This is a genomic window from Streptomyces sp. NPDC002144 (genome assembly GCF_053593695.1).
On record NZ_JBSFDB010000044.1, the window covers coordinates 1 to 56,924 of the forward strand.

General features: G+C 70.8%; 46 protein-coding genes and 1 riboswitch (1 of these 47 running past the window's edge). Of the genes, 13 read left to right on the forward strand and 33 right to left on the reverse strand.

Features of this window, described 5'->3' with window-relative positions; genetic code table 11:
* Window positions 1–99: 99 nt before the first annotated feature.
* Genes ACWCQ1_RS40875 through ACWCQ1_RS40885 form a run of 3 tightly spaced genes read right to left on the reverse strand, consistent with a single transcriptional unit; the run spans window position 100 to window position 4,760 of the window.
* Entirely contained in the window at window positions 100–1,290 is a 1,191-nt protein-coding gene (locus tag ACWCQ1_RS40875; RefSeq protein ID WP_358604806.1) for an alkaline phosphatase family protein, read from the reverse strand.
* A gap of 1 nt (window position 1,291) precedes the next feature.
* Window positions 1,292–1,888 (reverse strand): DUF5998 family protein, encoded by a 597-nt coding sequence (locus ACWCQ1_RS40880; RefSeq protein ID WP_133046220.1) that lies wholly within the window; start codon window positions 1,886–1,888, stop codon window positions 1,292–1,294.
* Between the two features lie 43 nt (window positions 1,889–1,931).
* Window positions 1,932–4,760: a bifunctional acetate--CoA ligase family protein/GNAT family N-acetyltransferase gene (locus ACWCQ1_RS40885; protein ID WP_358604809.1), complete on the reverse strand. Its 2,829-nt coding sequence runs from the start codon at window positions 4,758–4,760 to the stop codon at window positions 1,932–1,934.
* Between the two features lie 196 nt (window positions 4,761–4,956).
* Between ACWCQ1_RS40885 and ACWCQ1_RS40890 the strand changes: the two genes are divergently transcribed.
* Window positions 4,957–5,238, forward strand: a complete 282-nt coding sequence (locus tag ACWCQ1_RS40890; RefSeq protein ID WP_107907491.1) for an HPr family phosphocarrier protein — start codon at window positions 4,957–4,959, stop codon at window positions 5,236–5,238.
* A 139-nt stretch (window positions 5,239–5,377) separates the two neighbouring features.
* On the opposite strand, the gene ACWCQ1_RS40895 is transcribed toward ACWCQ1_RS40890, so the two are convergent.
* The 4 genes from ACWCQ1_RS40895 to ACWCQ1_RS40910 form a co-directional block, all read right to left on the reverse strand.
* Window positions 5,378–6,070, reverse strand: a complete 693-nt coding sequence (locus ACWCQ1_RS40895; protein WP_358604812.1) for a GntR family transcriptional regulator — start codon at window positions 6,068–6,070, stop codon at window positions 5,378–5,380.
* Window positions 6,071–6,258: 188 nt separating this feature from the next.
* Entirely contained in the window at window positions 6,259–7,032 is a 774-nt protein-coding gene (locus tag ACWCQ1_RS40900) for a M23 family metallopeptidase (RefSeq protein WP_451028729.1), read from the reverse strand.
* Window positions 7,033–7,044: 12 nt separating this feature from the next.
* Window positions 7,045–7,209: riboswitch (cyclic di-AMP (ydaO/yuaA leader) on the reverse strand.
* A 223-nt stretch (window positions 7,210–7,432) separates the two neighbouring features.
* Window positions 7,433–8,821, reverse strand: a complete 1,389-nt coding sequence (locus ACWCQ1_RS40905) for a M16 family metallopeptidase (protein WP_358604817.1) — start codon at window positions 8,819–8,821, stop codon at window positions 7,433–7,435.
* Window positions 8,818–10,212, reverse strand: a complete 1,395-nt coding sequence (locus tag ACWCQ1_RS40910) for a M16 family metallopeptidase (protein WP_133046131.1) — start codon at window positions 10,210–10,212, stop codon at window positions 8,818–8,820. The genes ACWCQ1_RS40905 and ACWCQ1_RS40910 overlap by 4 nt, the downstream gene beginning before the upstream one ends.
* A gap of 318 nt (window positions 10,213–10,530) precedes the next feature.
* Here ACWCQ1_RS40910 and ACWCQ1_RS40915 point away from each other — a divergent pair, with 318 nt between their 5' ends.
* Entirely contained in the window at window positions 10,531–12,987 is a 2,457-nt protein-coding gene (locus tag ACWCQ1_RS40915) for a DNA gyrase/topoisomerase IV subunit A (RefSeq protein ID WP_451028730.1), read from the forward strand.
* On the opposite strand, the gene ACWCQ1_RS40920 is transcribed toward ACWCQ1_RS40915, so the two are convergent.
* Window positions 12,984–14,105, reverse strand: a complete 1,122-nt coding sequence (locus tag ACWCQ1_RS40920) for a CobW family GTP-binding protein (RefSeq protein WP_451028731.1) — start codon at window positions 14,103–14,105, stop codon at window positions 12,984–12,986. The two genes, ACWCQ1_RS40915 and ACWCQ1_RS40920, sit on opposite strands and share 4 nt — an antisense overlap.
* 322 nt (window positions 14,106–14,427) lie before the next feature.
* Between ACWCQ1_RS40920 and ACWCQ1_RS40925 the strand changes: the two genes are divergently transcribed.
* Complete coding sequence (locus ACWCQ1_RS40925) at window positions 14,428–14,994, forward strand: DUF6082 family protein (RefSeq protein ID WP_358604826.1); 567 nt, start codon at window positions 14,428–14,430, stop codon at window positions 14,992–14,994.
* A 60-nt stretch (window positions 14,995–15,054) separates the two neighbouring features.
* On the opposite strand, the gene ACWCQ1_RS40930 is transcribed toward ACWCQ1_RS40925, so the two are convergent.
* Together ACWCQ1_RS40930 and ACWCQ1_RS40935 are read right to left on the reverse strand one after the other, a co-directional pair.
* On the reverse strand, window positions 15,055–15,294 hold the full coding sequence (locus ACWCQ1_RS40930; protein WP_356761790.1) for a hypothetical protein: 240 nt from the start codon (window positions 15,292–15,294) through the stop codon (window positions 15,055–15,057).
* A gap of 354 nt (window positions 15,295–15,648) precedes the next feature.
* A complete protein-coding gene (locus ACWCQ1_RS40935) occupies window positions 15,649–16,830 on the reverse strand; it encodes a citrate synthase/methylcitrate synthase (protein WP_358604829.1) in 1,182 nt (393 codons plus the stop codon).
* Window positions 16,831–16,972: 142 nt separating this feature from the next.
* Here ACWCQ1_RS40935 and ACWCQ1_RS40940 point away from each other — a divergent pair, with 142 nt between their 5' ends.
* From ACWCQ1_RS40940 to ACWCQ1_RS40955, 4 genes are all read left to right on the forward strand, one after another.
* The gene (locus tag ACWCQ1_RS40940; protein WP_451028732.1) at window positions 16,973–18,226 is read left to right on the forward strand and encodes a citrate synthase; all 1,254 of its coding nucleotides are present in this window, start codon (window positions 16,973–16,975) and stop codon (window positions 18,224–18,226) included.
* A 54-nt stretch (window positions 18,227–18,280) separates the two neighbouring features.
* Window positions 18,281–19,225, forward strand: a complete 945-nt coding sequence (locus ACWCQ1_RS40945; RefSeq protein ID WP_451028733.1) for a sucrase ferredoxin — start codon at window positions 18,281–18,283, stop codon at window positions 19,223–19,225.
* 101 nt (window positions 19,226–19,326) lie between these two features.
* The gene (locus tag ACWCQ1_RS40950) at window positions 19,327–20,997 is read left to right on the forward strand and encodes a sensor histidine kinase (protein ID WP_451028734.1); all 1,671 of its coding nucleotides are present in this window, start codon (window positions 19,327–19,329) and stop codon (window positions 20,995–20,997) included.
* Window positions 20,994–21,674 carry a response regulator gene (locus ACWCQ1_RS40955; RefSeq protein WP_358604841.1) on the forward strand — a complete coding sequence of 227 codons (681 nt, stop codon included), beginning with the start codon at window positions 20,994–20,996 and terminating at the stop codon, window positions 21,672–21,674. Before ACWCQ1_RS40950 ends, ACWCQ1_RS40955 begins: the two co-directional genes overlap by 4 nt.
* A 55-nt stretch (window positions 21,675–21,729) precedes the next feature.
* On the opposite strand, the gene ACWCQ1_RS40960 is transcribed toward ACWCQ1_RS40955, so the two are convergent.
* The 3 genes from ACWCQ1_RS40960 to ACWCQ1_RS40970 all read right to left on the reverse strand — a co-directional run bounded on the left by ACWCQ1_RS40960 (window position 21,730) and on the right by ACWCQ1_RS40970 (window position 24,525).
* Window positions 21,730–22,791, reverse strand: coding sequence for an ABC transporter substrate-binding protein (locus tag ACWCQ1_RS40960; RefSeq protein ID WP_358604843.1), 1,062 nt, complete (start codon window positions 22,789–22,791; stop codon window positions 21,730–21,732).
* Window positions 22,792–22,862: 71 nt separating this feature from the next.
* Entirely contained in the window at window positions 22,863–23,720 is an 858-nt protein-coding gene (locus tag ACWCQ1_RS40965) for an ABC transporter permease (protein ID WP_451028735.1), read from the reverse strand.
* On the reverse strand, window positions 23,710–24,525 hold the full coding sequence (locus tag ACWCQ1_RS40970; RefSeq protein WP_133046143.1) for an ABC transporter ATP-binding protein: 816 nt from the start codon (window positions 24,523–24,525) through the stop codon (window positions 23,710–23,712). The genes ACWCQ1_RS40965 and ACWCQ1_RS40970 overlap by 11 nt, the downstream gene beginning before the upstream one ends.
* Before the next feature lie 161 nt (window positions 24,526–24,686).
* On the opposite strand from ACWCQ1_RS40970, the gene ACWCQ1_RS40975 reads away from it, so the two are divergent.
* A complete protein-coding gene (locus ACWCQ1_RS40975) occupies window positions 24,687–25,379 on the forward strand; it encodes a response regulator (protein WP_133046144.1) in 693 nt (230 codons plus the stop codon).
* A gap of 45 nt (window positions 25,380–25,424) precedes the next feature.
* On the opposite strand, the gene ACWCQ1_RS40980 is transcribed toward ACWCQ1_RS40975, so the two are convergent.
* The 6 genes from ACWCQ1_RS40980 to ACWCQ1_RS41005 form a co-directional block, all read right to left on the reverse strand.
* Complete coding sequence (locus ACWCQ1_RS40980; RefSeq protein ID WP_358604847.1) at window positions 25,425–27,017, reverse strand: solute symporter family protein; 1,593 nt, start codon at window positions 27,015–27,017, stop codon at window positions 25,425–25,427.
* Window positions 27,014–27,577 carry a DUF485 domain-containing protein gene (locus ACWCQ1_RS40985; protein ID WP_358604850.1) on the reverse strand — a complete coding sequence of 188 codons (564 nt, stop codon included), beginning with the start codon at window positions 27,575–27,577 and terminating at the stop codon, window positions 27,014–27,016. Before ACWCQ1_RS40985 ends, ACWCQ1_RS40980 begins: the two co-directional genes overlap by 4 nt.
* Window positions 27,578–27,645: 68 nt before the next feature.
* The gene (locus ACWCQ1_RS40990; protein WP_358604853.1) at window positions 27,646–28,329 is read right to left on the reverse strand and encodes a response regulator transcription factor; all 684 of its coding nucleotides are present in this window, start codon (window positions 28,327–28,329) and stop codon (window positions 27,646–27,648) included.
* Window positions 28,326–29,477 carry a sensor histidine kinase gene (locus ACWCQ1_RS40995; protein ID WP_133046148.1) on the reverse strand — a complete coding sequence of 384 codons (1,152 nt, stop codon included), beginning with the start codon at window positions 29,475–29,477 and terminating at the stop codon, window positions 28,326–28,328. The genes ACWCQ1_RS40990 and ACWCQ1_RS40995 overlap by 4 nt, the downstream gene beginning before the upstream one ends.
* Complete coding sequence (locus tag ACWCQ1_RS41000) at window positions 29,474–29,998, reverse strand: DUF1453 domain-containing protein (protein WP_358604857.1); 525 nt, start codon at window positions 29,996–29,998, stop codon at window positions 29,474–29,476. Before ACWCQ1_RS41000 ends, ACWCQ1_RS40995 begins: the two co-directional genes overlap by 4 nt.
* A gap of 809 nt (window positions 29,999–30,807) precedes the next feature.
* Window positions 30,808–32,931, reverse strand: coding sequence for a DNA topoisomerase IV subunit B (locus tag ACWCQ1_RS41005; protein WP_133046150.1), 2,124 nt, complete (start codon window positions 32,929–32,931; stop codon window positions 30,808–30,810).
* A 442-nt stretch (window positions 32,932–33,373) separates the two neighbouring features.
* On the opposite strand from ACWCQ1_RS41005, the gene ACWCQ1_RS41010 reads away from it, so the two are divergent.
* On the forward strand, window positions 33,374–33,604 hold the full coding sequence (locus ACWCQ1_RS41010; protein ID WP_030945102.1) for a DUF7455 domain-containing protein: 231 nt from the start codon (window positions 33,374–33,376) through the stop codon (window positions 33,602–33,604).
* A gap of 106 nt (window positions 33,605–33,710) precedes the next feature.
* Here the strand turns inward: ACWCQ1_RS41010 and ACWCQ1_RS41015 are convergent, their stop codons facing one another.
* From ACWCQ1_RS41015 to ACWCQ1_RS41045, 7 genes are all read right to left on the reverse strand, one after another.
* A complete protein-coding gene (locus tag ACWCQ1_RS41015) occupies window positions 33,711–34,574 on the reverse strand; it encodes a S1 family peptidase (protein ID WP_133046151.1) in 864 nt (287 codons plus the stop codon).
* A 135-nt stretch (window positions 34,575–34,709) separates the two neighbouring features.
* Complete coding sequence (locus tag ACWCQ1_RS41020; RefSeq protein WP_133046152.1) at window positions 34,710–36,248, reverse strand: RNA polymerase sigma factor; 1,539 nt, start codon at window positions 36,246–36,248, stop codon at window positions 34,710–34,712.
* Window positions 36,249–36,668: 420 nt separating this feature from the next.
* The gene (locus ACWCQ1_RS41025; protein ID WP_133046153.1) at window positions 36,669–37,556 is read right to left on the reverse strand and encodes a FadR/GntR family transcriptional regulator; all 888 of its coding nucleotides are present in this window, start codon (window positions 37,554–37,556) and stop codon (window positions 36,669–36,671) included.
* Between the two features lie 161 nt (window positions 37,557–37,717).
* The gene (locus ACWCQ1_RS41030) at window positions 37,718–39,901 is read right to left on the reverse strand and encodes an ABC transporter ATP-binding protein (protein WP_451028736.1); all 2,184 of its coding nucleotides are present in this window, start codon (window positions 39,899–39,901) and stop codon (window positions 37,718–37,720) included.
* 136 nt (window positions 39,902–40,037) lie between these two features.
* Window positions 40,038–40,796: an NUDIX hydrolase gene (locus ACWCQ1_RS41035; RefSeq protein ID WP_451028737.1), complete on the reverse strand. Its 759-nt coding sequence runs from the start codon at window positions 40,794–40,796 to the stop codon at window positions 40,038–40,040.
* Between the two features lie 175 nt (window positions 40,797–40,971).
* Window positions 40,972–42,891 carry a glycogen debranching N-terminal domain-containing protein gene (locus tag ACWCQ1_RS41040; RefSeq protein WP_358604868.1) on the reverse strand — a complete coding sequence of 640 codons (1,920 nt, stop codon included), beginning with the start codon at window positions 42,889–42,891 and terminating at the stop codon, window positions 40,972–40,974.
* A 942-nt stretch (window positions 42,892–43,833) separates the two neighbouring features.
* Window positions 43,834–45,402 (reverse strand): DUF4192 domain-containing protein, encoded by a 1,569-nt coding sequence (locus tag ACWCQ1_RS41045; RefSeq protein WP_451028738.1) that lies wholly within the window; start codon window positions 45,400–45,402, stop codon window positions 43,834–43,836.
* Window positions 45,403–45,548: 146 nt separating this feature from the next.
* On the opposite strand from ACWCQ1_RS41045, the gene ACWCQ1_RS41050 reads away from it, so the two are divergent.
* Both ACWCQ1_RS41050 and ACWCQ1_RS41055 read left to right on the forward strand, forming a co-directional pair.
* Complete coding sequence (locus tag ACWCQ1_RS41050; protein ID WP_451028739.1) at window positions 45,549–47,714, forward strand: RecQ family ATP-dependent DNA helicase; 2,166 nt, start codon at window positions 45,549–45,551, stop codon at window positions 47,712–47,714.
* Window positions 47,715–48,046: 332 nt separating this feature from the next.
* Window positions 48,047–48,682 carry a hypothetical protein gene (locus ACWCQ1_RS41055; protein ID WP_358604877.1) on the forward strand — a complete coding sequence of 212 codons (636 nt, stop codon included), beginning with the start codon at window positions 48,047–48,049 and terminating at the stop codon, window positions 48,680–48,682.
* 429 nt (window positions 48,683–49,111) lie between these two features.
* Here ACWCQ1_RS41055 and ACWCQ1_RS41060 read toward each other — a convergent pair whose 3' ends face one another.
* The 3 genes from ACWCQ1_RS41060 to ACWCQ1_RS41070 all read right to left on the reverse strand — a co-directional run bounded on the left by ACWCQ1_RS41060 (window position 49,112) and on the right by ACWCQ1_RS41070 (window position 51,229).
* Complete coding sequence (locus tag ACWCQ1_RS41060; protein WP_133046159.1) at window positions 49,112–49,753, reverse strand: hypothetical protein; 642 nt, start codon at window positions 49,751–49,753, stop codon at window positions 49,112–49,114.
* Window positions 49,754–49,821: 68 nt separating this feature from the next.
* Entirely contained in the window at window positions 49,822–50,523 is a 702-nt protein-coding gene (locus tag ACWCQ1_RS41065) for a ribonuclease HII (protein ID WP_358604881.1), read from the reverse strand.
* A gap of 82 nt (window positions 50,524–50,605) precedes the next feature.
* Window positions 50,606–51,229, reverse strand: coding sequence for a TetR/AcrR family transcriptional regulator (locus tag ACWCQ1_RS41070; protein ID WP_133046161.1), 624 nt, complete (start codon window positions 51,227–51,229; stop codon window positions 50,606–50,608).
* A 186-nt stretch (window positions 51,230–51,415) separates the two neighbouring features.
* Here ACWCQ1_RS41070 and ACWCQ1_RS41075 point away from each other — a divergent pair, with 186 nt between their 5' ends.
* Window positions 51,416–52,963, forward strand: a complete 1,548-nt coding sequence (locus ACWCQ1_RS41075) for an MFS transporter (RefSeq protein ID WP_451028740.1) — start codon at window positions 51,416–51,418, stop codon at window positions 52,961–52,963.
* A 264-nt stretch (window positions 52,964–53,227) separates the two neighbouring features.
* Here ACWCQ1_RS41075 and ACWCQ1_RS41080 read toward each other — a convergent pair whose 3' ends face one another.
* The 3 genes from ACWCQ1_RS41080 to ACWCQ1_RS41090 form a co-directional block, all read right to left on the reverse strand.
* Window positions 53,228–54,130 carry an ADP-ribosylglycohydrolase family protein gene (locus tag ACWCQ1_RS41080; protein ID WP_358604887.1) on the reverse strand — a complete coding sequence of 301 codons (903 nt, stop codon included), beginning with the start codon at window positions 54,128–54,130 and terminating at the stop codon, window positions 53,228–53,230.
* 12 nt (window positions 54,131–54,142) lie between these two features.
* Window positions 54,143–54,802: a histidine phosphatase family protein gene (locus ACWCQ1_RS41085; protein WP_133046164.1), complete on the reverse strand. Its 660-nt coding sequence runs from the start codon at window positions 54,800–54,802 to the stop codon at window positions 54,143–54,145.
* A gap of 130 nt (window positions 54,803–54,932) precedes the next feature.
* A complete protein-coding gene (locus tag ACWCQ1_RS41090; RefSeq protein WP_133046165.1) occupies window positions 54,933–55,538 on the reverse strand; it encodes a YdbC family protein in 606 nt (201 codons plus the stop codon).
* Window positions 55,539–55,698: 160 nt separating this feature from the next.
* Between ACWCQ1_RS41090 and ACWCQ1_RS41095 the strand changes: the two genes are divergently transcribed.
* Window positions 55,699–56,232: a TerD family protein gene (locus ACWCQ1_RS41095; protein WP_451028741.1), complete on the forward strand. Its 534-nt coding sequence runs from the start codon at window positions 55,699–55,701 to the stop codon at window positions 56,230–56,232.
* 7 nt (window positions 56,233–56,239) lie between these two features.
* On the opposite strand, the gene ACWCQ1_RS41100 is transcribed toward ACWCQ1_RS41095, so the two are convergent.
* A protein-coding gene (locus tag ACWCQ1_RS41100) for a DUF6215 domain-containing protein (RefSeq protein ID WP_451028742.1) crosses the window boundary here: on the reverse strand, window positions 56,240–56,924 show its 3' portion. The gene runs 44 nt beyond the window's last position; the window shows 685 of its 729 coding nt (coding positions 45–729); its start codon lies beyond the right edge, outside the window; its stop codon occupies window positions 56,240–56,242.

A 56,924-nucleotide genomic window follows, 5' to 3' on the forward strand; every position in this document is an offset into this window, starting at 1 on the left:
GCCAGGGTCGACTTCCCGCAGTCCATCGTTCCGGAGAAGAACACCAGCTCGGGCATGGGTGGTTGAGCACCTTTCGGCGAACGGGACGGGGTACGGGCTTCAGGAGCGTACTTCGAGCAGGGGGACCAGCTGTTCGGCAGGGGTCATCGAACCGTGGTTGCCGACCATCGCCGACTCCTTCGGCTCCCGCTCGGACGCGATGATCAGGACGTCGTCCCGCGCGGCCGCGACGACGTCACCGAGGCGGGCGTACACCCGTTCGTCGATCCGCGGTCCGAACCAGCCCGCCGCGATGGCCTCGTCGCGCGAGGCCACCCAGAACTGCTCGCCGAGCACCTCGCGCCAGCAGGTCAGGACGTCGTTCTGGGCGCCTGGGACGGCGTAGACGTGCCGGGCGCGGCCCTCGCCGCCCAGCAGGGCCACTCCGGCACGCAGCTCCCAGTCCTCGTCGAAGTCGATGCGGTGCTGCTCGTCGAAGGGCACGTCGACCATGCCGTGGTCGGCGGTGACGTACAGCGCGCTGCGCGGCGGGAGTTGCTCGGCCAGGCGCTGGACGAGCCGGTCGACGTGCATGAGCTGGCCGCGCCAGGTGTCGGAGTCGACGCCGTAGCGGTGGCCCGCGCCGTCCAGTTCGGCGTAGTAGGTGTAGACCAAGGAGCGGTCGCCGGCGGCCAGTTGTTCGGCCGCGACGTCCATGCGGTCCTCTCCGGACAGCCTGCCGAGGAACGTTCCGCCGCTGAGCGCGACCTTGGTCAGCGGGGTGCTCTCGAAGGTCGGCGAGGACACCTGGGCCGCGTGCACGCCGGCCTGGTGGGCCAGCTGGAAGACGGTGGGGTAGGGCTGCCAGACCTGCGGTGCGGTCCAGGGCTGCCAGCGCAGCTGGTTCATCAGCTCGCCGGTGGCCGGATCGCGCACGGTGTAGCCGGGCAGGCCGTGCGCGCCGGGCGGCAGGCCGGTGCCGATGGAGGCGAGGGAGGTGGCGGTGGTCGCCGGGTAGCCGGTGGTCAGGGGGCGTCCGGTGCCGCCGCGCGAGCTGCCGAGCAGCGAGGTCAGGAAGGGCGCCTCGTCCGAGTGTGCCTTCAGCTGCTCCCAGCCGAGCCCGTCGATCAGGAACACGCAGTTCCGGTCGGCGGGCGTCAGCTCGGCGATCGCGGCCGTCGTGTCCGGTACGCCCATGCCGGCGGCCAGGGTCGGCAGGAGGTCGGCGAGGGAGCCGCTGCCGTACTCGGGCAGGGGCGCGGAGTCGACGGAGAGGGGCTCGGGGTGGGCGTCCCAGGGGGCGTGGACCATCTCAGCGGGTGATGTCCGCGGTCGCCTCGGAGAGGGACTGCGCGAAGGCGAGGGCCTGGCGCACGGTCTCCGGGCCGTCCCCCGCCTCGCTGACCCGCAGGCTGAGGTCGTCGGCGGTGGAGCTGCCGGTGTAGCCGTGGTCGGCCTCGCAGTTGGGGTCTCCGCAGGCGGCGGGCTCGAGGTCGATGCGGGAGACGGCGCCCCAGCCGATGGTCAGCACGACCTCGCGGGGCAGGGTGCCCGGCGCGTACTGCTCGGGGTTGGCGACCACCCGGCTGACCACGACCGACGAGATCCGGCCGAGCTTCACCGACTCCGTCGACGTCGTGGCGTACGGCGTCGGGGATGTGCTGTCGGCGGCCTGCTCGTCGGTGTGGCTGACGATGAAGCGGTTGCCGGTGAGGACGAGCACGGTCACGTGCCGCCGCACCTCGTTCTGGTCGAACGTCGTCTCCTGGTGGACCAGGTACGACCGGATGGGCTCGCCGCCCACGGCGGCCTCCACCGCCTCGGCCACGAGGGCCGGGTAGTAGCCGCTGCGCTCGATCGCCGCACGCAGCCCCTGGGTCGTCGTACTGGTCTTGGCCATGGCGTCCATCCTACGGGGGCGCACTGACTGCGAGGCACCGCTCAGGGGTGGTTCAGTACACCGGAAGCGTGCGCGGGCCGAGGTCGTCGCGGGCGGGCGGGGGCGCGAGGCGCACGGAGGCGCCGAGAACGCTCAGGCCACGCGGGGCGACGACGACCGGCTCCAGGGTGATCGCGACGACCTCGGGGTGGTCGTCGACGAGCCGGGACACGCGCAGCAGCAGTTCCTCCAGCGCAGGCGTGTCGACGGGGGTCGAGCCGCGCCAGCCGAACAGGAGCGGGGCCGTCCGGATCGACCGGATCAGGGAGGTCGCGTCGCGGTCGGTGACCGGGACCAGCCGGTGCGCCATGTCGTCGAGCAGCTGGGAGGCCGCCCCGGCCAGCCCGAAGGACAGCACGGCGCCGGCGGCCGGGTCGATGACGGCCCGTACGACCGTGTCGACGCCCCGGGGTGCCATCGACTGCACGACCGGCCGCAGCTCCTCCGGCTTGCCGAACAGGCCGGTCAACTCGGCGTAGGCCCGGCGCAGTTGCTCCTCGTCCGCCAGGTCCAGCCGGACGCCGCCCAGGTCGGCGCGGTGGCGCAGGTGCGGGGCGGTGGCCTTCAGGGCGACGGGGTAGCCGAGCTCGCCGGCGGCCCGCACGGCGTCGTCCGGGGTGAACGCGGGGGTCGCCCGGTGGACGGCGATTCCGTAGCGCCCGAGCAGCTCGCAGGTCTCCTCGGTGCCCAGGGTGAGGCCCTGCCCGCGCGCGAGCATGCCGTCGATGAGGCGGGCGGCACCCTTCTCGTCGATGTCGTCGTACTCGGGCACCCTGCCGGGCTCGGCGGCCTCGCGCCGCCACTGCGCGTACTTCACGGCCTCGGCGAGGGCCCGGACCGCGCGTTCGGCGGCGGGGTAGGCCGGGATGAGCCGGGGGGTGGTGTCGGGGGCGGCGGGCTGCCGGGCGGGGACCGGGGCGGGCAGTTGCTGCGAGGGGCGCAGCCTGCGGGTTCCGGTGGCCGCGGCATCCGGCTCGGGCGCGGTGCCGGCCGCCGCCGACAGCGCCTCCGCAAGCCCGCCGAGTTCCACGTGCACGACGAGGACCGGCTTGCCGGGGACCTGGTCGGCGGCCGACTGCAGCGCCCGGGCCAGTTCCGCGTCGGCCACGGAGGCCTCGCCGATGGCCGGGATGGCGGTCACGACCACCGCGTCGCAGGAGTCGTCCCCGAGGGCCCGCAGCAGAGCCGCGTGGAAGTCGCCGGCCGTGGCGCCGGTGGTCAGGTCGATCGGGCGGTGCGGCCGGAGCCCCTCGGAGAGACAGGCGTCGTACGTCAGCAGCCCCAGGGACTCGGAGTTGCCCAGGATCGCCACCCGGGGTCCGCTCGGCAGCGGCTGGCGGGCGAGCAGCAGACCCGCGTCGACCAGCTCCGTGATGGTGTCGACCCGGATCACCCCGGCCTGCCTGAGCAGCACGGACACCGTCGCGTGCGGCAGCCGCGTCGCCCGTACGGCGTGCCCCTGCGGTGCGGAACCGGCGCCCTGGACGACGACCAGCGGCTTGGCGGCGGCCGTGCGCCGGGCGAGGCGGGTGAACTTGCGGGGGTTGCCGATGGACTCCAGGTACATCAGGACGACGTCGGTGTCCGGGTCGTCGTACCAGTACTGGATGACGTCGTTGCCGGAGACGTCCGCGCGGTTGCCGGAGGAGACGAAGGTGGACACGCCGGTGACGCCCGTGACACCGCCGCCGCGCCGGTGCAGCCGGGACAGCAGGGCGATGCCGATGGCCCCGGACTGGGCGAACAGGCCGATCCGGCCGGCGCGGGGCATCTCGGGGGCGAGGGAGGCGTTGAGCCGTACCTGCGGGGAGGTGTTGATGACGCCGAAGGCGTTCGGGCCGATGATCCGCATGCCGTACGCGCGCGCGTGCCGGACGAGTTCGCGCTGCCGTTCGCGTCCGTCCGGCCCGCTCTCGGCGTAGCCGGCGGAGACGACGACCAGCCCCTGCACGCCGTGCTCGCCGCACTCGGTGACGACCTCGGGGACGTGCTCGGCCGGCACGGCGACGACCGCGAGGTCGACGGGCCCGTCGATGTCCCGCACCGAGCGGTGGGCGGGGACGCCGTCGAGTTCCTTCATGTCCTCGCCGAACGCCTTGTTCACGGCGTACAGCTGTCCGGCGTAGCCCGCGTCCCGGATGTTGTCGAGGATGCCGCGGCCCACGCCGCCGGGGGCACGGCCGGTGCCGACGACGGCGACCGAGCCGGGCGCGAGCAGCCGCCGTACGGACCGCGCCTCGGCGCGCTGCTCCCGCGCGCGTTGGACGGCCAGGGAGCGGTCGGTGGGTTCGAGGTCGAACTCGAGGCGGACGACGCCGTCCTCGAAGCTGCGCTTCTGGGTGTAGCCGGCGTCCGTGAACACCTTGATCATCTTGGTGTTGGCGGGCAGCACCTCGGCGGCGAAGCGGCGGATGCCGCGCTCGCGGGCGACGGCGGCGATGTGCTCCAGGAGGGCGGAGGCGACGCCGCGGCCCTGGTGGGCGTCCTGGACGAGGAAGGCGACCTCGGCCTCGTCGGCCGGCGCCGACGCGGGCGTTCCGTCGGCGCCGATGCGGTCGTAGCGTACGGTGGCGATGAACTCGCCGCCGACCGTGGCCGCGAGTCCCACCCGGTCCACAAAGTCGTGGTGCGTGAAGCGGTGGACGTCCTTCGCGGACAGTCGCGGGTAGGGCGCGAAGAAGCGATAGTACTTCGACTCGTCCGACACCTGCTCGTAGAAGCTGACCAGGCGCTCCGCGTCATCGACGGTGATGGGGCGGATGCGTGCGGTGCCGCCGTCGCGCAGCACCACGTCGGCTTCCCAGTGGGCGGGGTACTCGTGCCGGTCCGACGAGGTCTGCATGGGCCCCAGCGTACGGCTCGCGTCCGACAACGGCGCGAGGCAGTCTGTGGACGACAACCAAGCAGCGCGAGGGACGGACGACGGGCCGAGGCCGCGGCCCGACGACTCACCCCGGAGGGGCGCGAGCCTCTCCGGAGCAGCCTCACGTTGTGGGAAACTGGTCTAGACAACCCTGAACACCGAAGGGCAGCATCACATGGCTGAGCGCCGCGTCAACGTCGGCTGGGCCGAGGGCCTCCACGCCCGCCCCGCTTCCATCTTCGTCCGGGCCACCACGGCCGCAGGTATCCCGGTCACGATCGCCAAGGCCGACGGCAACCCCGTCAACGCGGCCTCCATGCTGGCGGTTCTGGGCCTGGGCGCCCAGGGCGGCGAGGAGATCGTCCTCGCCTCCGACGCCGAGGGCGCGGACGCGGCCCTCGACCGTCTGGCCAAGCTGGTCTCCGAGGGGCTCGAGGAGCTTCCCGAGACCGTCTGACCACGGCACCACGGAAGGGCTCGTCCGAATTTCCGGGCGAGCCCTTCGCATTTTCTGTGCCGGGGGTTCGGAATTCCCGGCGGCGGGCAGCGTGAAATAGCCCCCGCGAATTCTTTCCTCTTTGTATACGGCGTCCGTGTTAATGCCGCAGGCTCGGCATGTTTACGGCATGTTGCGAGTTCCTCACACCGTTCGCCCGCTCCTGGCTCCCGAATCGCAGCCGGTGCGCGGCGGTCGAGCGTTCGGTGTGCAGCGCCGTGACCGCCCGCGCGCGTTCGCCGTCGCCGCGCGCCACGGCGTCGACGATCGCCCCGTGCTCGGCCCAGGACTCCACCGGGTCGGCGGGCGCCTCCACGGCGTACATCCAGGCGATCTTGTGACGCAGCTGGGTCAGCGTCGAGGTCATGGCCTGGCTGCCGGAGGCCTGGGCGAGCGTCTCGTGGAACCAGCCGCCCAGGGAGCGCAGATCCTCGCTGTTGCCCCTCCTGGCCCGCTCCTGGCCCAGTCTGACCAGGCCGCGCAGCACCTTCAGATGGGCCTCGGTGCGGCGCTGGGCGGCCCGGGAGGCGCCGAGCGGCTCCAGCAGCAGGCGCATCTCCAGCAGGTCGGAGGCCTCCTGCTCGGTCGGTTCCGCGACGCACGCGCCCGCGTGCCGCCGGGTCACCACGAAGCCCTCGGCCTCCAGGGTGCGCAGGGCCTCGCGGACGGGGACGCGCGAGACGCCGTAGCGGCGGGCGAGGAGTTCCTCGGTGAGGCGGCTGCCGCGCTCGTAGACACCCGCGACGATGTCGTCCCGGATGGCCGTGCACACCGAGTGCGCCGGAATACGCATGTCCGACCTCCGCCTTAATCCCCGTGAAACGTCGACCATGGACGTGTGTCCAGTGACTCTATTGCAAAGGACGGGAATTTCCGACGGCGGGCCGGAATCCATGGATATTTTTTGGACAGCGGCACGACAGAAACGCGGAAAGCCCCGGCTCGGGGAGCCGGGGCTTCACGGGATCTCGCGATCCTCCGTCAGACGTTCACGCCGTGCGAGCGGAGGTAGGCGACGGGGTCGATGTCGGAGCCGTACTCCGGCGTCGTACGGGCCTCGAAGTGCAGGTGCGGCCCGGTGGTGTTGCCGGTCGAGCCGGACAGGCCGATCTGCTGGCCGGTGACGACCTTCTGGCCGACGGAGACGCCGATGGACGACAGGTGGCCGTACTGGGTGTACGTGCCGTCGTTCATCTTGATCACGATCTGGTTGCCGTACGCACCGCCCCAGCCGGTCTGCACGACGGTGCCGTAGCCGACGGCGTGCACGGCGGTGCCGGTCGCGGCGTGGAAGTCGATGCCGGTGTGGCTGCCCGAGGACCACAGGGAACTGCTGGCCTTGTAGCCCGTGGAGACGTACGAGTTGGAGATCGGGGCGACGAAGGTGTTGAGGCGCTTGCGCTCGGCCTCGCGGGCGGCGCGCTCCTTGGCCTCGCGGGCCTTCTTGGCCTCCGCCTCGGCCTTCTTGCGCGCGGCCTCCTCGGCCGCCTTCTTGCGGGCGGCCATCTCGGCGGCCTGCTTCTGCGCGTCGGCCTGCGCGTCGATCTTGGCGGCGATCGAGTCGCCGATGGTGATGACGGGGGTGAGACCGGTCTGCTCGACGGCGTCGGCCGCGTTGTCGGCGGCGAGCGCGGGGGCCGCGAGGGCGCCGATGACACCGGTGGTGGCGAGAGCCGCGACGCCGGCGGCCCGGGCGGTGGAGCGCTTGATCCGGCTGGGACGACGGTGCTTCCCGGCGGCGCACATGAACGCCATGTACAGGCTGTTCCTTTCCTTCCCTCTCGCCTACCGGGTTAGCTGACGGGTTCGGAGCAGGAAGGTCTCCTACGAGCACCCTCGCTGTGCGCGCGGGCGTCCGATTCACCCCAGGGACTGCGGTGGGTCCCCGGCTCCCCTGGCTCGCGCCGTACGGGGACTCGGCGATGACTGTCCGGTGCCGCGGGTGCGGCGCACTGCCTGACGGACAGCCCGGACGACGCTAAGCGGGGCCGCTTTCAATTCCCAAACGGATCAGGGTGTTTGTAGCGCATCCCACAGGGCAAACGGCCCACTCTCCTTCAAATTTCCTTCAATTGCCGTCAAGGTTCTTCAATTCGGACATAAGAGGGCCCTGGTGACGCTTCCGTCACCAGGGCCCCGCCACGCACGCGTGCCGCTACTCGGCGGACACCACGGTCACTTCACCGATGTTCAGGGCCTCCACGGGGCCCTTGATCTGCGCCGCGTCCCCGACCAGGACGGTCACCAACCGGTCGACGGGGAAGGCGTTCACGACCGCCGCGGTGGCCTCGACGGTGCCGGTCGCGGCGAGCTGCTGGTACAGCGTCGCCTGGTAGTCGTCCGGCAGATGCTGCTCGACCTGGTCGGCCAGCGTGCTCGCGACGGCCGCCGCCGTCTCGTACTTCAGCGGCGCCACCCCGACGAGGTTCTGTACGGCGACGTCCCGCTCGGCGTCCGTGAGGCCGCCCTCGGCGAGCGTGCGCAGCACCTTCCAGAGGTCGTCGAGCGCCGGTCCGGTGTTCGGGGTGTCGACGGAGCCGCTGATGGCGAGCATCGACGCGCCCGTGCCGTCCGGGGCGGAGCGCAGGACCTGGCCGAAGGCCCGTACGCCGTAGGTGTAGCCCTTCTCCTCGCGCAGGACGCGGTCCAGGCGGGAGGTGAGGGTGCCGCCCAGGCAGTACGTGCCGAGGACCTGCGCGGGCCACACGCGGTCGTGCCGGTCGGGCCCGACGCGGCCGATCAGCAGCTGCGTCTGGACGGCGCCGGGACGGTCGACGATGACCACGCGCCCGGTGTCGTCGGCGGTCACCGGAGGCACGGGGCGGGGCTCGGCCCGGGAGCCCGTCCACGCCCCGAGGGTCTCGCCGAGCAGGGCGTCGAGGTCGATCCCGGTGAGGTCGCCGACGACCACCGCGGTGGCCGTCGCGGGCCGGACGTGACGGTCGTAGAAGGCGCGCACGGCCGCCGCGTCGATCTTCTCGACGGTGTCCTCGGTGCCCTGGCGCGGGCGCGACATGCGCGAGGCGGCCGGGAACAGCTCCTTGGAGAGCTCCTTGGCGGCGCGCCGGGAGGGGTTGGCCAGCTCGTGCGGGATCTCGTCGAGGCGGTTGCGGACCAGCCGCTCGACCTCGCTGTCGGCGAACGCGGGCGCCCTGAGGGCATCGGCGAGCAGACCGAGTGCCTTGGCCAGTCGGGAGGCCGGGACCTCCAGGCTGAGCCGGACGCCGGGGTGGTCGGCGTGCGCGTCGAGGGTGGCGCCGCAGCGCTCCAGTTCGGCGGCGAACTCCTCGGCGGAGTGCTTGTCGGTGCCTTCGGAGAAGGCGCGCGCCATGATCGTGGCGACGCCGTCGAAGCCGGCCGGCTCGGCCTCCAGGGGCGCGTCCAGCAGGACCTCCACGGCGACGACCTGCTGGCCGGGGCGGTGGCAGCGCAGCACGGTCAGGCCGTTGTCGAGCGCCCCGCGCGTGGGCGCCGGGAACGCCCAGGGCCGGGCCTCGCCCGCCTGGGGCTGCGGGTGGAACTCCATCGCGGCGAGCTCGGTCACTTGGCCGCCTCCTCGTTCTTGTCGCCGGCTTCGACGGTGGCCTCGGCCTCGGGGTCTTCGGGCGGATCGGCGTCCTCGGCGGCCTCCCCGGAGACCGGCTCGTACACGAGCACCGCGCGGTTGTCGGGGCGCAGGCGGGCCGCGGCGACCTCACGGACCTCCTCCGGGGTCACCTCCAGGACGCGCTTTACGGCGGTCAGGGCGAGCTGCGGGTCGCCGAACAGGACGGCGTAACGGCACAGTTCGTCGGCGCGGCCCGCGACCGTGCCGAGCCGGTCCAGCCACTCGCGCTCCAACTGGGCCTGGGCGCGCTCCATTTCCTCGGCCGTCGGGCCCTCCTCGGCGAACCGGGCGAGCTCCTCGTCGATGGCGGTCTCGATGACCGGGACCTCGACGTCCCCGGAGGTCTTCACGTCCAGCCAGCCCAGGGAGGGCGCCCCGGCGAGCCGCAGCAGCCCGAAGCCGGCCGCGACGGCCGTACGGTCGCGCCGTACCAGCCGGTTGTAGAGGCGGGAGGACTCGCCGCTGCCGAGGACGGTCAGTGCCACGTCGGCCGCGTCGCACGCGCGCGTGCCGTCGTGCGGCAGCCGGTAGGCGGCCATCAACGCGCGCGCGGGCACCTCCTCCTCGACGACCTCGCGCAGCTGCTCGCCGATCACGTCGGGCAGGGTGCCGTCCCGGGGGGCGGGCTTGCCGTCGTGGGAGGGGATGGAGCCGAAGTACTTCTCGACCCAGGCGAGCGTCTGCTCGGGGTCGATGTCGCCGACGACCGACAGCACGGCGTTGTTGGGCGCGTAGTACGTGCGGAAGAACGCGCGCGCGTCCTCCAGCGTCGCCGCGTCCAGGTCGGCCATCGAGCCGATCGGGGTGTGGTGGTAGGGGTGGCCCTCCGGGTAGGCGAGGGCGGTCAGCTTCTCGAAGGCGGTGCCGTACGGGACATTGTCGTAGCGCTGCCGGCGCTCGTTCTTCACGACGTCCCGCTGGTTCTCCATGGACTCGTCGTCCAGGGCGGCCAGCAGGGAGCCCATGCGGTCGGCCTCCAGCCAGAGGGCGAGCTCCAGCTGGTGGGCGGGCATGGTCTCGAAGTAGTTGGTGCGCTCGAAGCTGGTGGTGCCGTTGAGCGAGCCGCCGGCCCCCTGCACCAGCTCGAAGTGGCCGTTGCCCTTCACCTGGCCCGAGCCCTGGAACATCAGATGCTCGAAAAGGTGAGCAAGGCCGGTACGGCCCTTGACTTCGTGGCGCGAGCCGACGTCGTACCAGAGGCACACCGCCGCGACCGGGGTCAGGTGGTCCTCGGAGAGCACCACGCGCAGGCCGTTGGCCAGGCGGTGCTCGGTCGCTGTCAGGCCCCCGGTGCCTGCCTGGTCTGTGGCCGTGTGACCCATGGGCATGTACGTCCCTTCGATCGCCGATGCGGTGGCTGACACCGCGGTTTTGCTGCCGGTCCTGCCACTGTATGCAAGCGTGCGGAGCCGCGGCGAAGTTCCCGGACGACGTACGCCCACAGCGGATCGCGTAGCCTGCGGGCAGCCGCGCCCGATGGTGCCCGCACCGGCGGACCGGACCGCCCGCACCGGGTCCTGGCCCGCGTTGTCAGTGCAGCGGTCCACAATGGTGGCGTCAGATCCCGTTCATGCTTCAGCAAGCGTGAGCCGAAGGGGCCGTGAGCGACCCGTAGGCGAGCGACCAGAAAAGAGGAGCCGGCAGCGATGGCCCGCCGCAGCACGAAGACCCCGCCGCCCGACGACTCGTTCGAGGAGCGCATCCTCGACATCGACGTCGTCGACGAGATGCAGGGCTCCTTCCTCGAGTACGCGTACTCGGTCATCTACTCCCGCGCCCTGCCCGACGCCCGCGACGGCCTCAAGCCGGTGCACCGGCGCATCGTCTACCAGATGAACGAGATGGGCCTGCGCCCCGACCGCGGCTATGTGAAGTGCGCGCGCGTGGTCGGCGAGGTCATGGGCAAGCTGCACCCGCACGGCGACGCGTCGATCTACGACGCCCTGGTGCGCATGGCCCAGCCCTTCTCCATGCGCGTGCCGCTCGTCGACGGCCACGGCAACTTCGGCTCGCTGGGCAACGACGACCCGCCCGCCGCCATGCGGTACACCGAGTGCCGCCAGGCGCAGGCGACGAGCCTGATGACGGAGTCGATCGACGAGGACACGGTCGACTTCGCCCCGAACTACGACGGCCAGGAGCAGGAGCCGGTCGCCCTGCCCGCCGCCTTCCCGAACCTGCTGGTCAACGGCGCCTCGGGCATCGCGGTCGGTATGGCGACGAACATGCCGCCGCACAACCTCGGCGAGGTGATCGCGGCCGCCCGCCACCTGATCCGCTACCCGAACGCGGACCTGGACACCCTGATGAAGCACGTCCCGGGCCCCGACCTGCCCACCGGCGGCCGCATCGTGGGGCTCTCCGGCATCCGGGACGCGTACGAGACGGGCCGCGGCACCTTCAAGATGCGCGCCACCGTCGAGGTGGAGACCGTCACCGCCCGCCGCAAGGGCCTGATCGTCACCGAACTGCCCTTCACGGTCGGTCCGGAGAAGGTGATCGCCAAGATCAAGGACCTGGTCGGTTCGAAGAAGATCCAGGGCATCGCCGACGTCAAGGACCTCACCGACCGCGCGCACGGCCTGCGCCTGGTCATCGAGATCAAGAACGGCTTCGTGCCGGAGGCCGTCCTGGAGCAGCTGTACAAGCTGACGCCCATGGAGGAGTCCTTCGGCATCAACAACGTCGCCCTGGTGGACGGCCAGCCGCTCACCCTCGGCCTCAAGGAGCTCCTGGAGGTCTACCTCGACCACCGCTTCGACGTCGTCCGGCGCCGCAGCGAGTTCCGCCGCACCAAGCGCCGCGACCGGCTGCACCTGGTGGAGGGCCTGCTCACGGCCCTGGTCGACATCGACGAGGTCATCCGGCTGATCCGCTCCAGCGAGAACAGCGCGCAGGCCAAGGAACTCCTGATGGAGCGCTTCTCGCTCTCGGAGATCCAGACCCAGTACATCCTCGACACGCCGCTGCGCCGCCTCACCAAGTACGACCGCATCGAGCTGGAGTCGGAGAAGGAGCGGCTCAACACGGAGATCGCGGAGCTGACCCGGATCCTGGACTCGGACGCGGAGCTGCGCAAGCTGGTCTCCAACGAACTGGCGCAGGTGGCCAAGAAGTTCGGCACCGAGCGCCGTACGGTCCTGCTGGAGTCCTCCGGCGCCACGGCCGCCGCCGTACCGCTGCAGGTCGCGGACGACCCGTGCCGGGTGCTGCTCTCCTCGACCGGTCTGCTGGCCCGCACGGCGAACGGCGAGCCCTTCCCGGAGGACGCCGACGGCAGGCGCGTGAAGCACGACGTGATCGTCTCCGCGGTCCCGGCCACGGCCCGCGGAGAGATCGGCGCCGTGACGTCCACCGGCCGTCTGCTGCGGATCAACGTCGTCGACCTCCCGCAGCTGCCGGAGACGGCGTCGGCCCCGAACCTCGCGGGCGGAGCCCCCCTGTCGGAGTTCCTCTCCCTGGAGGACGACGAGACGGTGGTCTGCCTGACCACCCTCGACGAGTCCTCACCCGGTCTGGCCCTCGGCACCGAGCAGGGCGTCGTCAAGCGTGTGGTCCCCGACTACCCGTCCAACAAGGAGGAGTTGGAGGTCATCACCCTCAAGGAGGGCGACCGGATCGTCGGCGCGGTGGAGCTGCGCACCGGCGAGGAGGACCTGGTCTTCATCACGGACGACGCCCAGCTGCTGCGCTACCAGGCCGCCCAGGTGCGTCCGCAGGGCCGTCCGGCGGGCGGCATGACGGGCATCAAGCTCGCCGACGGCGCGAAGGTCATCTGCTTCACGGCGGTGGACCCGGCGGCGGACGCGGTGGTCTTCACGGTGGCGGGCTCCCGCGGCACGCTCGACGACTCGGTCCAGACGACGGCCAAGCTGACCCCCTTCGACCAGTACCCGCGCAAGGGCCGCGCCACCGGCGGTGTCCGCTGCCAGCGGTTCCTCAAGGGCGAGGACTGCCTGTCCCTGGCCTGGGCGGGCGCCACACCGGCCAAGGCGGCCCAGAAGAACGGCACCCCCGCCGACCTGCCGGAGATCGACCCGCGCCGCGACGGCTCGGGCGTGTCCCTGCCGAAGACGGTGGCCGTGGTGGCGGGCCCGGTCTAGAACGCGGGGTCCTGCTCGCCGGGATCCTGGACGTACCGCAGGACGCCCCACATGCCGTGCTCGTCGGCGGTGTGCGGGGCGTCGCTCGTACAGGCCTCCAGCTCCTTGCGGAGGGCGGGCGCGTCGATGCCGGAGCCGATGAGGACGAGCTGGGTGAGGCGTGGGGAGCCGGCCGGCCACGGCTCCGGGTAGAACCGCAGGAAGCGCCCCACGGCGTGCACGGCGTAACGGTTGCGGACGTCGTACGCGCCGAAGTCGACGTACCCCTTGATCCGGTACAGCCCCGCGGGCCGGCTGTCGAGGAACGCCATCAGCCGGCGGGGGTCCATGGGCGTTTCGGGGGCGAAGGAGAGGCTGTCGTACCCGACGTGAAGATGCGCGGCGTGCCCGTGCTCGTCGTGTCCGTCCTCGCCGTGCCCGCCCTCCCCGTGTCCGTGCTCGTCGTGCCCGTGCTCGTCGTGTTCGTGCAGGTCGTCGAAGGAGAGCTGCCCGACGCGCTCCTCGCTCGGCCGGCAGTCGAAGAGGAATTCGGGGTCGACGCGGCCGTAGGTGGCCGCCACGACGGCGGCGCGATCGACGAGCGACCGAACGAGCCGCAGAACCCTCTGCCCCTCTTCCTCCGCCCGGTCGATCTTGTTGACGACGACGAGATCGGCGAGGGCGAGATGCCGGTCGATCGCAGGATGCCTGGCGCGGGTGTCGTCGAACTCGGCGGCGTCGACGACCTCGACGAGCCCGCCGTACACGATCCCCGGATGCTCGGAGGCCAGCACCATCCGCACCAGTTCCTGGGGCTCGGCGAGCCCGCTGGCCTCGATGACGATGACGTCGATGCCGGCGGAGGGCGCGGCCAGCCGGTCGAGATAGCCGTCGAGTTCGCTGACGTCGACGGCGCAGCACAGGCAGCCGTTGCCGAGTGAGACGGTCGAGTCGCCGAGGGCCCCGGCCACGGCCATCGCGTCGATCTCGATGGCCCCGAAGTCGTTGACGATCGCCCCGATCCGACTGCCTCCGCTGCGGTGCAGCAGATGGTTGAGGAGCGTGGTCTTCCCCGAGCCGAGGAATCCGGCGAGTACGACCACCGGGATCTGCCGATGTCCGGGGCTCGGCTGACGCAACGTACGACCTCTTTCACACTGCCGTGTGCGCCGGATCGCGCTGGCGGCGCACGTACGAGGTTTGAATGCCGGATCAGGATACGAGCCGGAAGAATCACTGCGAAGTGAACGATTGTTAGCAGCACTTGCGGGGCAGACGTTGGGGAAGGCGCCGGAGTGTGCGACCCTCGCTTCCCTCCGTGCGCCTCCTCTCCGCCTCCCCCGCCGATCAGAGCCGCTCGGCACCCTGGGAGACGGCAAGCGCCGCCCACCGCTCGCCGGTCCCCTCCAGTCGACCCGCACCCCGACGACCGGCGGACGGCCGCCTGACTCGGGGGTTGACATGGCCACACAGAAGTTCGGTCCGCGGGGACTGAGGTGCACTGTCGCACTCTGCATAGGTGTCGCGGCGGGGGGTCTAGCCACCCTGGCGGCACAGCACCAGTCGCTGAAGGTGCTGCGCGCACGCCTGGAACACCTGGAACGGACCGCACACACCCAGCAAGCCGCGAACCTCGCCACTCAGCAGCGACAGCACTGGGAGTTGCTGAGCAAGGCGATCGACGATCCAGAGCTCGCCGAGGTCCTGGACCTCTACGAACCACCCGTCTCCCCCAAGCAGCGCCGTCAGTACCTGTTCGCCAACGCGCTCTACACCAATCTGCTTCTGTACTACCGCATCGGCAATCTGAGCAGGGACGAGTTCTTCAAGCACGTCCGGGGAATGCTCCAGAATCCGATTGTCAGGGAGTACTGGTACGCCACACAGCAGCATCGGGCGAGTCTCGCGGACACCGACGAAGCCGAACTCGGCCTGCTAGTGGACGACCTGCTCCGTCAACTCGAGGACGCGGACACCGAGGAGTGGTGGGTGGTGGGGGAGCCGCCGGGCGAGTCGAGTGGACCTTGACATCGCAAGCCGGTCCGAAGCGGAGGTGTGCCGCCCGGACCGGCTTTTATCGAAACCGACCTAGGCGTCCGGGATGTCCGTCTTCGCCTTGACTAGAGTCTCGCGAGTGATCACGACAATGCGCTCATAGTCAGCACGGGCCGCATCGGGCGGAAGCTGAGATTCCAGCGAATCGGTCATATCCTTGCCGATTACGGCGAAATCCCCGTTCGCCAATTCGAAGATATCGGGGCAGGTGGCCCCCGTGGTGCTACCTCGATAGCGTGGAGCCACGCCAAGGCGGCGAACGATCTGACTCACTGTTGAATTCCCTTTGGTCTCAGACACTCACAAGGCACGCAAGCACCTGCGCACGCTGCTCGCGTGCGCGGTGGCATCCTTGCAGGTCTGAGCGCGAACTCGATCACACAGGTCCCGCGCCCCACCGCATGACGCCGGGCAGACCACTCGGGTAGACCACCGACGGTGCCCACCGTAGTCAACACTCACGTACCGCACCGGGGTGCGCCCATTTATGACTTCGTTACCATCAATGGTGAGTGAGGCCCGCATAGTCATCGAATGAACACCCTCACAAGGGTGATGGAAGTCGGCGAAACCTACATTTTCGAGCACACCGAGAGGCAAGGGCTCCAGACGGGCGCAAGGCCTCAGTCAGGTCACCGGCACCGCCACCGGCGCCCCCGGCCCCACATACCGCGCCGCCGGCCTGATGATCTTTCGGTCCTGGGCCTGTTCGAGGATGTTCGCGCTCCAGCCCACCACCCGCGCCGCCGCGAAGGTCGGTGTGAACATCTCGCGGGGCAGCCCGCACAGTTCCATGACCACGCCCGCGTAGAACTCGACGTTCGTGTGGAGTTCGCGACCGGGCTTCAGCTCCGCCAGTATCGCCTCCACCCGGCGCTCGACCTCCACCGCGAACTCCACGCGAGGACCGCCGAAGCTCCGGGCCACTTCACGGAGCATCCGGGAACGCGGGTCCTCCGTGCGATACACGGCGTGCCCGAATCCCATGATGCGGTCGCCGGCGAGGACCCGTTCCCGGATCCAGGGGTCGATCCGGTCGGGCGTGCCGATCGCGTCCAGTGTGTCCAGCGCCCGGCTGGGAGCACCGCCGTGAAGCGGCCCCGAGAGCGCCCCCACCGCTCCGACCAGGCAAGCCGCCACATCCGCCCCGGTCGACGCGATGACACGCCCGGTGAAGGTTGACGCGTTGAAACCGTGGTCAATGGTTGAGATCAGGTATTGCTCGACCGCCCGCGCCCGCCTCGCGTCCGGTTCCGAACCCGTCAGCATGTAGAGGTAGTTCGCCGCGAACGACAGGTCGTCCCGCGGCTCCACCGGTTCCAGCCCCCGGCCCAGCCGGTGGAGCGCCGTCAGCAGGGTCGGTACGGCGGCGGCCGCGGCCAGCGTGTCGCGCCGCCGCTCGTCCGCGTCGATGTCGTACACCGGCCGGAACCCCTTCGCCGCCCCGAGCAGCGACAGCGCGGTACGCATGCCGGCCAGCGGACCGGACCGTCCGCTCGCGGCCGCGATCGCGGGCAGCACCTCCCGCACCTCGTCGGGCAGCCGGCGCAGCGCCGCCGTCTCGGCCGCGAAGGCCGTACGCCGTGCCGCGTCCGGCAGATCGCCATGGACCAGGAGATGCCAGACGTCCTCGAAGCCGCGGGTCTGCGCGAGTTCGACGGCCGAGTACTGGCGGTAGTGGTAGAAGCCCTCCAGCCCCCGGACATCCCCGATCTCGGTATCGGTGACGACGACGCCGGCGAGGCCGCGAGGTACGGCGACGGTGGCCGCTGATGACCTGTTGACGGACTTGACGGACTTGACGGACATGATTTTCCTCCTTGTACTTGATTTAACTGTCCACGCTTGACTCAATCTCTGTCAATATTGATTGAATCAACTCATTCACCACCACGGATCAATTCAGGCAATGCATCAAGCCACACATCGTGAGGCCGATACGGTGACCCCCATGCACGATCAAGAGCCCTCCTCCGGCCACGCCGACCGACGGCTGACGACCAAGGAAGCCGCCGAACTGCTGGGCGTGAAGCCCGAGACGGTCTACGCCTACGTCAGCCGCGGCCAGCTCAGCAGCCGCCGTGTGCCCGGCGGCCGGGGCAGTACCTTCGAGGCGGCGGAGGTGGAGGCACTCGCCCGGCGCAACAGGCGGGACAGCGGCGGGACTCCGGCCTCCGGCGGCGAACTGGCCGTGCGCACCCGCATCACGCTCATCGAGTCGGACCGGTACTACTTCCGGGGCGTGGACGCCACCGAACTGGCCACCCGTCACTCCTACGAAGAGGTCGCCGAGTGGCTGTGGACCGGCACTCTCCGCCCGGGCATCACCTTCACGGCCCCCGAGTCCTCCGTCGCCACGGCCCGCCGCGCCGTCGACGCGCTGCCCGAACACACCAGCCCCACCGACCGGTTGCGGGTGGCGGCGATCGCCGCCGCCGTCGCGGACCCGCTGCGCTTCGACCTCTCCGAGGACGCCGTGCTGGGCACCGCGCGCAGCCTCATCCCCACGCTGGTCGCCGCTCTGCCGGCCCGGCCCGGCCACCGGGACGAGGGCCCGCTGGCCCAACGGCTCTGGGCCCGGCTGACCGGCCGGGACGCCGACGAGGCCTCGCTGCGGGTTCTGGACACCGCCCTCGCCCTGCTCGTGGACCACGACCTCGCCGCCTCGACCCTCGCGGTACGCGTCGCCGCCTCGGCCCGCGCCCACGCCTACGCGGCCGTCTCCGCCGGGCTCGGCGTGCTCGAGGGCCCGTTGCACGGTGCGGCCAGCGGAGTCGCCCACAGGCTGCTGATGGACGTGCTCGACGAGGGTGACGCGGCCGCCGTGATCGCCGACGAGCTGCGCGCCGGCCGCCGTATCCCGGGCCTCGGCCACCGGCTCTACCCGGGCGAGGACCCACGCGCGCGTGTCCTGTTCGGTCTGCTGGAGGACATCCCGCGGGCCGCGCCCGCCCTGGCGGCGGCCCGCGACATCGTGGCCACCACCGCCCGGCACACCCCGCTGCACGCCAACGTCGACCTGGCCCTCGCCGTGTTCACGGCCTCCAGCGGCATGCAGGCGACGGCGGGCGAGACGATCTTCGCGGTGGCCCGTACGGCGGGGTGGATAGCGCACGCCCTGGAGGAGTACGGCGAACGTCCGCTGCGCATGCGCCCGAGCGGGCACTACGTGGGTCCGAAGCCGCCTCAGCCCCTACCGGAGTAGGGCGCGGACCCGCCCGGACGTCACGCCGAGCCGAGTCAGGTTAGGCTCACCTCTGTGAGTACGTGCTCAACCGCGTCCCAGGAGCTCGACGAGCCTCTGGCGGGAACCGCCGCCACCGCGCGGACCTGGCTGCTGCTGGAGCAGTCGGGTCCCTGGGGCGCCAAGGCGCTCACGTCGAGCCATCTGGACCCGGCGGTGGGCCGCGCCCTGGAGGCGGCCACGAAGGGCACGGGCGTACGGATCGCGCTCATCCGCCGCCCCGGCCGCCACGCGGACTGCGGCACTCCCACCGTGCGGCAGGTGTACGCCGCCCACACCGTGCCGGGCCGGGTCTGGCTGCGTTCCGCCACGGTCAGCGAGCCGCGCGACCTGCTGGGCCTCGACTTCGGCGCGCTGGGCCGGGGTGAACACCGCGGCTTCGACTCGGTCCTCGGGGCGCGGCCGCACACGGGCGACCCGCTCGCGCTCGTCTGCACCAACGGCAAGCGCGACCGCTGCTGCGCGCTGCTCGGCCGCCCCCTTGCCGCGGAGCTCGCCTCCTCCGGAGTGGAAGGCGTCTGGGAGGTCACCCATCTGGGTGGACATCGCTTCTCGCCCACGCTGCTCGTCCTGCCGTACGGCTACGCCTACGGCCGCGCCGAGGCCCATGCCGTCAAGGACGCCCTGCACAGCGTCAAGGAGGGACGGATCGTCGTAGCGGGGTGCCGCGGGAACTCGGCGTGGGAACGGCCCGGCCAGGCGGCCGAACTGGCCGTTCGTACAGCTGTCGGCGAGTACGGAGCGGAAGCCTTGAGCGTCGTGGCGACGAACGGCGCCGCCTCGCGCTGGGAGGTGACCGTCGCCCACGCGGACGGACGCCGCTGGCGGGTCGTCGTCGCCCAGGGCGCGTCCGCGCCACCCCGCCCGGAGAGCTGCGGTTCGTCGATCCTGGGTTCACCGGCCCGTATGGACGTCGTCGAGGTGCGCGAGCTCGCCACGGCGACGGCCATCGCGAGTTGACCGGGACGATCAACCCGTCGAACTGCTCCTTCAGTATTGATCAACAGATCCATGCCACACCCCCTACAGCTGCTCCCGCACGTCCACGTACGGTCGGGGGTATGAACCCCACTCCCCCCGCACGTCGCCTGCGTCTCGGCATGCCGAAGCGGGTCTTCTCGCAGGTGCTGCTGATGCAGGTGGCGATCGCAGCGGGGGTCGCGGTGCTGGCGACCGGGCTGTTCCTGGCGCCGCTGAGCAAGCAACTGGACGACGAGGCGATGAACCGCGCCCTGGCCATCGCCCAGACCACGGCGGAGCAGCCGCAGATCGCCAAGGACCTCCAGCACACCGCCCCGACCGCCGACGGGCCGGTCCAGAGGGAGGCGGAGCGGATCCGCAGGGCCACCCACGCCGAGTACATCGTGGTGATGAACCGGCACGGTGTGCGCTGGTCGCACACCAACGTGCGGCAGATCGGCAAGGTCGTCTCGACCAGTCCCAAGGAGGCTCTGGCCGGCAAGCAGGTCAGGGAGATAGACAGCGGCACCCTGGGCCGCTCGGCACGCGGCAAGGTCCCGCTCCGCGACGCCCACGGCAAGATCATCGGCGCGGTCTCGGTGGGCATCAAGTACGACAGCGTCCGCTCGGAGCTCATCAGCGCCGTCCCGGGTCTGCTCGCCTATGCCGGAGGCGCCCTGGCCGTCGGCGCGCTGGCCGCGTGGCTCGTCTCCCGCCGGGTCCAGCGGCAGACCCGCGACCTGGCCTTCTCGGACATCTCGGCGCTGCTCGCCGAGCGCGAGGCCATGCTGCACGGCATCAGGGAGGCCGTGGTCGCCCTCGACCGCACCGGCCGCATCCGCCTGCTCAACGACGAGGCGCACCGCCTGCTCGGCATCGACGACGGAGTCGTCGGCATGTCTCCCGACGAGGCGCTCGGCGAAGGCCGTACGGCGGACATCCTGGCCGGCCGGGTGACGGGCACCGACCTGCTCACCGTCCGCGGCCAGCGCGTCCTGGTCGCCAACCGCATGCCCACCGACGACGGGGGCGCCGTGGCCACGCTGCGCGACCGCACCGAGCTGGAACAGCTGGGCCGGGAACTCGACTCGACCCGTGGGCTGATCGACGCCCTGCGCGCCCAGGACCATGAGCACGCGAACCGTATGCACACCCTGCTGGGACTGCTCGAACTGGAGATGTACGACGACGCGGTGGAGTTCGTCGGTGAGGTGGTCGGCGACCACCGCGCCACCGCCGAGCAGGTCACCGAGAAGATCCACGACCCGCTGCTGGCCGCTCTGTTGGTGGGCAAGGCGACGGTCGCCGCCGAGCGCGGTGTCGCCCTGTGGGTGTCGGACCGCACAAGGTTGCCGGACCGGCTGATCGACCCGCGGGGGCTCGTCACCGTCGTCGGCAACCTGGTGGACAACGCGCTCGACGCGGTGGCGGCCACACCGCACGCGCGCGTGGAGGTCGAGTTGCGCACCGAGGGCCGTACCGCGGTCCTCAGAGTGCGGGACACGGGGCCCGGGATACCGGAGGAACAGCGCGAGGTGGTCTTCACCGAGGGCTGGTCCACCAAGGAGCCGCCCGCGCACGGCAAGCGCGGCATCGGCCTGTCCATGGTGCGCAGGCTCGCCGAGCGCCAGGGAGGGAGCGCGACCGTGCGCGAGGCGAACGGTGGCGGCGCGGAGTTCACCGTGGTCCTGCCGGAGGCGCTCGCCGAGCCGGCACCGGAGCCGGCCCTGAGCACGGCCACGGACACGCCCGTCAAGGAGGAGTCCCGATGATCGAGGTCCTGGTCGTGGACGACGACACCAGGGTCGCGCAGGTCAACGCCGCCTACGTGGAGAAGGTCCCGGGCTTCCACGTCGCGGGCGAGGCGCACAGCGCGGCGGAGGCCCTGCGCCGGCTGGAGGAACTGCCCCGGCTGGACCTCGTCCTCCTGGACCACTATCTGCCGGACGACACCGGCCTCGCGGTCGTCCGGGAGATGCGCAGGCGCGGCCACCAGACGGACGTGATCATGGTGACGGCCGCCCGGGACGTGACGACGGTTCAGGCCGCCATGCGGCACGGAGCGCTGCAGTACCTGGTGAAGCCGTTCGCCTTCGCGGGCCTGCGCGCCAAGCTGGAGGCGTACGCAGAACTGCGCCGCAGGCTGGACGGTGGCGGCGAGGCAGAACAGGCCGAGGTGGACCGTATCTTCGGCGCCCTGTCCGCGCCGTCGGAACCGGGGCTGCCCAAGGGCCACTCCCCCACCACCGCCGAACTGGTGCGGCGCTCCCTGATGAACGCCGAGGGCCCGCTGTCCGCCCAGGAGATCGCCGACCGGACCGGGGTGAGCCGCCAGACCGCCCAGCGCTATCTGAAGCTCCTGGAACGCACCGGACGGGCCCGTCTCACGCTGAAGTACGGCGACGCGGGCCGCCCTGAACACCGTTACGTGTGGGCGGCCCGCGCCTGAGGGTACGGCCGGGTGGGGGCGGGGGAAGGGACCGTACCCCCACCTACATACGGATTCAGCCCGCGGCCTTCTCCACGAACTCGGTAGTGAACGTCTTACTCAGGTCCACCGAGGCGTTCTTGATGTTGGGGTTGAACGCCTTGAGCACCTTCTCGACCGTCTCGGGGCCGTTGGTGGGCATGACGCCGTCGTCGGTGAACATGGGCAGCGTGCTCTTGATGGCCTCGGTGTAGAGCGCCTTGTTGCCCTGCGAGTAGTCGGCGGGCATCTTGGCGGCGATCTCGGAAGCGCTGTGCGTGGACATCCACTTGAGCGTCTTGACGAGTGCATTGACCAACTTCTGCACTGTCTCCTTGTGACCGTTGACCCAGTCCGTCTGCATGTACAGACTTGACGACGGGTACGGGCCGCCGAGCGCCTTCTGGGACCCCTCCGGCGTCCGCATGTCCAGCAGGACCTTGCCCGCCTTCTTGTCCAGGATCGTCGCCACCGTCGGGTCGGTCGTCATACCGCCGTCGATGGCCCCCTTCTGCAGCGCCGCGATGAAGGTCGGTCCCGCGCCGACGGCGACCGGGGTGAACTCGCTGACCTTCACGCCGTTCTTGACGGCGAGGTACTTGGTGAGGAAGTCGGTCGAGGAGCCGAGGCCGGTGACACCGAGCTTCTTGCCCTTGAAGTCCTTGGGGGACGTGATGTCGCCGGACGCCTTCTGGGAGACGATCTCGACCTCGCCGGGCGCGTGCGAGAACTGCACCACGGACTCCACGGACTTGCCCTTCGTCTGCAGGTCCAGCGTGTGGTCGTAGAAGCCGACGGCCCCCTGGACCTGCCCGGAGACCAGCGCGGTCTCGGCCTGGACGCCGGCCGGCTCGCTGAGCAGCTCCACGTCGAGGCCCTCGGCGTCGAAGTAGCCGAGCCGCTGGGTGAGCATCGCCGGCAGGTAGATGACCTTGTCCAGACCACCGACCATGATCTTGACCTTCGTACCCTTGCCGTCGCCCTTGCCGCCGGCGCCGGTGGAGGTGGTGGAGGCGGCGTCGTTGGCGCAGGCGGTGAGGGAGGAGAGGGCGAGCAGGCCGGCGGCGGCCAGGGTGGTGTATCTGGCGGACTTGCGCATGGCGGTTCACGTCCTTGGGAGAGGGCGGTGCGGGAGAAGAGGAAACGGCGGGCCCAAGGGGGCTGCCGGGGCTAGGAGTTCGCCGGTTTCCAGCGGAAGACGCGGCGTTCCACGAAGGTGAGCAGCCCTTCGGCCGCCAGCGCCACGACGGCGAGGATGACCATGGCGGCGTAGACACCGGCTGCGTTGAAGGTGTTCTGGGACTGCGCGACGAGCAGGCCGATGCCCTTGGTCGCGCCGATGTACTCGCCCACGATGGCGCCGATCAGCGCGAAGCCGAAGCTGACGTGGAGGCTGGTGAAGATCCAGGCGGTGGCCGACGGGATGACCACCTGAAGGGTCACCCGGCGGTCGCTCGCCCCCAGGATGCGGGCGTTGGCGACCAGATTCCGGTCGACCTCGCGAGCGCCCTGGAAGGCGTTGAAGAAGACCGGGAAGAAGACGAGGACCACGGCCGAGGCGACCTTGGAGGCGGGGCCGAGGCCGAACCAGATCAGGAAGATCGGGGCGAGGATGATCCTCGGCATCGAGTTGAGCACCTTGATGTATGGACCAAGGACATCGGCGAGGAAGCGGATCCGCCCGAGGGCGATGCCGAGCACGACACCGGCGATCACGCCGAGCACCCAGCCGAGCAGCGCCTCGTAGAGCGTGTACCAGATCTGCTCGCCCAGGGAGCCGAGCGCGGTCCCGTGGGTCACCCAGGTCCAGATCTGGTCCCAGATCTTCGACGGCATCGAGAAGTTGAACGGATCGATGACCTTGGCGCGGGAGAACACCTCCCACAGGCCGAGGAAGGCGACCAGCAGCAGGACGCGGGTGGCCGTGACGACGATCCTGCGTCTACGGGCGGCACGCGCGCGTGAGTGGGCGCGGTCCGGGGGCTTGACCGTGTCGACGACCGGCGTGCTGAGAACCTCAGGCGACATGGGCGGCACCCCTCTCACGGGTGATGCGGACCTCTTCGCCGAGGGACTCCCAGATCTCGCGGTAGATCTCGATGAACCGCGGCTCCAGGCGCACCGACTCGACCTTGCGCGGCCGCGGCAGGTCGATGTCGAAGACTTGCTTGACGGTGGCGGGCCCCGCGGTCATGACGACGACCTTGTCGGCCAGGGCGATGGACTCCTCGAGGTCATGGGTGACGAAGACGACGGAGGCGCCCGTGCCCTCCCACAGCTCCAGCAGCTCGTCCGACATCAGTGCCCGGGTCTGCACGTCGAGCGCCGAGAACGGCTCGTCCATCAGCAGGATCTCGGGGTCGTTGACGAAGGTCGCGGCGAGCGCGACACGCTTGCGCTGGCCGCCGGAGAGCTGGTGCGGATAGCGGTCCTCGAAGGCGGCGAGCCCGACGCGGGCCAGCCATTCGCGCGCCTTCTGCTTGGCCTCCGCCTTGGGCACACCGCGGAAGCGCGGGCCGGCCATGACGTTGGACAGAACGGTGCGCCAGGGGAAGGTGGCGTCCTGCTGGAAGACGAATCCGACCTTGTCGCCGACGCCCCGCACCGGCTCCCCGGCGACCAGGACGTCGCCCTCGGTGGGCTCCTCCAGCCCGCTCACCAGGGTCAGGGTGGTCGATTTGCCACAGCCCGTGGGACCGACGACCGCCACGAACTCCCCACGCCCCACCGTGAGGTCGAGTTCCCTGACGGCCGTGTGCAGACCCCCCGACGGGGTCCTGAAGATCTTGCTCGCGCCCCGCAGCTGGATGGCGGGGCTGGTGTCTGCGCTCATGGCCGGGGACGGTAGATGTGGTCCCGGCCACAGCAGGAGCCTTCTGGGCGCATGCCGTTCTTTTGCTTGCAACAGCCTGTTGTGCTCATTTTGCGCGCGCTACAACTGCGGAGCCGAAACACGGGTGTAACGCCCGCCTGGCCTTGACAGAAAGAGGCCCGATGATAGACGTCCTGGTCGTGGACGACGATTTCCGCGTCGCCGAGATCAACGCCAAGTACGTGGGAAAGGTTCCCGGCTTCCGGGTGACCGCCCGCGCGCACAACGCCGCCCAGGCCCTGGCCGCCGTGCAGCGCGGAGGCGTCGATCTGGTTCTGCTCGACCACTACCTGCCCGACCAGACGGGCCTCGAACTCGTGCACCGCATGCGGGAACAGGGTCAGGGCACCGACGTCATCATGATCACGGCGGCCGGAGACGTGGCGACCGTGCAGGCCGCGATGCGCCTCGGCGCGCTGCACTACCTGGTGAAACCGTTCACCTTCGCCGCCCTGCGCACCCGCCTCGACTCCTACGCCGCCCTGCGCCGCACGGTCGACCGGGTGGGCGGTCGCGGGGTCGCCGGGCAGGAGCAGGTCGACCGGATCTTCGGCGCCCTGCGCACCACACCGGCGCCGTCCTCGCCGGGCCTGCCCAGCGGTCACTCGGAACCGACCACCGACCTCATCTGCCGTGTCCTGCACCACGCCGAGCACCCGCTCTCCGCCCACGAGGTGGCCGCCGAGACCGGCCTGAGCCGCTCCACCGCCCAGCGCTACCTCCGCCACCTCGAACAGGCCGGCCGCCTGCGCCTCTCCCTCAAGTACGGCGACACGGGCCGCCCGGAGCACCTGTACGCCTGGGTGGCGCCGTAGGCCTCCCTCGCACGCGGATGTCGTACGACGACGGGGCGCCCCTCCCTATACGGCCCCCGCTCCCGTCAGCGACCGCACCTCGGTCTCCGCGTGTTTGGCCTCGTCCGGCACCTCGGCCGAGGTGACCGTGCCGAGCCAGCCGGCGAGGAAGCCCAACGGGATCGAGACGATGCCTGGGTTCTGCAGCGGGAAGTACTGGAAGTCGACGCCGGGGAACAGCGATTCGGGGCTGCCCGACACCACCGGCGACAGCACCACGAGCACCAGTGCGGGCACGAGCCCGCCGTACACGGACCACACCGCGCCCCGGGTCGTGAAGCCGCGCCAGAACAGTGAATAGAGCAGCACGGGGAGGTTGGCGGAGGCGGCGACCGCGAAGGCGAGGCCCACCAAAAAGGCGACGTTGAGGTCACGCGCCAGCAGCCCGAGGGCGATGGCCACCACGCCGATGCCGACGGAGGCGACGCGCGCGACGGTCACCTCACTGCGCGGTTTGGCATGGCGGCGGCGCATGGACGCGTACAGGTCGTGCGCCACGGAGGCCGAGGAGGCGAGAGTGATCCCGGCCACCACGGCGAGGATGGTGGCGAAGGCGACGGCGGCGACCACGGCGAACAGAACCGTTCCACCCGTGGAGTCGGCTCCGCCTCCCAGGTCGAGCGCCAGCAACGGAACCGCCGTGTTCCCCGCCACGTTCGACCCGCGCACCGCCTCCGGCCCGACGATCGCGGCCGCCGCGAAGCCGAGGACGATCGTCATCAGGTAGAACCCGCCGATGAGCCCGATCGACCAGAGCACCGAACGCCGGGCCGCCCTGGCGGTGGGCACGGTGTAGAAGCGGGACAGGATGTGCGGCAGCCCCGCCGTGCCCAGCACCAGCGCCAGGCCCAGGCTGATGAAGTCGAGCCGGGCCGTCCAGTCCCCGCCGTACTTCAGCCCCGGTGCCAGGAAGCCGTCGCCGTGGCCACTGTGCTCGGCCGCCGTCAGCAGCAGGCGGTCGAAGTCGCCGTGGAACCGCAGCAGGACGAGCACGGTGAGCGCGACCGTACCGCTCAGCAGCAGGACCGCCTTGACGATCTGGATCCAGGTGGTGGCCCGCATCCCTCCCAACGACACATAGATCACCATGAGCGCGCCGACACCGATGACGGTCCAGGCCCGCGCCGCCGCACTCGTCCCCCCGAGCAGCAGCGCGACCAGGCTTCCCGCGCCCACCATCTGCGCAACCAGATACAGAACGGACACGGTGACCGAGGAAGTTCCCGCCGCGATGCGCACCGGCCGCTCGCTCATCCGCGCCACCACCACGTCGGCGAGCGTGAACCGCCCGCAGTTGCGCACCAGTTCGGCGACGAGGAACAGCACCAGCAGCCAGGCCACGAAGAAGCCGACCACGTACAGCATCCCGTCGTAGCCGTACAGCGCGATCAGCCCCGTGACGCCCAGGAAGGAGGCGGCCGACACATAGTCCCCGGCGATGGCAAAACCATTTTCCAGCGGGGAGAAGAGACGTCCGCCGGCGTAGAACTCCTCAGCCGAACCCCGCCTGTTGCGACTCACCCAGGTCGTGATCGCCAGCGTGACCGCGACGAACCCGCTGAACAGCAACAACGCCAGCGTCTGATGGTGCCCGGTCATGAGGCACCTCCCCGGGCCGAACGGGTCAGCTCCTGCGTGTCCCACCGCAGTTCGAGCGCCGCCCGGTCCCTGCGCAGCCGGGCGTGCCGGGCGTAGGCCCAGGCGAGCACGAAGGTGGTCAGGAACTGCCCCAGCCCCGCGATCATCGCCACGTTCACCGCTCCGGCCACCGGCCGCGCCATCAGTCCGGGAGCGGTCGTGGCCGTCACGACGTACCCCACGTACCAGGCGAGGAAGAGGAGAACTCCCGGCACCACGAACCGCCGGTAGCGGCTGCGCACTTCCTGGAACGCCGCGCTGCGTTGCACTTCGAGGTAGATGTCGCCCGCCGCCGGCACCCCCTCCTCCTTCGCGACCCGGCCGCCCGGTCCGCCGCCGGTCGCGGGCGCCCCGACGCCGTCCGTCTCGCCCCAGCCGGACGCCAGCGCGTCGTACCACGGGTCGTCGTACCGCATGCCTCCGGGCGCCTCGGCCGGTCGCGGGACATTCCTCTCACGGTGCTCGGTCGAACGGTGCGCACCACCCCCGCTTCCGCGAGGACGACTGTTGCTTGACTGCATGCTCAAGGATGGACAGAACGGGAACATCCTGACTTCTCTTCCCGGCGCTCTTCACCCCATCAGGTGACTCATCCCGCCGGTGGGCGGGCGATCCCCTTCTCGTAGGCGTAACGCACCGCCTGGGCACGGTCTTTGAGGCCGGTCTTGGTGAAGATGTTGTTGATGTGGGTCTTCACGGTCGCCGTCGACACATGCAGCTTGCGGCCGATCTCCGTGTTGCTGAGCCCTTCGGAGATCAGTTCCAGCACCTCGATCTCCCGGGCGGTGAGCCCGTCTGGCGGCTCGGCCGGTTCCGTCGGCCGTGGCGCGGGCTCCGACAGCCGCTCCAGCAGCCGCCGCTGGATGCTCGGCGACAGTCCCGCGTCCCCGGACAGCACGCTGTGCACGGCCCGTACGATCTCGTCCCCTCCCGCGTCCTTGGTGAGATATCCCCTCGCCCCTGCCCGCAGCGCCGGGAACAGCGACTCGTCGTCAGCGAAGGTGGTCAGCACCACGACCTGGGTCCCGGGGTACTCGGCGCGGATACGCCGGGTCGCCTCCACACCGTCGCAGCGGGGCATGCGCAGGTCCATCAGCACGACGTCCGGGGCGAGTTCGGCGACGAGTTGCACCGCCTCCTCACCGTCCCCCGCGGCGCCGACGACCTCGACTCCGGGCAGCAGTCCGAGCAGCATTACGATGCCCTCACGGACGACGGTCTGGTCGTCCGCGACCACCACGCGCGCGGGCGGCTTGCCCTCCCCTTCCGTCATACGGGCACCCTCAGCGTCACCACGAACCCCTCCTCGTCCGGCCCCGCGTCCAGCGAACCGCCCAGCAGTTCGGCACGCTCGCGCATGCCCAGCAGACCGTACCCGGCGCCCGCCCCGGCCAGATCTCCCGGCGGTCCGCCCGAGTCCCGTACGTCCAGCGTCACTTGGTGGTCCGCGTAGTCCAGCCACACCCTCACCTTGGCGCCCGGCGCGTGCTTGCGGACGTTCGTCAGGGCCTCCTGGGCGACCCGCCGCACCGCCTGCGAGGCCTCCGCGGGCAGCGGCTTTCGATCACCCGTAACGGTGACCTCAGCACCGGCCGTCGTGCCCACGAGCTGCGTCAGGAAGTCCTCCAGCGGGGTCAACTCGCCCCGCAGCGCGGACAGTGCCTGCCGTGTCTCGTCGAGACCGTCGCGCGCCATGCCCCGCGCCGCCACCACCCGTTCCAGTATCTGCTCCCGGTCGGCACCCCGCTCGATCAGCAGCCGGGCCGCCTCCAGGTGCACGAGCTGCGCCGAGAGGCTGTGGGCCAGTACGTCGTGGATCTCACGGGCGATCCTGGCCCGCTCGGCGAGCGCCGCCGACTCCGCCTCGGCGGCCCGTGCGGCTCGCTCCTGGGCCAGGAGTCGCTGGGCGCTGCCTCGGGCCTCCGCGTCGAGCCTCAACACGTAGCCGGCGAGGGCCAGTCCCGCCGCCGTGGCCGCCGTGGTCAGCCACACGTCGTTGTTGACGGCGGCGTACGACGCGAGGGCCACGGACGTGGCCGGCAGGGCGACCGCCAGCGGCAGCCGTTCCAGCGCGCTGACCGCGCAGCCGCACCAGAGGACGAGGGCCGGCCCCCGGAACCCCAGGGCCTCGGCCCCGACGGCCAGTCCCATGAGCAGGAGCAGGATGCCCAGGGAGGGCCACAGCCGGTGCTGGAACGTGGTCCGGTACAAGGCCCAGGCCAGTCCGCCGGCCACGACCACTCCGACCCCGCCGACGACCGTCACCCACCCGTGGACACGGTTGCTGTCGAAGGCTCCCCACAACAGGATTCCCAGGGCGAACACCCTCACGACCCAGGCGATCAGGCGCCGGGGCCGCGAGGTGCCTTGCCGCCCGAGCGCCTCCCGCGACGGCCAGCGCATCCAGGCGTTCTGCGTCACACGCGCTCCTTCCGCGCGGGGCGGACCATGGGGTCACCGTACGCCGTGGCCGCGGAGACGGCGGGCGTGACGGACTGGGCCCGCCAGACGAGGATCCCGCCGCGGACGAGCAGGGTTGCCGCGAGAGCGACGAGCAGGGCGGAGCTGTCCTGATGGACGCCGAGCACGGAGCCCAGCGCGAAGAGGCCGACGCGCAGGGCGATGCCGATGATCCACACGGTCACGCTCGCCCTGGTGCTCTTGCTCCACACCGCGCCGTCCGGCTCCGCCCAGACGCGGGTGGTCCAGGCCCAGCCCGCTCCCGTGGCGAGGCCTATGAGCAGCTCGACGCCGAGCAGGGCGATCGACTCCGTGCGGTGGTGGGCGTCCACGATGCCGGGTTCGCGCAGCGCTACGACGGCGAGGATCACGGGGACGAGCCACCAGCGCCGCCCCGTGCCTATCCGCTGTGCGCGGAACTGGCGGACGATCACCAGGACGACCACGGCCGCGATCATCAGCGCGTCGACGAACCCGGACATCTGAGCCTCCATGGCGAGGAAGGGAGTCACGACAGCGAGCGCTGCCGAGGCCTTCGACACTACGGAAACCCGCAGGTCACCAGATCGGACCGTGGGTGGACCCCGGGTGGATCCGTGAACCGCCCCGGCGTCCACCCACGGGTGGAGAACCGAGACGTGATTTCCTGACCGGCTGGATGGCCCGAGATGCTGACCGGAAAGCGGGGAACCGGCGGGGTTGGATGGGAGGCAGGCAACCGGCGGGGTGGCTCGGAGGTGAGGAACGGGCTCGGTTGGCCCGCCGGCCGGCGGCAGGCGGGGAACCAGCGCGGTTGGCCGGAAGGCGGGACGGTCTGACCGGGATTCCCGGAGGCCGGATGGCCCGACTCAAATCTGCAGAGCCAGACGGCCCGACTCAGACCTGCAGAACTGTCCGCCCCACTTCACCCCGGCCACGGCTGCCGCAGCGACCCACCGGAACCCGACGCGCCCACGCATCCGCCGCACCGGGCCCTCAACCAGCCCCTCCCGCAGCCCGGCCGGACCAGACGTCGGACTCGCCCCGCCGGTCCGCATCTCCCTGCCCTGCCCCGGTCCGGGCAGACCCGCATGAGTCCTCGGCTCACCCCGGCCTGGCCGGCCCTCCCATCACCACTGGCCCGACCCCGGCCAGCCAGACCGGCATCGCACCTCGTGCCCCCCGACCTGGTGGCCCCCATCGCCCTAACCCGACCTTGCGATCCCTCCATCACCCTCGCCCCACCCGGACCTGCCGATTGCCGATCCCCCCATCGCCCCTGGCCCAATCCGGCCCAAGCCGAGCGCAGCGGCTACGCGTCGATGCGGGAGCGGTCCAGCGTCGCCGCCGAGCTGGAGATGAACTCTTTGCGCGGTGCCACGTCGTTGCCCATCAGCAGATCGAAGACCTGCTCGGCCGAGTCCAGGTCGGAGAGGTTGATCCGGCGCAGGGTGCGGTGGCGCGGGTCCATCGTCGTCTCGGCCAGCTGGTCGGCGTCCATCTCACCGAGACCCTTGTAGCGCTGGATGGAGTCCTTGTACCGGATGCCCTTGCTCTGAAGCTCGAGGAGCTTGTCGCGCAGCTCACGGTCGGAGTACGTGTAGACGTACTTGTCCTGCCCCTTCTTCGGCTGCACGATCTCGATCCGGTGCAGCGGTGGCACCGCGGCGAAGACCCGCCCCGCCTCGACCATCGGCCGCATATAGCGGTGGAAGAGGGTCAGCAGCAGGGTCCGGATGTGCGAACCGTCGACGTCGGCGTCGGTCATCATGATGATCTTGCCGTAGCGGGCCGCGTCGATGTCGAAGGTCCGTCCGGAACCCGCTCCTATGACCTGGATGATCGCGCCGCACTCGGCGTTCTTCAGCATGTCGGTCACGGAGGACTTCTGGACGTTGAGGATCTTGCCGCGGATCGGCAGCAGCGCCTGGAACTCGGAGTTCCGGGCGAGCTTGGCGGTACCGAGCGCGGAGTCGCCCTCGACGATGAACAGTTCGCTGCGGTCCACGTCGTCGCTGCGGCAGTCCGCGAGCTTCGCGGGCAGCGAGGAGGATTCCAGGGCCGTCTTGCGGCGCTGCGCGTCCTTGTGCTGGCGGGCCGCGATGCGCGTACGCGCGGCGGCGACGACCTTCTCCATCACGACCCGCGCCTGCGCGGCCGCGTCCCGCTTGGTGGAGGTCAGGAAGGCCTTGAGCTCCCGGGTGATCACGGTGTTCACGATGCGGCGGGCCGCCGAGGTGCCGAGGACCTCCTTGGTCTGGCCCTCGAACTGGGGCTCGGCCAGCCGGACGGTGACGACTGCGGTGAGCCCTTCCAGGGCGTCGTCCTTGACGATGTCGTCCTCGGCGACACGCAGCAGCTTCTTGGCGCGCAGGACCTCGTTGAGCGTGCTGCTGACGGCCGTCTCGAAGCCGGCGACGTGGGTGCCGCCCTTGGGGGTGGCGATGATGTTCACGAACGACTTCAGGGTCGTGTCGTATCCCGTGCCCCACCGCATGGCCACGTCGACGTCGAGTTCACGGGTGACCTGGGTCGGGGTCATCTGACCGTGCTCGTCGAGGACCGGCACGGTCTCCTTGAAGGTGCCCTGGCCGGAGAAGCGGAGGACGTCGCAGACCGGCTTGTCGGTGGCAAGGTACTCGCAGAACTCGCTGATGCCGCCGTCGAAGCGGAAGGACTCCTCGCCCTTGCTGCCGCCCTCGCCGAGGCCGAACTGGTCCCGGACGACGATGGTCAGGCCGGGCACCAGGAAGGCGGTCTGGCGGGCACGCTGGTGGAGGTTCTCCAGGGAGAGCTTGGCGTCCTTGAGGAAGATCTGGCGGTCGGCCCAGTAACGCACGCGCGTGCCGCTGCGGGTCTTGGGGATCCTCTTGGCCTTGCGCAGGCCACTGGCGGCCTCGAACTTGGCGTCCGGACCGGCCCCGGCGAAGGCGCCGGGCACGCCGCGGCGGAAGCTGATCGCATGCGTGTGGCCGCCGCGGTCGACCTCGACGTCCAGGCGCGCCGAGAGGGCGTTCACCACGGAGGCACCGACGCCGTGCAGACCACCGGACGCCGCGTAGGAGCCGCCGCCGAACTTGCCGCCGGCGTGCAGCTTGGTCATGACGACCTCGACACCGGAGAGGCCGGTCTTGGGCTCGACGTCGACCGGGATGCCCCGGCCGTTGTCCCGGACCTCCACCGAGGCGTCCTCGTGAAGGATCACCTCGATGTGGTCGCAGTAGCCTCCGAGGGCCTCGTCCACGGAGTTGTCGATGATCTCCCACAGACAGTGCATCAAGCCGCGGCTGTCGGTGGACCCGATATACATGCCCGGGCGCTTGCGTACGGCCTCGAGCCCCTCGAGGACGAGCAGGTGCCGCGCGGTGTAGTTGGAACCGTCCCGCTCTGCTCCTGCCAGCAGAGCTGTGGACGACACGGACGTTTCGGCGGTCACGCGGTTCGCTCCTCGCTGAATTTCAGGTGAGGCCCTTCTGGGTAAGGGCGCGGCCTCTGTTGCCGTGAAGAGGGTACCGAGGCCTGGTAGAGCCGTTGTAGCGCCACCCTTCGTCGAAACACAGGGTAGTCCACGGTCGCATGCGTGTTCGATCCCTCGTTGGAGTGAAGCACATATCACGTTCCCTTCGAGGCATGAACCATTTAGGCTCCGGGCACGTCCTCATGAACAACCGGCAAGCCAGCCGGGAGGACCTGACATCGAACGACAGCGCGAAACCGTACGACACACAGACACGCAATACGGCACATTCGCCGCCAACCGGCAACAGACAGCCGGACTCGAAAGATTTTTTCGAGAAGAAGCCCCGGGCGGGAACGTTTTAGGGCTGGTTGGATGTTGACCCTGGTACGACAGCTCGTCGAGCTAGAGAAGAGGCGACGTGACTACTGTTCTGACCCCCGCGAGCCCGCTGACGGCCGCCGATCGCTGCGACCGCTGCGGTGCGCAGGCATACGTTCGCGTTGTCCTGCTCAGCGGCGGAGAACTGCTCTTCTGCGCCCACCACGGGCGCAAGTTCGAGCCGGAACTCAAGAAGATCGCCGCTGAGATACAGGACGAGACGGAGCGGCTGACCTCCGTTCCCGCGTCCGCGTCCGAAGAAGAGCGCTGACACTTCGCGTCAACGACGAGCCAGCTCCGGCACAGGCCGGCATACGGGCGGCGCGGCCCCTGCTTCCAGGGGTCGCGCCGCCCGCTCGTCTCATCGGCAGACGCCGTCAGGTGCCGCCCACAGCCCTCTCAGGCCCCCGTGAGTCCCGTCCCGGACTCAGGGCCCTGACAACTTCTGACACGCGCGTGTAGACGCCGGGACTGCCCGCGCGACCGCAGCCGCTCCCCCACGACACGAGCCCGATCAGCTTCCCCTGGGCGACGAGAGGCCCGCCGCTGTCCCCCTGGCAGGCGTCGCGGCCGCCCCCCGTCTCCCCGGCACACACCATGCTGTCGGCCGCGTAGGTGCCGTCGACGCTCCCCGGGTACGCCCTCTCGCACTGGGCGTCGGGCAGTACGCGTACGCGTGCGGCGCGCAGTGTGCGCGCGTAGTCGCCGCCGCCCGTCAGATCGCCCCACCCGTAGACGGTGGCGCTCGTGCCGGGTGCATAAGCCGGATCACCGGCCGCGGCCATCGCGAGGGTCGCGTCCTGCGGCAGCGGCTCGGCCAGGGTGAGGACGGCGAAGTCACCGGCGTTGGTCTCGGCGTCATAGGCCGGGTTCACCCAGACCTCACGCACCCGGATCTCCGAGCCGTGGTCCGAGAGCAGGTCCGTGCGGCCCGTGATGACCTTCAGATCGCGCATCCGGTCCGGGGGCGCCCCCAGGACGTTCTCGCCCATGCAGTGGGCCGCGGTGAGCACGGTCGTACGGCCGATGGCCACCCCGCCGCAGAACTGCCCCGCCCGCGTACCCCCGAACCGGTCACGGCTGGACAGAGCCACCGTCCAGGGGCTCTGGGAGATGTCCACCGGGAAACCGCCCACGACGACGTCGGCGGGCGCGGGGGCGGCGGACAGCAGCGGTATGACGGTCGCCGCGGCCGCGAGAACGAGCGGCCGGGCCAGTGACCGGATGAAGGGACGACGCATGCGCGCTCCTCACACTGGGATGACGATCGGAAACCCAGAGTGATCCAGCGCGCCACGCCCCGCACCCGCGCGACAGCACGACAAGGCCCGGCCCCCCGAGGGGGAACCGGGCCTTGGGTGTCGTAGGACCGCGATCTAGTCCAGGTAGTCGCGCAGTACCTGGGAACGCGAGGGGTGACGCAGCTTCGACATCGTCTTGGACTCGATCTGACGGATGCGCTCGCGCGTGACGCCGTACACCTTGCCGATCTCGTCGAGGGTCTTCGGCTGACCGTCGGTGAGACCGAAGCGCATGGAGACGACGCCCGCCTCGCGCTCGGACAGCGTGTCCAGAACGGAGTGCAGCTGCTCCTGCAGGAGCGTGAAGCTGACCGCGTCGGCCGGGACGACGGCCTCGGAGTCCTCGATGAGGTCACCGAACTCGCTGTCGCCGTCCTCGCCCAGGGGGGTGTGCAAGGAGATGGGCTCGCGGCCGTACTTCTGGACCTCGATGACCTTCTCCGGGGTCATGTCGAGTTCCTTGGCCAGCTCCTCCGGGGTGGGCTCGCGGCCCAGGTCCTGGAGCATCTGGCGCTGCACGCGCGCGAGCTTGTTGATGACCTCGACCATGTGCACCGGGATACGGATGGTGCGCGCCTGGTCGGCCATGGCGCGGGTGATCGCCTGACGGATCCACCAGGTGGCGTACGTGGAGAACTTGTAGCCCTTGGTGTAGTCGAACTTCTCGACCGCGCGGATCAGACCGAGGTTGCCCTCCTGGATGAGGTCCAGGAAGAGCATGCCGCGGCCGGTGTAGCGCTTGGCCAGCGAGACCACCAGACGGAGGTTGGCCTCCAGGAGGTGGTTCTTGGCGCGACGGCCGTCCTCGGCGATGATCTCCAGCTCGCGCTTGAGCTTGGGCGCGAGCTTGTCCGCGTTGGCCAGCTTGTCCTCGGCGAACAGGCCCGCCTCGATGCGCTTGGCCAGCTCGACCTCCTGCTCGGCGTTGAGCAGGGGGACCTTGCCGATCTGCTTGAGGTAGTCCTTGACCGGGTCGGCGGTGGCGCCCGCCGCGGCGACCTGCTGGGCCGGCGCGTCGTCCTCGTCCTCGTCGGAGAGCACGAAACCCGCGCTCTCGGCGCCCTCGGGCTCGTCGCCGGCCTTGGGGGTCTCCTCGAGCACCTCTTCCTCGAGGACCTCGGCGTCGTCCTTCTTGGCGGTGGTCTTCTTGACCGCCGTCTTCTTGGCGACGGTCTTCTTCGCGGCCGGCGTCGCCTTCTTGGCGGCCGGCTTCTTCGCGGCAGCGGCCTTCGGCTCGTCGTCCTCGACCGGCGGCGTATCGACAGCGGGCGCCGCCGGGGTGGCGGTGGCGGTGGCCTTCTTCGTGGTCACCGTCTTCGCCGCGACCGTCTTGGTGGCGGTGCGCTTGGCCGGACTCTTCGCTGCGACGCTCTTTCGGGTGCGCTTGGGCTCCGCGGCACTGACCATCAGCGTCACACCCTCTTCCTCGAGGATCTGGTTGAGGCTGCGCAGTACGTTCTTCCACTGAGTGGCCGGAATCTGGTCAGCTTCGAAGGCCCGACGCACATCGTCGCCGGCGATCTGCCCCTCAGCCTTTCCCCGCTCGATAAGAGCCATGACAGAGACGGACTCGGCGATCTCCGGCGGGAGCGTACGGGATGTGCTGGCCGACACGAACAACCTCTCGGAACGTTGGAAAACGGCTTCCGGCCCCGTCCGGGACGGACAGGAGCCGACCACCGGCCTTGGGGATCGGGCCGACGGCGCGGGCGGGGGCCGGGAAGATGCACAGCGCCGTGAACGGCGTCCGTATTCCCTCCTCGGCAGTCACCTCTTAGGTCATCGCAGTGTTCCCGCAAGCGTTACGCCCAATCCGCGTGGCCCGAGTCACACCCCGTAAGCATTCAAAAACGGTCAGACGCGGGCATACGAGATCACACATGGCTCAGACCAAGGCACCTCGGCGCCACGAGTCCCTCGCGCCGTCGGACCCCGCATGATCCCGGAGAGGATGCGGGGTCCGACGGAAGCGGTCGGCCGGGCGACGCCCCAGGAGGGGGAGGCGCACCCGTCCGCGCCACTCGTGGTGCGGGGTCAGTGCTCGCGCGGCGCCGGCACCACACGCTCCACCTCGGGGTGGACGGTGAGCAGTTGGCGCATGGCCGCCTCGGCCGCCGCGCCGTCGCCGGCCGCCAGGGCGTCGGCGATCCTGGCGTGGTGCGCCAGCGACGTCTCGTTGGGCCGGTCGCAGCCCGTGACGGGGCTGCCGGAGACCTGGAGCGCGGCCGACACGATCCCGGAGAGGTGCTCCAGCATGCGGTTTCCCGCGACCTGGATGAGCAGGGAGTGGAACTCTGCGTCGGCGCGGGAGAAGGTGAGCGCGTCACCCTGCCCCATGGCGTGGCCCATGATCTCGACCATGTCGGCGAGGCGCTGCTGGACGTCCTCGCGCCCGTGCCCGGCGGCGAGGCGGGCGGCGAGCGGCTCGATGGTCCAGCGCAGTTCGCTGAGCTCTCGCCGCTGGTCGTCGCGCTGCGGTCCGAAGGCCCGCCACTCGATGATGTCGGGGTCCAGGAGATTCCAGTCGCTGACCGGACGCACGCGCGTGCCGACGTTCGGACGGGCGCTGACCAGGCCCTTGGCCTCCAGGACGCGGAGCGACTCACGGACGACGGTGCGGGAGACCTCGAAGCGCTGGCCGATCTCCTCGGGCACCAGCGGGCGGTCCGCGCCCAGGTCACCGGAGACGATCATCTGTCCGAGCTGCTGGACGAGTTGGCCGTGCAGCCCGCGTCCGCGGCTGCCCGTGGCGCGCCGGCCCACGCGGCCCAGCTCCGGGTCGGCGCTCTCCCAGGCGGGGACTCCGACGCGGTCGGCGACGTGCGCCTCGGCGTACGGGTAGCGGTCGAGTTCGCCCGGGCCGACGAGGCCGGAGTCTGCGGAGCGGGCGGCGGTCATCATGGTGTGCGCAAGGGTACTCACGGATCCTTTGTCGGCGCTGTCCTCAACTCCCTTGAGGTCTTTGGTGAAAAGCACACGAAAGGGTGATCGCTCACCCCGTCGCAATTGACGCCTTATCGGAAAGATATGGGCGTTCCGCGGGGAGTTGCGCACAGGGTGGGACGAAAGTGTGCGGACGGACGTCACCGGACCCTGCTGCGCAGGGTCGTGAGCACATACGCGCAGAGCAGCGCGGTCAGCGACAACGTCATCGCCCCACCCACGGGTTGGGCGATCACCCGCGCGACAGCGGACAGATAGCGCTCTCCCCCGAAGGGCCACTGCAGCAGAAGTGTCTCGCGCAACCGCAGCGGAAAACCGGCCGCGGTCCGCACGGACGATCCCGCCAAGGCCTTTTGTACGAGGGGCACGACGACGACCGGTACGGCGAGCACGGCCGCGAGTCCCGCGGTGGTGGACCGGAACACACCGGCCGCCAGCACTCCTGCCCACGCACACCCGACGACGAGCCCGGTCCAACTCGCTCCGAGTGCCGGCCAGTCGCCGGGAACTTCCGTGAGCTCCCGTCCGTAGACGACGTAGAGCACCTCGGCGTCGCAGCCGACCGTGAGGATGGCCAGGGTCAGCGCGGTGGCCGTGGCGACGAGGAGCTTCGCGACGAGCAGCCCCAGCCGGCGGGGCACGGTGCCCCGGTCCGCCGCCAGCGCGGGGTGCCGGAACTCGTCGCCGAAGGCCAGCGCGCCGAGCAGCCCCGCCCCGAGCGCGGCGGGCGGCAACGGCAGCTCCCACGGCCACGCGGCCAGCAGCCACGCCTGCGGTGTGTGCCCGATCCTCGCGGTGAGTACGGCGGTGAGGGCCGACGCGAGCAGTACGGCCCCGGCGACCAGGAACCCCGTGCCGATCCCGGCGGCACGGCGGATCTCGTAGCGCAGGGGGCGGAGGGGGCTGGGGGCTGGGCGGACGGAGATGGGGGGCGGGAGGGGGGAGAGGGGGTCGGCGGAGCGAGCTTCGGCGGGGCGAGAATTTTGCGCGGGCACAGGCGCGGCCGATTCCGGACGGGGGCGCACGGGGAGCGCAGTGGGGGCGTGCACGACGGCTTCGGAGAGCCGGTCGGAGCCTGCCCAGTGCATGACGTCCGGCGCCCAAGGATCCTGAACAGCGTCGGCATCACGATCCCTGGCCGCCGCACGCGAGCCGTCCCGCGTCTGGGGAGCTTGGCTGACGTCGGCATATCGGTCCCCACCTGCCAGAGTCGAGTCGTCCCGCGCCGCAGGAACTTGGCCGGCATCGGCCTGCCCGTTCCCGCCCGCCGCACTCGCGTCGTCGCGCCGCTGAAGAACCTGACCAACCTCCGCATGCCGGTCCTGGCCCGTCGCATGCGGCTCGTCGCGCGTCTGAACGATCTGACCGGCATCGGGCTGACCGACCTTCGCCTCGCCGAGCCGCGGTGCCTCAGCCGTCGACCCGGTGCGGGGAACGTCTCCGGCTCCCGGACCCATGTCACCCACCTCGTCGGCGAGTTGGTGGACGAGAATGCCGTGGCGGAAGGCGGCCTCGCCGATGTCGGCGCAGGTACTGCCGTACACGGACAGGCGGTTGCCGCCCTCGCGAACGACCTCGACCGAGCGCTGGGCTGCGCGGGCCTCCTTCGCAAGGAGAGCGGCCAGGCGCGCGGCGTAGGGGCTGCGGACGGCGACGCGGGGGCGCAACCGGGTCCGGGCGAACTCGGCGGCATCCTGGTCGGCGACGAGTCTGCCCTGCTCCAGGGTGACGACCCGGTCGGCGTTGCGGGCGGCCTCCTTGGGGTCGGCCACGGTGAGCAGGACCGTGCCGCCCTGCGTGGCGTGCGCGCGCAGCATGCTGTGCAGCCAACGGGTCTCACGCACGGAGAGGCCGTCGGCGGGGTCGTCGAGGACCAGCGTGTGGGGGTCGGGGAGCAGGGCACAGGCGAGGCCGAGCCGGCGGTCCATGCCACGCGAGAGGGTGCCGAGGCGTTCGTCGCGCAGGCTGACGAGGCCGACCACTTCGAGTACCTCGTCGGCCCGGCGGACGGGGACTCCGGCGGCGGCGCACAGCATGCGCAGATGACCGCGGACCGTGCGCGCCGGGTGTCCCGGCACGTCTCCGAGAAGCACGCCGACCTCGCGTGAGGGGTGGGCGATGCGGTGCAGGGGACGGCCCCTGAAGTAGGTGATGCCACGGCCCTGTTGGAGTTCGAGCATGAGTCTGAGTGCCGTGGTCTTGCCCGCTCCCGCTGCGCCGAGCAGCGCGGTGACGTGGCCCGCTCGCGCGTCGAAGGAGACGTCGTCGACGGCTGGCGGGAGGTCCTTGCGGGGGTTGCTGGTCAGTCCGAAGGCCTGGATCACTCGTAGCAAGATAGCGTGCTATGTCCGTTTTTTCGGGCAGCACAGGGCCAGTTCGCGGCCCGTCGCCCCACATTTCCGGAACCTTGCTCGCCGTCAGCTCCCGGACCCGGTTCCACGCGCTCCGAGAAGCGTGCCGTCACACTTCGGGGCGCAGCATCGGGGGGTTGAGCAGAGTGGCGCCACCGGCACGGAAGAGCTGTGCCGGGCGGCCGCCCTGGCGCGTGGTCGTGCCGCCGGTGGGCACGAGGAATCCCGGGGTGCCCGTCACCTTTCGATGGAAGTTGCGTGGATCGAGCGCCACACCCCACACCGCCTCGTAGACCCGGCGGAGCTCGCCGACCGTGAACTCGGTGGGGCAGAACGCCGTGGCGAGGGACGAGTACTCGATCTTGGAGCGGGCGCGCTCCACGCCGTCGGAGAGGATCTGGGCGTGGTCGAAGGCGAGCGGCGCCACCGGTTCGCCGTCCCGGCCGTAACCGCCCTGCTGCAGCAGCTCGTCGACCGATGCCCAGCGTGCGTTGCTGGCGTCGCCGCCCGCTCGGGGGGCCGGCAGGTCGGGGGCGAGGGCGAGGTGGGCGACGCTGACGACCCGCATCCGGGGGTCCCGCTTGGGGTCGCCGTAGGTCGCGAGCTGTTCGAGGTGCGCGCCGTTGTCCTGGGCGGGGACGGACGGGTCATGGGCGCGCAGTCCGGTCTCCTCCGCCAGCTCGCGCGCCGCCGCCTGCGCCAGGTCCTCGTCGGCCCGTACGAACCCACCGGGAAGCGCCCAACGGCCCTGGAAGGGCGGTTCGCCCCTGCGTACCGCCAGCGCGCACAGGGCATGGCGGCGCACGGTCAGCACGACCAGGTCCACGGTGACGGCGAAGGGCGGAAAGGCTGACGGGTCGTAGGGCATGCGGCGATCATAGTCGTCTGCCTGACGATAAACACTCCATTCGTCGGCCGCCTCGATGGTTGATCGACTTCGGTCACTTCGGTGCGGTATGAGCCGGACGGAAGCGGGGGGTGACGGACGCCAAGCACGCGCACCGTCTCCTCCCTGGTGTCGTTTTGTGGTGCGTCGTGCGAGGTCACACCCCCAGCGAGAGCCCTTCGGCCGCCTCCTCGACCATGGCCAGTCCGAGCCGGCTGACCCGTACGGAGAAGGGGGCGCCGGCCACCCGCAGGCCGGTCAGGACGATCTCGCCCAGGGGCGCGCTGCGCAGGGGGCGGAGCGTGACCGAGCGGGCGGGGGCATCGGGGCGGATCCCGGCGAGCGTGGTCAGCAGGAGCACGCCGGCGGCCGCGGCCGTGGCGGCCGGCCGACAGGCCGCCGGGTGCGGGAGCGGGGCGCTCGCCTCGGTGCGCTGCTCCCCCGCGTACATCTCGGGCAGCCGGTGGCCGAAGGCCTCGGCCGCCGCGAGAACGCCACGCAACAGCGAACACGCCTCCTTCTCGTAGCCCACGGCGGCGAGGCCCGCTACGGCCACGGCCGTTTCGTGCACCCGCACGGCCCCGCTCCGGTGCCCGAACGGGTTGTGTCCCGGCTCCTTCGTGCCCAGACTCCTCAGCCCCCAGCCGGAGTCCATGGCCGGGCCGCCGAGCAGCCTGGCGAGTTGTTCCGTCCGCACCTTGTCGAGCAGGCCCGGTGCCTGTTCGCCCCCGCCGAGCAGGCCGGTGTCGAGCAGATGGACGGCGGCCGCGCCCAGGTACGGCACCGGCCTGCCGTCCGGGAGTCGCGCGGCCGCTGGCCGGCCTCCGCCGCGATCGTCGATCCAGAACTCCTCCCGGAACGCCGTCCGCAGCGCCCGCGCCCTCTGCCGCAGCTCCTCCCCGCCAGGCCGACCGCAGACGTCGAGCAGATCGGCACCGAGCAGTGCCGCCCGGTGCGCGTGGGCCTGTGTCTCGCAGCGGGCCAGGCCGCCTGGTTCCGGGTCGTTCAGATAGGTACCGTCGCCGATGGTCGTCCGCAGCCAGGTCAGACAGCGTTCGGCCGGGGGCAGCAGTTCTTCCGTCTCCTGTTCTGGGAGCCCCCAGCGGCGGGCCTCCGCGAGGAGCACCGGGTAGAGCAGCGTGGCCTCCGTGGCCGTGCAGCCCGGTGGCAGATGGGGGCCCGCGTCCCGTCGTGGTCCCGGGATCAGGCCGGACTGCCGCCCTGGGTCGGTGAGTTGGGTGCGGGCCAGGGTACGCAGCGTGCCCGCGGTGAGCCGGGTGCCGAGCGCCAGCGTCATCCTTGCCGCGGCGAGCGCTTCGGCGGGGGCCGACCCACAGCGCCAGGGAGCGCCGGCCGCGAGGTGGGTGTCGGAAGGGCGGGCGGGGTCGCGCAGCAGCAGAGCCTGGAGGTCCTCGACGCTCGTCCGCAGGAGCGGCTGGAGCCTGGGATCGTCGCCCGACGCCCGCGCGACGGCGAAGGGGTCGGCCGCGGTACGGCCAACGGCCCGGACGCCCCCCACTCTGTCGGGCCGTACCTTCAGTTCCACGCTGGTGCTGCCGCCAGGAGGCAGATCCAACTCCCAGCGCAGCAGCCCAGCCGAGGCCAGCGCGTCCGCGGGCGGTGGATCCGCCGTGACGGACGAGTTGGCGCCGGCGCTGGACCAGCGCAGCCCCGAGTCGTGGACGGTGGCGGGGAGTTCGGGCCCCGCTCTGCCGGATGCGATCGCGCCCAGGTCCGCCAGGTCCGTCCCCAGGGACACCTCGACCGGGAGGCGCAGGGCGCGTGGGGCCGCGTTGTGCAGCGTGATCCGCTCCGTGCCGTCCGCGTGGCGGACGCGTTCCACCACGAGGTCCGGGTCCGGACCGGAGTGCGGGGAGACGTGCACGGCGCCCACGAAGCGGGCCCGGTCGGCCGCCGTCATCCGGGCCTGCAACGCCAGCGGTTCTCGCCCGGCCACGCGGACCTGGCAGCGGGAGAGCAGGCGTCTGCCCGCGCAGTAGAACCCGTCCAGCCCCTGACCGGTCATCTGTCCCTGTTCCGAGGAGATGGCAAGGCCGGGGAGGGCGACACAGATCATGACGGTATGGGTTGGCGGTAACTCGGCAGATCGGCGAGGCGTCGGGCCCGGGGTGCCGCGGGGCGGCGGGGCGGGTCCTCCTGGCGGGAAGGTGGGCGCGGGGCGGGGCTGGGCGACCGGCTCGGGCGTGGTCCGTCCCTCGCCGGGTGTCTGATGCCGGTCGGGTGTCCTGCCGGTCGCCCAGGGCTGGTGCAACGGTCGTGAGGTGTTCGTCGCCGGATCCGCAGGCCTGCCGCTGCTTCGACCGCGCGGGACCGTTCCTTCGGCGGACCCGCCCCGACCCAGCGACGGGGCCGCAACGGTTGGCGTAGGCGGACAAGGCCCTTGTCCGGGGGAACCAGCCCGGAGTATCTCTAGGCCGCTCGCCGCGGGCGAAAGCTCTTTCGTGACCGCAGTCGAAGGCCCTTCCCGGCTCGGGATGACGGGCACTCTCTCCTCCTGATCGACGGGCACGGACAGGGACACGTCGATCCCTGGGTGCGAAGAAGTACGCGGTGTGGCGCCGGCTGCCTCTTGTTCGACGCGGTCCGCGAGAACCGCGGGCGCCGGCGGATCGGCTCCCTGCCGGGAGGGCGGCTCCCATCGGCCACTGGCGGAACAGTCGGCGGAAGGCTTGGCGGGCTCGGAGGTCTCGGAGAGCGAGGTCGGCTGATGCATGCGGTGGCTTCTTCTGCGCTCGGTGCACCTCGGGCGTGTGCGGCGCCGGGTGGGGGGATCCGGACGGACGTGTGGGCGACGGTGGCTCGGCCCGTGCCGGCGCTCCGCCACTCAGGTGAACGCGGCGGGACTCCTCCGGGTCACGCCCACGATCGGCCACGCCGGCCGAATGACGGTGAGTGCTCGACCGCTCCCGGCCACCGGTCGTGGTCGGCGCTCCACAACTGCCGGGCGACCCACCGTCATCATCCCGACGGCAGTCCCCTAAGCCCTCCCCGCCGTTGCTCACACCTCCCCCTCGGTACCGTCGCCTCCCAATCGGGCGCTGCCGGGGCGGTCGTCACGGTGGCGCATGGACTGTTTCCCGGAGCGGCTCGGACGCGTGCCGCCCTTTCGCGCGGCGCCCGGACGCGTCCCCTCGGCCGTCGACGTCCGGGAGCGCGGGACGCCCACGGTGCTCTTCGCACCGTCCGCCGCCCGTCCCACACGGGTACGTCCGCCGACCGTGGCGCCTGGACGGGAGCGGCGTCGCGATCGCCCGATCTCCTCCGGCGCCGGGCCGGGCTCAGCGGCCTCCACCGCCGTGGACACAACGGCGGCCTGCTCACCTGCGCCCTGCCGCACCGCCCCCCGGACGCGATCCCGGCGTTCCGCGCGCAGGCAACGCCGGATCGACTCCGGGTCCAGGTTCTCGTTGCAGGCCTGGTGCAGCAGGCGGGCGAAGAGATAGTCCGGATCCGCGCCGAGTGCCATGGCGAGGGCCTCCCGGGCCTCGAGGTCGTCCCCGGACGACCAGGCGACCCAACCCGCCAGGGTCAGCGGTGCCGCGGCGTGCTCTCCGTAGGGTCCGACGCAGCGGCGGGCGAGAGCCCTCCAGAGGCGCAGTGCGGGAGCGGCGTCGTCGCCCTCCATCCACTCGGCCGCCCGGTCTCGGGTAGCGCGGTCCTGCAGGCCGAGGATCAGCGTCGCGGCCTCGTCGTACCCGAGGAGCTGGTCGTCGCGGACGTCCGCCGCGAGGGCGCCGGTCGCCGGCGCGGCCTCGGCCAGGCGACGCATGATCTGTTCTGCGAGCTCGAGGGTCTCCGCGGCCACGTCCGCACGGTTGGCGTCGTCGAGGATCCGCGGGACCACGGCCATGCTCGCGGTGTCCAGGGCGATCTCCTGCTCCAGAGCGGCCGCTGTCTCCCACGGCTGCAACCTGGCCCTCAGCTCGCGCAGGGTACCGCGCACCTGAAGGCCGGCGTAGGTGGCCGCGGCGGCCAGGACGGAGGTGCCGGGCAGCCCCATCGGCAGGCCGTCGGCGGGACAGCAGACCTCGTTGCTGCAGCAGTACGACCAGAAGCGGCCGTCCGAGACGCACAGCGCCTCGATCACCGGTACGTCCAGCTGACCGCACTCGATGCGGAGCTTCTGGGCAAGCGGGCGCAGTCGCTCCATGACCTGGCGGCCGGACTCGCCCTGCGCGGGTTCCTGACAGAGGTAGGCGACCATCTGTTCGGGCCGGGCTCCTCGGCGCTCGCTCCCGGTGACCAGGCCATGGGCCAGTTGCCGCGCGACGGACGGCCAGTCGTCCGGGTTCGCAGGAATGCCGAGCCGGGCCCGGCCGCCGAACCGGCCCTGGCCGTCCCTGTCGTGCAGGGCGACGAGGACGATGCTGTCCTCGGGGCGGTAGCCGAGCAGATACGGCATGGCGTCGGCCAGTTCGGCCGGGGTGCGGAGCGTGACCTGGTGCTCGGGGCCGTGGCTGTCGTATGCGGTCGGGCCGGCCTGCCCGGCGGTCCTTCCGTTTTCGGCGCTGCCGTCTTTCGCGCCGCCGTTTTCGGGGGATCCAGTGCTTTCGCTGTGATTCGTCATGCGCAGACGATCTCGCGGATCACGAAGTTCCGCTTTGCCCTGTGGATAACCCTGAACAGGGACACCTCAACGCCGATCATCGCCCCCGGCAACGTGCCACACCGCCCTGGTCCGGATTGTCAGTGGCGTCCTGTTGGATGGAACGCATGGAGCACACGAGCAACGCGGAACTGCGGGCGGCCGCCGACGCGGTCCTCGCCCGACTCGTCGGGGACACCACCGGCGCGGCCCGGCTGCGTGAGGACCAGTGGCGGGCGATCGAGGCGCTGGTCGCCGACAGACGCCGGGCGCTGGTCGTGCAGCGCACGGGGTGGGGCAAGTCCGCGGTGTACTTCGTGGCGACCTCGCTGCTGCGTGCGATGGGCAGCGGACCGACGGTGATCGTCTCCCCGCTGCTCGCGCTCATGCGCAACCAGGTCGAGGCCGCGGCTCGGGCCAGAATCCATGCACGGACCATCAACTCCTCGAACACAGAGGAGTGGGAGACGGTTCAGGACGAGATCGCGGCGGGCGAGGTCGACGTGCTGCTGGTCAGCCCGGAGCGGCTCAACAACCCGGACTTCCGGGACCAGGTGCTGCCCAAGCTCGCCGCCGCGACCGGGCTGCTCGTGGTCGACGAGGCGCACTGCATCTCCGACTGGGGCCATGACTTCCGCCCCGACTACCGACGGCTGCGCACCATGCTGGGCGACCTCCCCCCGGGGGTTCCCGTACTGGCGACCACAGCGACCGCCAACGCCCGGGTGACCGCCGATGTCGCGGAGCAGCTCGGCACCGGGGGCACGTCGGACGCCCTGGTACTGCGCGGTCCGCTGGACCGGGAGAGCCTGACCCTGGGGGTTCTGCGGCTGCCGGACGCCGCGCACCGGATGGCCTGGCTCGCCGATCATCTGGGCGAGCTGCCGGGTTCCGGGATCATCTACACGCTCACGGTGGCCGCCGCCGAGGAGGTCACCGCCTTTCTCCGGCATCGCGGGCACTCCGTCGCCTCGTACACCGGCAAGACGGAGAACGCCGACCGGCTGCAGGCCGAGGACGACCTCCTCGCCAACCGGGTGAAGGCCCTGGTCGCCACCTCCGCGCTCGGCATGGGCTTCGACAAGCCGGATCTCGGCTTCGTGGTGCACCTCGGCTCGCCCTCCTCCCCCATCGCGTACTACCAGCAGGTGGGCCGCGCCGGACGCGGCGTCGAGCACGCCGAGGTGCTGTTGCTCCCGGGCAAGGAGGACGAGGCGATCTGGGAGTACTTCGCGTCGCTGGCCTTCCCCTCGGAGGACCTGGTGCGGCGCACGCTGGACGTCCTCGCGCGCGCGGACAGGCCGCTCTCCCTGCCCGCCCTGGAACCCCTGGTGGAGCTGCGCCGCTCCCGCCTGGAGAGCATGCTCAAGGTGCTCGACGTCGACGGTGCGGTCAAGCGGGTCAAGGGCGGCTGGATCGCGACCGGCCGCCCCTGGACGTACGACGCCGACCGCTACGCGTGGGTCGCCCGTCAGCGTGCGGCCGAGCAGCAGGCGATGCGCGACTACGCGGCTACGGCGGACTGCCGGATGGAGTTCCTGCAACGCCAGTTGGACGACGAGGGCGCCAAGCCCTGCGGCCGCTGCGACAACTGCGCGGGAGCACGGTTCACGGCCGGCACCTCGACGGCCGCCCTGGACGCGGCGCGGGACGATCTGGGCCGGGCGGGCGTGGAGGTGGAGCCGCGTCGCATGTGGCCGACCGGGCTGCCGGCGATCGGCGTCGACCTCAAGGGGCGTATTCCGGCCGGTGAACAGGCCTTCGTCGGAAGGGCGTTGGGCCGTCTGTCGGACATCGGCTGGGGCAACCGGCTGCGCCCGATGTTCGCTCCCGAGGCTCCGGACGGCCCCGTGCCGGACGACGTGGCGAAGGCTGTCGTGGGCGTGCTCGCCGACTGGGCCAGGGGCCCCGGCGGCTGGGCCCCGGGAGTGGCGGACGCGCAGCCGCGTCCGGTCGGTGTGGTCACCGTCCCCTCTCGCAGCCGGCCCCAGCTGATCGGTTCGCTGGCCGCCCGCATCTCGGAGGTCGGCAGACTGCCGCTGCTGGGTTCGGTGGAGTACACGCAGGACGCGACCCGTCTTCCCCGCAGCAACAGCGCGCAGCGTCTGAAGGCACTCGACGGCGCGCTGACCGTGCCGCCGGCTCTGGCCTCCGCCCTCGTCGGGGCCGCCGGCCCGGTGCTGCTGGTCGACGACTTCACCGAGACCGGCTGGACCCTGGCGATCGCGGCCCGCCTGCTCCTCCGCGCCGGTGCGGAGGGGGTGCTGCCGCTGGTTCTGGCCGTCCAGGGCTGACCGCCGTCAGCTGCGACCGTGCACAACAAGCCTGGTCTGCTCCGCCCATCGGCACCCCCTATGGACGGCCTATGCCCCAACGGTGTACGAACGCGAGGTGAACGGTCACCTCATGCGTCGCAACACCGCCCACTGGGTAGGGATATAAACCGTAGACCGTCTGATACCGGTCAGTGGCCCCAATTGCTCGTTGCCGCATCCAAGTTCGACAGCAAGAATTGAACTCCGCTCCCCGCACGGCTCACCCGTGGTCCGGTAGGGCTCTGCTGCGGTGCGCGCTCCCCCGAATCCGACCTCGCCCGCAGTATGGGCACGTAGCCGAAGGGAGGACCGTGACCTTCGGATTCGCTCCGTCCTCTGCGGCATCCACGTCGACGTCTGCCGACCTGTCCGCCGCATCCGTCAACCCCCTTGTCCGCATGCTCGAACCGGCGGAGTGGGCCGCTGCGGGAATCCCGCTGCTGCGCAATCCCCGCGAGGTCGTCAGCGGTCTGCACTCCCGGCACCGCCCCAAACCCTCGACCGCGATCGTGGCCGTGCTCGATCCGGACGAACGGCTACGGGCGAGCGCCTCGTTCGTCCGCCGCCCGGCCCCCGCCGACGGCTGGATGTTCCGCAACACCCTGCTCGCCCAGTTGCGCCGGGTCATCCCGCACGACCTCCGTCTCCGCACCCCGGTGCGCACCGCGGTGCTGCTCTACTGCCGTGAGGGCGACTCCCGTTGGACGGAGGAGGACGGCGCGTGGATGTGGGGCCTGCGTGACGCGTGCACGCTGCACGGGCTGCGCTGCGGGGCGTACATCACGCTGACCCGGGACGGCTGGCAGGTGCTCGGAGAGGGGCGCGGCGGTCGCCGTCCGAGCGCGGACTCCACGCCGGAACCTTTCGGCATGTCCGAGGCGCCGCTTCCGCTGCCCCGCACCGGCGGTGCCGCCTCTGAGGTCCTGCGCCGCGCCGCCGCCCGCTGATCGCATCGCCGGGCCGCGCGGCCCGGACGGCACGCCTTCTGTCGTACGCCTGCTCGGCGTGCATGATCATGGCCGCGTAGATACGTCGGGCGCGCCCGGCCGCGCTCCGTACGATCGATCGGCGGCCCACCCGGCCGGCCCGCGACGACTCAACCAGCCGCGCCAGGGCGGAACTCGGCCGGTCCGTCCGTTACAGGCGCACTCGACCGAGCAACACGATCGGTTGGCTTTGCGCATGCCTGAGTGACCGCACCCCCATGTCCGTGCGCGACCGACTCGACCGCGCGGCGGCGGCCGCGAAGGCGGACGGAGACACCCGCTCGGCGTCCCTCGCTGAGGTCGTGCGCGCACGCGGAAGCGTCCGCCGTGCTGATGCCACCGCAACGGCGCCCCGGCCGCCTGGGTGTCCCCCCGGAGGTACCGGGGGGATCAGACGCCCGCGCCCAGTACCGAGTTGATCTGCTGCGGGTCGCCGCAGACGATCAGCAGGGCGCCGGCCCGGGCATGGGCCAGCGGAAGGGCGGTGGCGGCGACAGCGGCGGGACCACCGTTGACGGCGACCACGACCACGGGACGCGAGGTCGCGCGCGAGGCGACCGATGCGTCGGCGTAGAAGACGTCGTCGCCCGCGTCGTGCTGCGACCAGTAGGAGGCTTCACCGAAGGACAGTTCGTGGGCGGCCCACGGGTGCTGCTCGCCGGTGGTGATGACGAGTACGTCGCCAGGAGCGCGCCCCGACTCCAGCAGCAGGTCCACGGCCTCTTCGGCGGCGTCGAGCGCGCCGTCGACCGAGGCGGGGATCAGCTGGATCTGCGGGGCCGCCGAAGCGGCGACGGGGGACGCGGAAGCGGCCGGACCCGAAGGTCCGGGCTTGGCCGCGGCAGTGTCGTGCGACGCACGTTGCACCGGCGGAGTGGGCCGGTGCGGACCGGGACGACCGGGCCGCGGCGGGGCCGCGGGACGGGGACCGGGTACGGGACGAGGGGTCGGCGCGGTGCGGCCACTGGCCGGAGTGACGCGGGGACCCTGGGCACTCTCGTGAATCTGAGGCTCCTCGGGAATGAGAGGCATGGGCTGATATTTATCAAACGCTGGTACGGCAGGCGTCGGCGGGTGGCACCTGAGGGCGAGCGGAATCGTCAGAAATCGAAGCCGAGCTGCCCCTCGATCTCCGGAACGCTTCCGTCCGCCCAGCTGCGGGCCTTCTTGAGGTGACGCCACTGGGGCAGCGCATCAAGATACGCCCACGACAACCGGTGGTACGGGGTGGGACCCCGCACCTCCAGTGCGGCCTTGTGCACGGGCGACGGATACCCGGCATTGTCCGCAAAACCGAAGTCTGCATGGTCGATACCCAGTTCGGCCATCATTTTGTCGCGCTGAACCTTGGCGATCACCGAAGCCGCCGCGACCGCCACACACGAACGGTCGCCCTTGATGACCGTACGGACCCTCCACGGGGTCCCCAGGTAGTCGTGCTTCCCGTCCAGGATCACCGCGTCCGGCCGGACCGGAAGGGTCTCCAGGGCCCGTACGGCAGCCAGTCGCAGGGCGGCCGTCATGCCCAGGTCGTCGATCTCCTCTGGGGAGGCGTGCCCCAGTGAGTACGAAGTCACCCACTTCTCCAACTCCTGGGCGAGCGCGGTGCGCCGCCTGACGGTGAGCAGTTTGGAGTCGGTGAGGCCTTCGGGGGGCCGGCGCAGTCCGGTGACCGCCGCGCAGACGGTGACGGGGCCGGCCCACGCGCCGCGCCCCACCTCGTCGACACCGGCAATGATCTTCGCCCCGGTCGTGGCGCGGAGTGAGCGCTCGACGGTGTGAGTAGGTGGTTCGTACGGCATGGCGCCCTTAGCGTACGCCCCGCGGATCACCCGGCGACACCCCGCCTTGCCAAAGTCATGTCAGGAGCGACGGCCCCTGCCGTCAGGCGCCGTTGGGGCGCAGCAGCGGAACCATCAACCGGTCGATCATCTCCTCGATGTCACGGTCCGGCCATTCGCTTCCGCGCATCTTGTTGCGGTACATCATCATGGCCGGGATGGCATCGAAGACATAGCTGTTCGCCGCGTCGGGCCGCACCTCGTTCCGCTCTATTCCCCGCTCGATGACCTCATGGAGCAGTTTGACCGTGGGCTCCACGATCCCGTTGAAGATCACACTGTGGAAGCGCTCGGCCTGCATCGGATCGCACTCGTGAATGACAGAGCGGACGGCGGAACCGGGGCGCGAGAACATCGCGTCGCGCGCGTTGCGGCACAGGGCGAGCAGGTCCTCGCGCACACTGCCGAGGTCGGGCACCTCTTCGAACCGGGGCAGTCCGGCCTGCAGCGCGTCGGCGACGAGGTCCTCCTTGGAGGGCCAGCGCCGGTACACCGCGGCCTTTCCGGTCTGGGCGCCTGCGGCGACACCCTCCATGGTGAGGCCGTTCCAGCCGACCGTACTGAGCTGGTCCAGGGCGGAATCGAGGATGGCGCGTTCGAGTACGGCGCCGCGCCGACGGAGGGAGGCCGCCTGAGCGGGGGCGGCCGTCCAGCGCGAGGTAACCATCTGAGTGTCTCCAGCGAGCATGGGGAGCAGGGGTTTCGGGGGTGGAGTGGAACCGCGCGGCAACGACGGGGGACTCGCCGCGCGACGCCAATTTAAGTGAACGCTTGCGTTCACTATCGGGGACTCACTACGGTTGACGCGGCAGTGAACGCGAGCGTTCACTAACGTATTCGTGGGGGATCCATAGTGACAACCTCTCAATTGATCAAGGACCAGAAGCCAGGTGCGGCGCGCCGGGACGGGCATCCCGGTATCGCGCTCGCGGTCATCGCGGCCTGCCAACTCATGGTGGTACTCGACGCGACGATTGTGAACATCGCGCTCCCGCACATTCAAGACGCGCTGCAGTTCAGCACCACGGACCTCACCTGGGTGGTCAGCGCCTACACACTCACCTTCGGCGGCCTGCTGCTCCTGGGCGGCCGGGCCGGCGACATCCTCGGCCGTCGCCGGGTCTTCATGACCGGCATCCTGCTCTTCACCTTCGCCTCGCTGCTCGGCGGACTCGCCCAGGAGCCCTGGCAACTGCTGGCCGCCCGTGTCCTGCAGGGCATGGGTGGCGCGATCGCGTCGCCCACCTCGCTGGCACTGATCACCACGACGTTCCCGGAGGGGCCCGAGCGCAACCGGGCCTTCGGGGTCTTCGCCGCGGTCTCCGCGGGCGGTGGTGCGATCGGCCTGCTCGCGGGCGGCATGCTCACCGAGTGGCTCGACTGGCGTTGGGTGCTCTTCGTGAACGTGCCCATCGGCGTGGTGATCGCCCTGCTCGCGCCGCTCTACATCAACGAGTCCGAGCGCCACACCGGACGCTTCGACATCGCCGGTGCCCTGACCTCGACGGCCGGCATGGCGTCCCTCGTCTATGGCTTCATCCGCGCGGCGGACGACGGCTGGCGGGACAGCCTGACCATCGGCTCCTTCGCGGCCGCCGTGATCCTCCTGGTGTCCTTCGCCCTCGTCGAGTCCCGGGCCAAGGAACCGATCACCCCGCTGCGGATGTTCGCCGACCGCAACCGCTCCGGCACATACGTGATCATGCTCAGCCTGGCCGCGGCAATGTTCGGCATGTTCTTCTACATCGTTCTCTTCGTGCAGAACGTGCTGGGGTACAGCCCCATCCAGGCCGGCCTCGCCTTCCTGCCGGTGACGGTCGTGATCGCGATCGGCGCGGGGCTGTCGCAGCGCTTCCTTCCGGTGCTCGGCCCGAAGCCGTTCATGCTCACGGGTTCGGCCCTCGCGGTGACCGGGCTTGCCTGGCAGACGCTGATCAGCTCCGACAGCTCGTACGCGGGCGGAGTGCTCGGTCCCATGCTGGTGTTCGGTTTCGGCATGGGCCTCAACTTCGTGACGCTCACGGTGACCGCGGTCTCCGGCGTCGCCCAGCACGAGGCGGGCGCGGCCTCCGGACTGCTGAACGCCATGCAGCAGGTGGGCGGTTCGCTCGGCCTGTCCATCCTGACCACGGTGTTCGGCTCGGCGAGCAGGGACGAGGCGCGCAAGCAACTGCCGAAGTTCCTCGCCGACGGTTCGGCGGAGCAGAAGGCTGAGTTCGCCAAGACGCATCAGCTGCCCGGCACTTGGGGCCACGAGGTGCTCGCCCACGGCATCTCGATGGGCTTCGTGGCGGCTGCGGCCATGGCCGTACTCGCTCTCGGCACCGCCTGGTTGGTGATCCGGGTCCGCAAGAGCGACCTGGAGGCGCTCGCCGGGACGGCGACCTCGGGAGCGGCCTGAGCGGCCACCCGCACAGAGCCGCGGATGGCCGGGGCGGGTCCAGGGGACCGACGGCGAGGACGCCGTCCCGGCCATCCGCACACCGCGCGCAGCGCACCAGAACGCCAACCGCATGACCACCCCCCACTCCCCTGCCCAGCTGCGTCCCGCCCGAGGTGGGACCGTCATCTGGGACAACGGACGAGCGGTTACGCAGAGTTCCCTACGAACACGAAGAGTTTCTACCGGACCTTGCGGATCCGTGGCTGCCCCCTCAGGCGGGCGTCACGTCACGTGGGGCACCCAGTCCGGCAGGGCCTCCGTCCGATCCGCCCACGCGGCCGGCGGCACACCCGCCTTCCCGGCGGCGATCACACCGCCCACGATGGCGCAGGTGGTGTCAACGTCCCCGCCGACCTGGGCCGTGGCCCAGAACGCCCGCTCGAAGTCACCGAGCGCCCGCGCCGCCGACCACACGGCGAAGGGCACGGTGTCATGGGCCGACGTACGCCGTCCGCAGCCCAGCACGGCCGCCACGGTGCCCGGATCGTCGTAGTCGAGCATGTCCCGCGCCCGCCGCAGGCCCGCACCAACCGCGCTTTTGGGGACGAGCTCGATGACACGGTCGAGAAGGATCTCCGGGCTCGGAGGGCCACCGGGTGAGGCGGCCAGCGCGGCCGCCGCGGCCACGGCCATGGCACCCACGACGGCCTCACGGTGCTGATGGGTGGGGTACGCGGAGATCTCCGCCTGATGGGTCGCCTGCTCCGGGTCGTCCGCGTACCAGGCGCCCAGCGGGGCGATCCGCATCGCCGCCCCGTTGCCCCAGGACCCCTGCCCGTTGAAGAGCTCGGCCGCCAGCTCTCGCCAGTCGCCGCCCTCGCGGACCAGTCGGAGCAGGCGGTTGACGGCCGGACCGTATCCGCGGTCGAAGTCATGGTGCTCGGCGAAGGAGAGCGCCAGGGCGTCCTGGTGGATGCGGCCATGGGCGGCGAGGACGGCGACCACGGAACAGGCCATCTCCGTGTCGTCGGTCCACTGCCAGGATCCCGGCGGCAGCTCACGCCGCTGCAGCAGCGGATAGTTCGCCGGTACGAAGAACTGGGAGCCCAGCGCGTCCCCCACCGCCAGTCCGCGCAGGCTGGCCAGAGCGCGCTCCAGGCGCTCGTGAGAGGAGTCAGGGGTCATCGTTCCGCCACTCTATCCGGTGATCCCGTACGGCTCCGGATCTCGCCAGCGTTCGAAAGGACGGTCAAGCGTGTACTTGCCGTCGTCCCCGAGAACGAGCATCCGCATCTCCGCGTTCCCCGGATTGGCCAGCGACTCGAACTCCGCGACCGTCCAGTGGAACCAGCGCATGCAGAACAGCCGCATGGCCAGGCCATGGGTCACCAGAAGGACGTTCGGCGGGTGGTCGGGGGCCTCGAAGCTGCGGAACAGGCTCTCCAGGAAGCCGCCGACCCGGTCGTAGACGTCGGCGCCGGACTCGCCCTGGGCGAAGCGGTAGAAGAAGTGGCCGTACGCGTCCCTATAGGCCTTCTGCAGCCGGACATCGTCGCGGTCCTGCCAGTTCCCCCAGTCCTGCTCGCGCAGCCGGGGTTCCTCCCGGACCCGTATGAGGTCGGGGTCGAGATGGAAGGCACGCAGGGTCTCGTGCGTACGGCGGTACGGGGAGACATACACGCTCACGCGCTCGCGCGCGAACACCTCACGCAGCCGTTTCCCCGTCTCCTCCGCCTGCTGCCAGCCGCGGTCGGTCAGGGCGAGGGCGTGGTCGGGTTCACGCTCGTACACGGTGTCATCAACATTGCCCGTTGACTCTCCGTGCCGGACAAGGACGATGCGCCGTGGTCGTGCCATGCCAAGACCCTAGATCGAGTGACGGCCGATCGAGCACTCGTACCCACCCCATACGGCGTAGGTCACACAGTTTTCGCGTCACAGACCCCCCGAGCGCACGATTTGTGCGTCCATTTTTCAAACCCACACCTCAGACGATCCAGGTCGGCTCGAGTGCCACGATGTCTCCGGTGAGCGACGCGACGTCCGCCTCCGTCTGGGCCCGCAGCGCGAGCCGCTCCACCCGCTCGGTGCGGTACTTGCCGTGTTCGGCCGCCGAGCGCCACATCGACAGCACCAGGAACTCATGCCCAGGCGCCTCGCCGAACAGCCCCCGGATCATGCCCGGGGAGCCGGCCATGGCGGGGTTCCAGACCTTCTCCTGCATGAGGGTGAAGTGCTCCGCCCGTTCCTCGTGCACCCGGCACAGGGCGACACGCAGCAGATCGGCGTCCGTGAAACGCGGTTCGAAGCCGGTCTTCACGTCGAAGCGGTAGTCGAAGAGCCTCACCTGGGCGTCCTTGAACGTGCCGGACTGGGCCGCCGCCAGCCGGTCGTGCGAACGGGCCATGAAGGAGTCGTAGAAGGAACGGCTCTCCCAGAACGAGAAGATGTGCGCCACGCCCGGCCGCCCCCGGCTCCAGCCACCACCCTGTCCCCGAAACCCCGGCTCCCCCAGAAGCCCCGCCCACTTCCGCTGCCCCCGCTCGAACCCGCGGCGGTCCACCACGGTGCAGCGAATCCACTTGACCAGCACCGCGCCATGGTAAGGCCACGGAGCGTGGCGCCGGTCACGCTCCGGCGGACAGCTCCCGCGCACGCGTGCGCGCACACATGGCAGGATGGACAACTGGCCTTGTCCGCCCGGGAATTCGGGCCGCAAGGAGGACACGGGGAGACGGGGAAGGGGAGCTGTGGTGAACGGCGTCAACAAGGGGATCCGCAAGGTCGAGATCGCCCTCAAGTGGGATCCGAGTCCGGCGGGTCAGCCGCCCACCGATCTGGACATCGTCGCCGCCACCTACCCGGTGGGCGACGCGGACGGCGATCCGGCCTATGTGGTGCACTTCGACAGCCGCTCCCCCGACGGCACCATCTACCTCAACCGGGACAGCAAGGACGGCAAGGGTTTCGGCTGGGACGAGGTCATGACGCTGGAGCTGGACCGGCTCAGCGACCGGTACGCGCGCGTGGTCGTCGGCGTCGTCATCCAGCAGCGCGCGGCACACCGGACCTTCGTCAGCGTGATCAACCCGGGGTGGCGCATACGGGAGGGCTACACCGTGCTCGCCGAGGACGACTTCGGAGACGTCCTCGGGGCTACGGCGGCCACCGTCGGGGAGTTCGTGCGGGACGAGTCGGGCTCCTGGAACTTCCGTCCGGGCGTCCACGGTCACGAGGACGACCCCGCGACGTTCACCCGGACCATGGGCCGGATCGACCAGTCCTGACCTCCGGTCAGCCGGCGGTCCACCCCGGGACCGTCGGCAGCACCTTCTCGGCGACGCGGAACAGCGCCGCGTCGTCGGGTGTCGCGAAGTCCTGGCGCCAGATGGACACCTCGAAGGAACCGCCGCCGTCCTTGGCGTCCTTGGCGACGATCAGAGTGCGGGCGATGCCTCCGGGGCCCGTGTGGACCTTGCCGCCGCCCAGGTTGAAGTGCAGGGCGGTGGTGTGGTCCGAGTAGAGGACCGCGGGGTGGCCGAGCAAACTCCTCTTCTGGACGGTGTCGCCGAGGAAGTCGGCCAGCTCCGACACCGGGAAGTCGTCGTCGGACGCGGAGAGCTCCAGGGAGTAGGTCTTCAGGTCGACGTCCGCCTCCGGGAAATCCGTCTTGGTTCCGTTGGCGGAGGTGGACGTGCTCACGTTGCCGCTGGCACTGATCGCCAGCTCGTCCGGCGTGCCGAGGAGCGTCGGCAGGTCGGAACGGTTGAGCGCCGTGCACAGCTGTGCCGCGGTGTGCTTGGACGATTTGGCGTCATGCGTGGTCTCGCAGACGGCGGGCTTGGTGTCACCCGCCGCGTCCCTGCCTCCCCCGAGGACCCACAGGGCGCCGGCGAGGCCCACGACCACCACGATCGCCGCGATGACCTGAGCCCCCGTGTCCACGCTCTTCTCGGGCTTGCTGCCGCCTATTACGGGC

What these genes read in the sequence shown, in the direction of transcription:
- ACWCQ1_RS40875 (WP_358604806.1), bottom strand. Translation starts at nt 1,290, where the DNA reads ATGGTCCACGCCCCCTGGGACGCCCACCCCGAGCCCCTCTCCGTCGAC.
- ACWCQ1_RS40880 (WP_133046220.1), bottom strand. Translation starts at nt 1,888, where the DNA reads ATGGACGCCATGGCCAAGACCAGTACGACGACCCAGGGGCTGCGTGCG.
- ACWCQ1_RS40885 (WP_358604809.1), bottom strand. Translation starts at nt 4,760, where the DNA reads ATGCAGACCTCGTCGGACCGGCACGAGTACCCCGCCCACTGGGAAGCC.
- ACWCQ1_RS40890 (WP_107907491.1), top strand. Translation starts at nt 4,957, where the DNA reads ATGGCTGAGCGCCGCGTCAACGTCGGCTGGGCCGAGGGCCTCCACGCC.
- ACWCQ1_RS40895 (WP_358604812.1), bottom strand. Translation starts at nt 6,070, where the DNA reads ATGCGTATTCCGGCGCACTCGGTGTGCACGGCCATCCGGGACGACATC.
- ACWCQ1_RS40900 (WP_451028729.1), bottom strand. Translation starts at nt 7,032, where the DNA reads ATGGCGTTCATGTGCGCCGCCGGGAAGCACCGTCGTCCCAGCCGGATC.
- ACWCQ1_RS40910 (WP_133046131.1), bottom strand. Translation starts at nt 10,212, where the DNA reads ATGCCCATGGGTCACACGGCCACAGACCAGGCAGGCACCGGGGGCCTG.
- ACWCQ1_RS40915 (WP_451028730.1), top strand. Translation starts at nt 10,531, where the DNA reads ATGGCCCGCCGCAGCACGAAGACCCCGCCGCCCGACGACTCGTTCGAG.
- ACWCQ1_RS40925 (WP_358604826.1), top strand. Translation starts at nt 14,428, where the DNA reads ATGGCCACACAGAAGTTCGGTCCGCGGGGACTGAGGTGCACTGTCGCA.
- ACWCQ1_RS40935 (WP_358604829.1), bottom strand. Translation starts at nt 16,830, where the DNA reads ATGTCCGTCAAGTCCGTCAAGTCCGTCAACAGGTCATCAGCGGCCACC.
- ACWCQ1_RS40940 (WP_451028732.1), top strand. Translation starts at nt 16,973, where the DNA reads ATGCACGATCAAGAGCCCTCCTCCGGCCACGCCGACCGACGGCTGACG.
- ACWCQ1_RS40950 (WP_451028734.1), top strand. Translation starts at nt 19,327, where the DNA reads ATGAACCCCACTCCCCCCGCACGTCGCCTGCGTCTCGGCATGCCGAAG.
- ACWCQ1_RS40955 (WP_358604841.1), top strand. Translation starts at nt 20,994, where the DNA reads ATGATCGAGGTCCTGGTCGTGGACGACGACACCAGGGTCGCGCAGGTC.
- ACWCQ1_RS40960 (WP_358604843.1), bottom strand. Translation starts at nt 22,791, where the DNA reads ATGCGCAAGTCCGCCAGATACACCACCCTGGCCGCCGCCGGCCTGCTC.
- ACWCQ1_RS40965 (WP_451028735.1), bottom strand. Translation starts at nt 23,720, where the DNA reads ATGTCGCCTGAGGTTCTCAGCACGCCGGTCGTCGACACGGTCAAGCCC.
- ACWCQ1_RS40970 (WP_133046143.1), bottom strand. Translation starts at nt 24,525, where the DNA reads ATGAGCGCAGACACCAGCCCCGCCATCCAGCTGCGGGGCGCGAGCAAG.
- ACWCQ1_RS40975 (WP_133046144.1), top strand. Translation starts at nt 24,687, where the DNA reads ATGATAGACGTCCTGGTCGTGGACGACGATTTCCGCGTCGCCGAGATC.
- ACWCQ1_RS40980 (WP_358604847.1), bottom strand. Translation starts at nt 27,017, where the DNA reads ATGACCGGGCACCATCAGACGCTGGCGTTGTTGCTGTTCAGCGGGTTC.
- ACWCQ1_RS40985 (WP_358604850.1), bottom strand. Translation starts at nt 27,577, where the DNA reads ATGCAGTCAAGCAACAGTCGTCCTCGCGGAAGCGGGGGTGGTGCGCAC.
- ACWCQ1_RS40990 (WP_358604853.1), bottom strand. Translation starts at nt 28,329, where the DNA reads ATGACGGAAGGGGAGGGCAAGCCGCCCGCGCGCGTGGTGGTCGCGGAC.
- ACWCQ1_RS41000 (WP_358604857.1), bottom strand. Translation starts at nt 29,998, where the DNA reads ATGTCCGGGTTCGTCGACGCGCTGATGATCGCGGCCGTGGTCGTCCTG.
- ACWCQ1_RS41015 (WP_133046151.1), bottom strand. Translation starts at nt 34,574, where the DNA reads ATGCGTCGTCCCTTCATCCGGTCACTGGCCCGGCCGCTCGTTCTCGCG.
- ACWCQ1_RS41035 (WP_451028737.1), bottom strand. Translation starts at nt 40,796, where the DNA reads ATGCCCTACGACCCGTCAGCCTTTCCGCCCTTCGCCGTCACCGTGGAC.
- ACWCQ1_RS41040 (WP_358604868.1), bottom strand. Translation starts at nt 42,891, where the DNA reads ATGATCTGTGTCGCCCTCCCCGGCCTTGCCATCTCCTCGGAACAGGGA.
- ACWCQ1_RS41045 (WP_451028738.1), bottom strand. Translation starts at nt 45,402, where the DNA reads ATGACGAATCACAGCGAAAGCACTGGATCCCCCGAAAACGGCGGCGCG.
- ACWCQ1_RS41050 (WP_451028739.1), top strand. Translation starts at nt 45,549, where the DNA reads ATGGAGCACACGAGCAACGCGGAACTGCGGGCGGCCGCCGACGCGGTC.
- ACWCQ1_RS41060 (WP_133046159.1), bottom strand. Translation starts at nt 49,753, where the DNA reads ATGCCTCTCATTCCCGAGGAGCCTCAGATTCACGAGAGTGCCCAGGGT.
- ACWCQ1_RS41065 (WP_358604881.1), bottom strand. Translation starts at nt 50,523, where the DNA reads ATGCCGTACGAACCACCTACTCACACCGTCGAGCGCTCACTCCGCGCC.
- ACWCQ1_RS41070 (WP_133046161.1), bottom strand. Translation starts at nt 51,229, where the DNA reads ATGGTTACCTCGCGCTGGACGGCCGCCCCCGCTCAGGCGGCCTCCCTC.
- ACWCQ1_RS41080 (WP_358604887.1), bottom strand. Translation starts at nt 54,130, where the DNA reads ATGACCCCTGACTCCTCTCACGAGCGCCTGGAGCGCGCTCTGGCCAGC.
- ACWCQ1_RS41085 (WP_133046164.1), bottom strand. Translation starts at nt 54,802, where the DNA reads ATGGCACGACCACGGCGCATCGTCCTTGTCCGGCACGGAGAGTCAACG.